51 protein-coding genes and 1 pseudogene (1 of these 52 running past the window's edge) are annotated in these 57,018 nt (G+C 72.3%); 28 read left to right on the top strand and 24 right to left on the bottom strand.

Annotated elements, in window-relative coordinates:
- From sepX to galU, 6 genes are all read right to left on the bottom strand, one after another.
- Nucleotides 1-235, bottom strand: the beginning of a protein-coding gene (gene sepX / locus PV796_RS23050) for a divisome protein SepX/GlpR (protein WP_274915241.1). The gene continues 800 nt to the left of window position 1, outside the view; 235 of the gene's 1,035 nt are visible here — the first part of the coding sequence; the start codon lies at nt 233-235; its stop codon lies off the left edge, out of view.
- A gap of 152 nt (nt 236-387) precedes the next feature.
- Nucleotides 388-1,011 carry a GNAT family N-acetyltransferase gene (locus tag PV796_RS23045; RefSeq protein ID WP_274915240.1) on the bottom strand — a complete coding sequence of 208 codons (624 nt, stop codon included), beginning with the start codon at nt 1,009-1,011 and terminating at the stop codon, nt 388-390.
- 14 nt (nt 1,012-1,025) lie between these two features.
- On the bottom strand, nt 1,026-1,526 hold the full coding sequence (locus tag PV796_RS23040; RefSeq protein ID WP_274915239.1) for a MogA/MoaB family molybdenum cofactor biosynthesis protein: 501 nt from the start codon (nt 1,524-1,526) through the stop codon (nt 1,026-1,028).
- Complete coding sequence (gene moaC, locus PV796_RS23035) at nt 1,523-2,005, bottom strand: cyclic pyranopterin monophosphate synthase MoaC (protein WP_274915238.1); 483 nt, start codon at nt 2,003-2,005, stop codon at nt 1,523-1,525. The genes PV796_RS23040 and moaC overlap by 4 nt, the downstream gene beginning before the upstream one ends.
- 104 nt (nt 2,006-2,109) lie before the next feature.
- Complete coding sequence (glp, locus tag PV796_RS23030) at nt 2,110-3,429, bottom strand: molybdotransferase-like divisome protein Glp (RefSeq protein WP_274915237.1); 1,320 nt, start codon at nt 3,427-3,429, stop codon at nt 2,110-2,112.
- Nucleotides 3,430-3,433: 4 nt separating this feature from the next.
- Complete coding sequence (galU, locus tag PV796_RS23025) at nt 3,434-4,336, bottom strand: UTP--glucose-1-phosphate uridylyltransferase GalU (RefSeq protein ID WP_274915236.1); 903 nt, start codon at nt 4,334-4,336, stop codon at nt 3,434-3,436.
- A gap of 80 nt (nt 4,337-4,416) precedes the next feature.
- Between galU and PV796_RS23020 the strand changes: the two genes are divergently transcribed.
- A complete protein-coding gene (locus PV796_RS23020; protein ID WP_274915235.1) occupies nt 4,417-5,025 on the top strand; it encodes a 5-formyltetrahydrofolate cyclo-ligase in 609 nt (202 codons plus the stop codon).
- Between the two features lie 126 nt (nt 5,026-5,151).
- On the opposite strand, the gene PV796_RS23015 is transcribed toward PV796_RS23020, so the two are convergent.
- Nucleotides 5,152-7,953, bottom strand: coding sequence for a penicillin acylase family protein (locus tag PV796_RS23015; protein ID WP_274915233.1), 2,802 nt, complete (start codon nt 7,951-7,953; stop codon nt 5,152-5,154).
- A 187-nt stretch (nt 7,954-8,140) separates the two neighbouring features.
- On the opposite strand from PV796_RS23015, the gene PV796_RS23010 reads away from it, so the two are divergent.
- The 5 genes from PV796_RS23010 (at nt 8,141) to mscL (ending at nt 14,163) form a co-directional block, all read left to right on the top strand.
- Nucleotides 8,141-9,685 (top strand): potassium/proton antiporter, encoded by a 1,545-nt coding sequence (locus PV796_RS23010; RefSeq protein WP_274919187.1) that lies wholly within the window; start codon nt 8,141-8,143, stop codon nt 9,683-9,685.
- A 374-nt stretch (nt 9,686-10,059) separates the two neighbouring features.
- Entirely contained in the window at nt 10,060-11,346 is a 1,287-nt protein-coding gene (locus tag PV796_RS23005) for an MFS transporter (protein WP_274915232.1), read from the top strand.
- 136 nt (nt 11,347-11,482) lie between these two features.
- Entirely contained in the window at nt 11,483-11,827 is a 345-nt protein-coding gene (locus PV796_RS23000; RefSeq protein WP_274915231.1) for an FmdB family zinc ribbon protein, read from the top strand.
- A gap of 137 nt (nt 11,828-11,964) precedes the next feature.
- A complete protein-coding gene (locus PV796_RS22995; RefSeq protein WP_274915230.1) occupies nt 11,965-12,798 on the top strand; it encodes an S-methyl-5'-thioadenosine phosphorylase in 834 nt (277 codons plus the stop codon).
- A gap of 849 nt (nt 12,799-13,647) precedes the next feature.
- A complete protein-coding gene (gene mscL, locus PV796_RS22990; protein ID WP_274915229.1) occupies nt 13,648-14,163 on the top strand; it encodes a large conductance mechanosensitive channel protein MscL in 516 nt (171 codons plus the stop codon).
- 39 nt (nt 14,164-14,202) lie between these two features.
- On the opposite strand, the gene PV796_RS22985 is transcribed toward mscL, so the two are convergent.
- Both PV796_RS22985 and PV796_RS22980 read right to left on the bottom strand, forming a co-directional pair.
- The gene (locus PV796_RS22985; protein ID WP_274915228.1) at nt 14,203-14,658 is read right to left on the bottom strand and encodes a hypothetical protein; all 456 of its coding nucleotides are present in this window, start codon (nt 14,656-14,658) and stop codon (nt 14,203-14,205) included.
- An 847-nt stretch (nt 14,659-15,505) separates the two neighbouring features.
- Nucleotides 15,506-15,994 (bottom strand): AMP-binding protein, encoded by a 489-nt coding sequence (locus tag PV796_RS22980; protein WP_274915227.1) that lies wholly within the window; start codon nt 15,992-15,994, stop codon nt 15,506-15,508.
- 360 nt (nt 15,995-16,354) lie between these two features.
- Here PV796_RS22980 and PV796_RS22975 point away from each other — a divergent pair, with 360 nt between their 5' ends.
- Nucleotides 16,355-17,752 (top strand): MFS transporter, encoded by a 1,398-nt coding sequence (locus PV796_RS22975; RefSeq protein WP_274915226.1) that lies wholly within the window; start codon nt 16,355-16,357, stop codon nt 17,750-17,752.
- Nucleotides 17,753-17,823: 71 nt separating this feature from the next.
- Here PV796_RS22975 and PV796_RS22970 read toward each other — a convergent pair whose 3' ends face one another.
- The gene (locus tag PV796_RS22970) at nt 17,824-19,293 is read right to left on the bottom strand and encodes an MBL fold metallo-hydrolase (protein WP_274919186.1); all 1,470 of its coding nucleotides are present in this window, start codon (nt 19,291-19,293) and stop codon (nt 17,824-17,826) included.
- 225 nt (nt 19,294-19,518) lie between these two features.
- Between PV796_RS22970 and PV796_RS22965 the strand changes: the two genes are divergently transcribed.
- The 3 genes from PV796_RS22965 to PV796_RS22955 all read left to right on the top strand — a co-directional run bounded on the left by PV796_RS22965 (nt 19,519) and on the right by PV796_RS22955 (nt 22,806).
- Nucleotides 19,519-20,418, top strand: coding sequence for a UTRA domain-containing protein (locus PV796_RS22965; protein ID WP_274915225.1), 900 nt, complete (start codon nt 19,519-19,521; stop codon nt 20,416-20,418).
- Between the two features lie 9 nt (nt 20,419-20,427).
- Complete coding sequence (locus tag PV796_RS22960) at nt 20,428-21,369, top strand: sulfite exporter TauE/SafE family protein (protein WP_274915224.1); 942 nt, start codon at nt 20,428-20,430, stop codon at nt 21,367-21,369.
- 198 nt (nt 21,370-21,567) lie between these two features.
- Nucleotides 21,568-22,806 carry an NAD(P)/FAD-dependent oxidoreductase gene (locus PV796_RS22955; RefSeq protein WP_274915223.1) on the top strand — a complete coding sequence of 413 codons (1,239 nt, stop codon included), beginning with the start codon at nt 21,568-21,570 and terminating at the stop codon, nt 22,804-22,806.
- A gap of 240 nt (nt 22,807-23,046) precedes the next feature.
- On the opposite strand, the gene PV796_RS22950 is transcribed toward PV796_RS22955, so the two are convergent.
- Nucleotides 23,047-24,309 (bottom strand): amidohydrolase, encoded by a 1,263-nt coding sequence (locus PV796_RS22950; protein WP_274915222.1) that lies wholly within the window; start codon nt 24,307-24,309, stop codon nt 23,047-23,049.
- Between the two features lie 249 nt (nt 24,310-24,558).
- Here PV796_RS22950 and PV796_RS22945 point away from each other — a divergent pair, with 249 nt between their 5' ends.
- From PV796_RS22945 to PV796_RS22930, 4 genes are all read left to right on the top strand, one after another.
- A complete protein-coding gene (locus tag PV796_RS22945; protein ID WP_274915221.1) occupies nt 24,559-25,590 on the top strand; it encodes a methyltransferase in 1,032 nt (343 codons plus the stop codon).
- A gap of 172 nt (nt 25,591-25,762) precedes the next feature.
- Nucleotides 25,763-26,911 (top strand): low temperature requirement protein A, encoded by a 1,149-nt coding sequence (locus tag PV796_RS22940; protein ID WP_274915220.1) that lies wholly within the window; start codon nt 25,763-25,765, stop codon nt 26,909-26,911.
- 463 nt (nt 26,912-27,374) lie between these two features.
- Nucleotides 27,375-28,190: a L,D-transpeptidase family protein gene (locus tag PV796_RS22935; protein WP_274915219.1), complete on the top strand. Its 816-nt coding sequence runs from the start codon at nt 27,375-27,377 to the stop codon at nt 28,188-28,190.
- Nucleotides 28,191-28,218: 28 nt separating this feature from the next.
- Nucleotides 28,219-29,349: a P1 family peptidase gene (locus tag PV796_RS22930; protein WP_274915218.1), complete on the top strand. Its 1,131-nt coding sequence runs from the start codon at nt 28,219-28,221 to the stop codon at nt 29,347-29,349.
- Between the two features lie 209 nt (nt 29,350-29,558).
- On the opposite strand, the gene PV796_RS22925 is transcribed toward PV796_RS22930, so the two are convergent.
- Complete coding sequence (locus tag PV796_RS22925; protein WP_274915217.1) at nt 29,559-30,275, bottom strand: VIT1/CCC1 transporter family protein; 717 nt, start codon at nt 30,273-30,275, stop codon at nt 29,559-29,561.
- A 250-nt stretch (nt 30,276-30,525) separates the two neighbouring features.
- Here PV796_RS22925 and PV796_RS22920 point away from each other — a divergent pair, with 250 nt between their 5' ends.
- Complete coding sequence (locus tag PV796_RS22920; protein WP_274915216.1) at nt 30,526-31,074, top strand: Yip1 family protein; 549 nt, start codon at nt 30,526-30,528, stop codon at nt 31,072-31,074.
- Between the two features lie 109 nt (nt 31,075-31,183).
- Here the strand turns inward: PV796_RS22920 and PV796_RS22915 are convergent, their stop codons facing one another.
- A complete protein-coding gene (locus PV796_RS22915; protein WP_274915214.1) occupies nt 31,184-31,459 on the bottom strand; it encodes a hypothetical protein in 276 nt (91 codons plus the stop codon).
- Between the two features lie 320 nt (nt 31,460-31,779).
- Between PV796_RS22915 and PV796_RS22910 the strand changes: the two genes are divergently transcribed.
- Both PV796_RS22910 and PV796_RS22905 read left to right on the top strand, forming a co-directional pair.
- Nucleotides 31,780-32,982 carry a CaiB/BaiF CoA transferase family protein gene (locus PV796_RS22910; protein ID WP_274915213.1) on the top strand — a complete coding sequence of 401 codons (1,203 nt, stop codon included), beginning with the start codon at nt 31,780-31,782 and terminating at the stop codon, nt 32,980-32,982.
- 81 nt (nt 32,983-33,063) lie between these two features.
- A complete protein-coding gene (locus PV796_RS22905; RefSeq protein WP_274915212.1) occupies nt 33,064-34,389 on the top strand; it encodes a L,D-transpeptidase in 1,326 nt (441 codons plus the stop codon).
- 74 nt (nt 34,390-34,463) lie between these two features.
- On the opposite strand, the gene PV796_RS22900 is transcribed toward PV796_RS22905, so the two are convergent.
- The 5 genes from PV796_RS22900 to PV796_RS22880 all read right to left on the bottom strand — a co-directional run bounded on the left by PV796_RS22900 (nt 34,464) and on the right by PV796_RS22880 (nt 41,002).
- A complete protein-coding gene (locus tag PV796_RS22900) occupies nt 34,464-35,372 on the bottom strand; it encodes an NAD(P)-dependent oxidoreductase (RefSeq protein WP_274919185.1) in 909 nt (302 codons plus the stop codon).
- Nucleotides 35,373-35,561: 189 nt separating this feature from the next.
- On the bottom strand, nt 35,562-37,679 hold the full coding sequence (locus PV796_RS22895; RefSeq protein WP_274915211.1) for a PTS fructose transporter subunit IIABC: 2,118 nt from the start codon (nt 37,677-37,679) through the stop codon (nt 35,562-35,564).
- Nucleotides 37,672-38,760 (bottom strand): 1-phosphofructokinase, encoded by a 1,089-nt coding sequence (pfkB, locus tag PV796_RS22890; RefSeq protein ID WP_274919184.1) that lies wholly within the window; start codon nt 38,758-38,760, stop codon nt 37,672-37,674. Before pfkB ends, PV796_RS22895 begins: the two co-directional genes overlap by 8 nt.
- A 58-nt stretch (nt 38,761-38,818) precedes the next feature.
- A complete protein-coding gene (locus PV796_RS22885; protein ID WP_274919182.1) occupies nt 38,819-39,589 on the bottom strand; it encodes a DeoR/GlpR family DNA-binding transcription regulator in 771 nt (256 codons plus the stop codon).
- Nucleotides 39,590-40,000: 411 nt separating this feature from the next.
- Nucleotides 40,001-41,002 carry a sigma-70 family RNA polymerase sigma factor gene (locus PV796_RS22880; protein WP_274915210.1) on the bottom strand — a complete coding sequence of 334 codons (1,002 nt, stop codon included), beginning with the start codon at nt 41,000-41,002 and terminating at the stop codon, nt 40,001-40,003.
- Between the two features lie 191 nt (nt 41,003-41,193).
- On the opposite strand from PV796_RS22880, the gene PV796_RS22875 reads away from it, so the two are divergent.
- Complete coding sequence (locus PV796_RS22875) at nt 41,194-41,709, top strand: GNAT family N-acetyltransferase (RefSeq protein ID WP_274915209.1); 516 nt, start codon at nt 41,194-41,196, stop codon at nt 41,707-41,709.
- A gap of 131 nt (nt 41,710-41,840) precedes the next feature.
- Nucleotides 41,841-42,395, top strand: a complete 555-nt coding sequence (locus PV796_RS22870) for a hypothetical protein (protein ID WP_274915208.1) — start codon at nt 41,841-41,843, stop codon at nt 42,393-42,395.
- A gap of 91 nt (nt 42,396-42,486) precedes the next feature.
- Here PV796_RS22870 and PV796_RS22865 read toward each other — a convergent pair whose 3' ends face one another.
- Nucleotides 42,487-43,071, bottom strand: a complete 585-nt coding sequence (locus PV796_RS22865) for a pyridoxamine 5'-phosphate oxidase family protein (protein ID WP_274915207.1) — start codon at nt 43,069-43,071, stop codon at nt 42,487-42,489.
- Nucleotides 43,072-43,353: 282 nt separating this feature from the next.
- Here PV796_RS22865 and PV796_RS22860 point away from each other — a divergent pair, with 282 nt between their 5' ends.
- Nucleotides 43,354-44,406 (top strand): questin oxidase family protein, encoded by a 1,053-nt coding sequence (locus PV796_RS22860; RefSeq protein ID WP_274915206.1) that lies wholly within the window; start codon nt 43,354-43,356, stop codon nt 44,404-44,406.
- 126 nt (nt 44,407-44,532) lie between these two features.
- Complete coding sequence (locus tag PV796_RS22855; protein WP_274915205.1) at nt 44,533-45,030, top strand: MarR family winged helix-turn-helix transcriptional regulator; 498 nt, start codon at nt 44,533-44,535, stop codon at nt 45,028-45,030.
- 237 nt (nt 45,031-45,267) lie between these two features.
- On the opposite strand, the gene PV796_RS22850 is transcribed toward PV796_RS22855, so the two are convergent.
- Entirely contained in the window at nt 45,268-46,791 is a 1,524-nt protein-coding gene (locus PV796_RS22850; protein WP_274915204.1) for an MFS transporter, read from the bottom strand.
- 337 nt (nt 46,792-47,128) lie between these two features.
- On the bottom strand, nt 47,129-47,821 hold the full coding sequence (locus PV796_RS22845) for a TetR/AcrR family transcriptional regulator (RefSeq protein ID WP_274915203.1): 693 nt from the start codon (nt 47,819-47,821) through the stop codon (nt 47,129-47,131).
- Between the two features lie 1,072 nt (nt 47,822-48,893).
- Here PV796_RS22845 and PV796_RS22840 point away from each other — a divergent pair.
- Together PV796_RS22840 and PV796_RS22835 are read left to right on the top strand one after the other, a co-directional pair.
- The gene (locus PV796_RS22840; protein WP_274915202.1) at nt 48,894-49,226 is read left to right on the top strand and encodes a hypothetical protein; all 333 of its coding nucleotides are present in this window, start codon (nt 48,894-48,896) and stop codon (nt 49,224-49,226) included.
- Between the two features lie 171 nt (nt 49,227-49,397).
- On the top strand, nt 49,398-49,964 hold the full coding sequence (locus tag PV796_RS22835) for a hypothetical protein (RefSeq protein WP_274915201.1): 567 nt from the start codon (nt 49,398-49,400) through the stop codon (nt 49,962-49,964).
- On the opposite strand, the gene PV796_RS22830 is transcribed toward PV796_RS22835, so the two are convergent.
- On the bottom strand, nt 49,921-50,565 hold the full coding sequence (locus tag PV796_RS22830) for a TetR family transcriptional regulator (protein WP_274915200.1): 645 nt from the start codon (nt 50,563-50,565) through the stop codon (nt 49,921-49,923). The two genes, PV796_RS22835 and PV796_RS22830, sit on opposite strands and share 44 nt — an antisense overlap.
- Nucleotides 50,566-50,710: 145 nt before the next feature.
- Here PV796_RS22830 and PV796_RS22825 point away from each other — a divergent pair, with 145 nt between their 5' ends.
- A complete protein-coding gene (locus PV796_RS22825) occupies nt 50,711-50,875 on the top strand; it encodes a hypothetical protein (RefSeq protein ID WP_274915199.1) in 165 nt (54 codons plus the stop codon).
- Nucleotides 50,872-51,138, top strand: a complete 267-nt coding sequence (locus PV796_RS22820; protein WP_274915198.1) for a hypothetical protein — start codon at nt 50,872-50,874, stop codon at nt 51,136-51,138. Before PV796_RS22825 ends, PV796_RS22820 begins: the two co-directional genes overlap by 4 nt.
- 851 nt (nt 51,139-51,989) lie before the next feature.
- Here PV796_RS22820 and PV796_RS22815 read toward each other — a convergent pair.
- Nucleotides 51,990-52,902: pseudogene (locus PV796_RS22815) on the bottom strand (IS982 family transposase).
- The gene (locus PV796_RS22810; protein WP_274915197.1) at nt 52,899-53,147 is read right to left on the bottom strand and encodes a helix-turn-helix domain-containing protein; all 249 of its coding nucleotides are present in this window, start codon (nt 53,145-53,147) and stop codon (nt 52,899-52,901) included. The pseudogene PV796_RS22815 and the gene PV796_RS22810 overlap by 4 nt, the downstream one beginning before the upstream one ends.
- A 540-nt stretch (nt 53,148-53,687) precedes the next feature.
- Here PV796_RS22810 and PV796_RS22805 point away from each other — a divergent pair.
- From PV796_RS22805 to PV796_RS22795, 3 genes are all read left to right on the top strand, one after another.
- Complete coding sequence (locus PV796_RS22805) at nt 53,688-54,227, top strand: hypothetical protein (RefSeq protein ID WP_274915196.1); 540 nt, start codon at nt 53,688-53,690, stop codon at nt 54,225-54,227.
- 320 nt (nt 54,228-54,547) lie between these two features.
- Nucleotides 54,548-55,177: a hypothetical protein gene (locus PV796_RS22800; protein ID WP_274915195.1), complete on the top strand. Its 630-nt coding sequence runs from the start codon at nt 54,548-54,550 to the stop codon at nt 55,175-55,177.
- A 315-nt stretch (nt 55,178-55,492) separates the two neighbouring features.
- Nucleotides 55,493-56,500 (top strand): hypothetical protein, encoded by a 1,008-nt coding sequence (locus PV796_RS22795; protein WP_274915193.1) that lies wholly within the window; start codon nt 55,493-55,495, stop codon nt 56,498-56,500.
- Nucleotides 56,501-57,018 lie beyond the last annotated feature (518 nt).

Genomic DNA, 57,018 nt, shown 5'->3' with positions numbered 1-57,018 from the left:
CGTCCGTGGCGTCCGGGTCCCGCTCGTCGCCGGCATCGTCGGCGGGGCGCACCCCGTGCTCCTTGTCGTAGCGGCGCTGCATGGCCGCGCGCCCGGACAGGAGCCGGATGGCCGTGCTGAAGCGCTCGGTGGGACGGGCCTCGTTGAGCTCGTCCTGCCTACGGAGCCACATCGGCACCAAATAGGCGGCCCAGGCCCCGACGATGACTGCGTAGATGAGGCCGCTGCTTCTCACAACTCACACGGTAGAGGGGTTTGCACGGGGCCATCCGCCAATTGAGCCGGTGTGTCGCACGATCTGGCTGATATCTCGAACTTTTTTTGTGATTGTTGCGATGGAGTTGTGGTGAATGCGGTGAGCTCGACGACGCAATTCGAACAGGCTTTTTATTTGTGGGATGTGTCGGAGCGGTTGGGCGCGCCGGGTTTCCGACTGTGCCAGCGGTTGAGGAGCCCTTCGGGCGCTTCGTCGGCGGTGAGCGCGAAAACCGCGTGGTCGCGCCAGGCGCCGTCGATGTGGAGGTAGCGCGGGCGGATGCCTTCGGCGCGGAAGCCGAGTTTCTCCACGACGCGGAGGCTGGGGGCGTTTTCCGGCCGAATGCAGACCTCGATGCGGTGCAGTCCGACGGCGCCGAAACAGTGGTCGACGGCGAGCGCCACGGCGGTCGGCATCACGCCGCGGCCGGCGACTTCCCGGTCGACCCAGTAACCGATATGGCCCGAGCACATCGAGCCCCATGTGATGCCCGCGACGGTGAGCTGGCCGACGAGCCGGCCGCGGTATTCGATGACGAACGGCAGCATCCGGCCGGCGTGCGCCTCGGCCCGCAGATGACGGACCATCTGCCGGAAGGTGGGGCGGTGCGGCACCGGGATGCCGGGTGGGGCGGGCGGGACCGTCGCCTCCCAGGGGCGCAGCCAGTCGCGGTTGCGGCGGTTGACCTCGCGCCAGGGGCGTTGGTCGCGCAGTTTTATCGGGCGGAGGGAGACCTCTCCGTCCGTCAGGACCACCGGCCAGGGCGTGTTCAGCTCGGGCTCCCGGAGGGTCTGGGGTGGTCGCCGCCGCGGATCTGGTCGACCGCGTGCGGCAGCAGGTCGGCGAGGACGGCCAGGCCGTCGCGGACCCCACCGGTCGAGCCGGGGAGGTTGACGATCAGGGTGCGGCCGGCGACGCCGGCCAGGCCGCGGGAGAGCGCGGCGGTGGGCACCTTGGCCCGGCCGGCGGCGCGGATCGCCTCGGGGATGCCGGGGACCTCGTGGTCCAGGACGCGGCGGGTGGCCTCAGGGGTGCGGTCGGTGGGCGAGATGCCGGTGCCGCCGGTGGTCAGGACGACGTCGTAGCCGGCGGCGACGGCGTCGCGCAGGGCGGCCTCGACGGGGTCGCCGTCGGGGACGACCAGGGGGCCGTCGACCGCGAAGCCCAGCGTGGTCAGCCCCTCGACGAGCAGCGGGCCGCCCTTGTCCTCGTAGACGCCGGCGGCGGCGCGGTTGGAGGCGGTGACGACCAGGGCGCGGGCGGGGGTCACGACCGGCCCCAGTCACCGGACTTGCCGCCGGTCTTCTCCTCGACGCGGATGTCGGAGATCACCGCGGCCTTGTCTACCGCCTTGACCATGTCGACGACGGTGAGCGCGGCGACCGAGACCGCGGTCAGGGCCTCCATCTCCACACCGGTGCGGTCGGTGGTCTTGACGGTGGCGGTGATCTCGACGGCCTCGTCGGTGACCGAGAGGTCCACCTTCACCCCGGAGACGGCCAGCGGGTGGCACAGCGGGATGAGGTCGGGGGTGCGCTTGGCGCCCATGATGCCGGCGATGCGGGCGGTGGCCAGCGCGTCGCCCTTGGGGACGCCCTCGCCGCGCAGCAGCTCAACGACGCTCGGCGCCACCAGGACGCGGCCGCGGGCGCGGGCGGTCCGGGCGGTGACGTCCTTGTCGGAGACGTCGACCATGCGGGCCGCGCCGGCCGCGTCGAGGTGGGTGAGGTGTTGCTGACCGCTGCTCATCGTTCTCCCGGTCCATACTGCCGCCTTGTGGGACGACACCGTACCCCCGGGCCTGGTACGGGACGCGCCACGGGCTGCCCGGAACGAGTGCTTCCGGGCGGGCGTCAGCAGGGGCCGAGCGGGATGACGTCGACGGTGGCGTCGGCGGGGACCTCGGTGACGTCCTCGGGGACGACGATCAAGGCGTCGGCCCGGGCCATGGCGCGGATGAGGTGGGAGCCGCTGCCGCCGACGGGGGCGACCGTGCCGGCCACCGGGTCGTAGGAGCCGCGGAGGAACTGCCGCTTGCCGGCGGGCGAGGAGCCCAGCGGCGCGGTGACGCGGGCCCGGACGGTGCGGCGGTGCACCTCGGGGTGGCCCATCAGCGTCCGGATGACGGGGCGGACGAACAGCTCGAAGGAGACGTAGGAGCTGACGGGGTTGCCGGGCAGGGCGAGCAGCGGGATGCGGTCGGGGCCGATCAGGCCGAAGCCCTGGGGCTTGCCGGGCTGCATGGCCAGCTTGCGGAACTCCACTTGGCCGTGCTCCGCGGCGAGGTCGGTCAGGGTCTCCTTGACCACGTCGTAGGCGCCGACGCTGACGCCGCCGCTGGTGACCAGGACGTCGGCGCGGGCGTACTGGTCCTCCAGGGTGGCGCGCAGGGCCTCGGCGTCGTCCGCGACGGCGCCGACGCGGTAGGTGAGCGCGCCGGCGGCACGGGCGGCGGCGGTGAGCTGGAAGCTGTTGGAGTCGTGGATCTGGCCGGGGCCCAACGGCTCGCCGGGCGGGACCAGTTCGCTGCCGGTGGAGAGCACTACGACCCGGGGGCGGCGGTGGACGGTGACGGCGTCCAGGCCGAGGGCGGCGAGCAGGCCGAGCTGGGTGGGGCCGAGGACGGTGCCGGCGGGCAGGGCCCCTTCGCCGGCGCGGGCGTCGCTGCCGGCCCGGCGGATGTGGGCGCCGGCGGTGGCCGGGTGGTGCACCCGCACCTCGCCGGCGGCGTCCTGCGGGGCGGCGCTGTGGGCACGCATGGTGGCGGCCGGTCCGCGGCCGCTGCCGCCGTCGGTCCACTCGACGGGGACCACCGCGTCGGCGCCGGGCGGCACCGGGGCGCCGGTCATGATGCGGGCGGCCTGTCCGGGGCCGACGGTGGGGAGCGCGCCGCTGCCGGCGGCGACGTCGCCGAGGACGGTGAGGGCGGTCGGGGCCGCCTCGGTGGCGGCCGCGACGTCGGCGGCGCGGACCGCGTAGCCGTCCATGGAGCTGTTGTCGAACGGCGGTAGCGACAGCGGGACGGTGAGGTCCTCGGCGAGCACGCAGCCCTGGGCGTCGAGGAGTTGCCGCTTGACCGGGGCCGGCGGATGGATCCGCGCGAGGATGTCGTCGAGGTGGGCGGCCACCGACCAGACGCGGTCCGGGTGGTGGGTCTGGTCGGTGCCGTTCAACGTCCTACATCTCCTCGGTGACGTAACTGCGCAGCCAGGCCCGGAAGTCGGGGCCCAGGTCCTCACGTTCGCATGCCAGTCTGACAATGGCACGCAGATAGTCGCCGCGGTCACCGGTGTCATAGCGGCGGCCCTTGAAGACCACGCCGTGCACGGGGCCGCCGAGTTCGGGGTGGGCGGCCAACTCCTGGAGGGCGTCGGTGAGCTGGATCTCGCCGCCGCGGCCGGGGGTGGTCTTGCGCAGCACCTCGAAGACGGCCGGGTCGAGGAGGTAGCGGCCGATGATGGCGAGGTTGCTGGGCGCCTCGGCCGGCTCGGGCTTCTCGACGAGGTCGGAGACGGCGACCACGTCGTCGTCGGCGGTGGGGGTCGCGGCCGCGCAGCCGTAGAGGTGGATGCTGCCCGGGTCGACCTCCATGAGGCCGATGACCGAACCGCCGTGCTCCTCGCGGACCTCTATCATCCGGCGCAGCAGGGGGTCGCGGGGGTCGATGAGGTCGTCGCCCAGGAGGACGGCGAAGGGCTCGTCGCCCACGTGGGGCGCGGCGCACAGCACGGCGTGCCCCAGGCCCCTGGGGTCGCCCTGGCGGACGTAGTGGATGGTCGCGAGGTCGCTGGATTCCTGGACCTTGGCGAGCCGGGAGCCGTCGCCCTTGCGGCGCAGGGCCTCTTCGAGTTCGTAATTACGGTCGAAGTGGTCTTCCAGGGGACGCTTGTTGCGACCGGTGACCATCAGGACGTCGGTGAGTCCGGCCGCGGACGCCTCCTCCACCACGTACTGGATGGCGGGCTTGTCGACGACCGGCAGCATCTCCTTGGGGGTGGCCTTGGTCGCCGGCAGGAACCGGGTGCCGAGCCCTGCTGCGGGGATGACAGCCTTGCTGATCCGTGCATGCGATGGGGTCATGCGCGACACCCTAACTGCCCCGACCGGCCCGATGATGAGGGACCGGTTAAGAGATCATGAGAGCCCGAGCGAGGCCCACGATGAGCGTTGAGCACGAGGAAAAGCGCAGGTTGCGGCGGCATCTCCTGGAGGTGAGGAGGGCGTTGCCGGCCGATGTCGTGGCGGCCCGGGGCACGGCGTTGGCGACGCGGGTGCGGGAGTTGGACGAGCTGCGGGCGGCCCCCGCCGGCGCCCCGTTGACCGTCGCGGCGTATGTGTCGATCGGCGGCGAACCGGACACCCTGGCCCTGTTGGACGCGCTGCGGGCGGCGGGGGTGCGGGTGCTGCTGCCGGTGCTGCTGCCCGACAACGATCTGGACTGGGCCGTATACGAGGGCGCCGAGCATCTGGTGCCGGCGGGCTGGGGGTTGCGGGAGCCGGCCGGGCCGCGGTTGACCCCGCAGGCCGTCGCGGAGGCGGACGTGGTGCTGCTGCCGGGGCTGGCGGTGGACCGGACCGGGCTGCGGCTGGGCCGCGGCGGCGGCTCCTACGACCGGGTGCTGGCCCGCCTGGAACGGTCGGGGAGGCGGGCGTCGCTGGTGGTGCTGCTCTACGACGACGAGGTGGTGGAGCGCGTCCCGGCCGAGCGCCACGACCGGCGGGTGCACGCCGCGGTGACGCCGTCGGGGGTGCACCGCTTCCGCCACTGACCGGCGGCACGGCGCGGCCGCCGCGACGCCAGCGCCTGCGACGGTTTCACGTGAAACGCCGTCGGGCGGACCGGAGTTGCTCCGGTCCGCCCGACGGCGTTGGCGCTTCTGGCGTCCCTGCCGCCCTTACGGCGACAGGGTCAGGGTGTCCTTGCCGGCCTTCTTCACGGCGTCCTCGCTGAACGCCCAGGGCAGCAGTTCACCCTTGGCCCACTTGTCGGTCTGGTCGTAGTAGTGGGCGTGGTAGGCGTGCCCGGAGGCGCCGGTGAGGTTTATCCAGCGGGACTTGTCGAGGTCGGCGAGGTTGACCACCATCCGCATGGACGGGACCCAGGTGACCTTGTAGCCGCCGGAGGCGTTCCAGCCGGTGGCGTCGACCGCGGCCTCGCCGCCGCCGAGGTTCCAGGGCCCGCGGTTGAGCAGGTCCTTGAGGAAGCCCGGCCCGTCCTTGCCGAGGGTCTGGTTGGTGAGGTCCATCTGGTGCAGGCGGCCCCAGGTCCAGTGGTCGATGTTCTTGCCCAACTTGGAGGTCAGCTCGTAGCGGGCGTCCTTCATGGCCTGGGCCAGGAGCTGGTCGCGGTTCTTCAGGCCGGGGTGGCCGGGCCGGTCCTCGGTCTTCCACCAGGCGTTGTTGGGGTCGTCGAGGATCTTCCGGACGACCTCGTACCAGCGGTCGCCGCCGTCGGGCTGGGCGGTGTCGCCGGCCCGCTCGCCGCACTCGCGGACCAGCTTGTTCTGGTCGTCGGCCGGGCCGGTGTCGCTGGCCGGTCGGACGTAGAGGCACTGGCCCTGGACGCGCAGCTCCTTGGGCATCTTGTTGCCGAAGGCCAGCTTGAGGGTGTTGCGCCAGACGGCGTTGAAGTAGGCGGCCGCGGCGGAGTCGGGCTCCTGGGTGAAGTCCCAGCCGTTGAGGAGCTGCTGGGCGTCGCGGACGTACTTGTCCTTGATGTCGATCTTCGTCAGATAGGGCGTCAACAGCCGGGCGATCTCACTGCTGTTGTCCTTCTGGAAGGTCTGCATGTCGTCGGTGGAGACCTTGCCGCCGTCCTTGATCTTGGACTCGATCAGGTCGTTGATCCGCTGGCTACGGGCGCCGTAGCCCCAGTCCCTGGTGATCAGGTACGGGTACTTCTCGTTCGTGACGGCCTGGTTGGCGGTCACGATGAAGCCGCGCTTGGGGTTGTACTCGTACGGCAGCGCGCTCTGCGGGATGGAGCCCTTCCACTGGTAGGCGGGGTCCCAGCCGGGCGACGGGTAGGAGCCGTCGCCCTTGCCGCGGATCGGGATCTGTCCGGGGGCCTGGTAGCCGATGTTGCCCTTGGTGTCGGCGTAGATGAGGTTCTGCGAGGGGACCTCGAAGTCGGCGGCGGCCTTGCGGAAACCGGCCCAGTCCTTGGCGCGGTTGAGCTCGAAGACGGCGTCCATGGACTTGCCGGGGTCCAGCGCGGTCCAGCGGAGCGAGACGGCGTAGCCGTCGCCGCGGTCGGGGGCGCCGTCGGCCACCGGGGCGTCCTTGCCGACGTTGGTCAGCTCGTCGTCGCGGTCGGAGACGATCGGGCCGTTGTTGGTGGACCGGACGGTGATCTTCTGGCTGTCGCCGCCGGCGACCTTGATGGTCTCCTGGCGGGTGACGAAGGGCTGCTGCTTGCCGTCGTAGAGGTAGCCGTCGGCGTTGATCTTCTCCAGGTACAGGTCGGTGACGTCGGCGCCCAGGTTGGTCATGCCCCAGGAGATGTCCTGGTTGTGACCGATGACGACGCCGGGCATCCCGGAGAAGGTGAAGCCGGCGACGTCGTAGTTGCACTTGGGGCTGGTGGTGCGGCAGTGCAGGCCCATCTGGTACCAGAGCGAGGGCATCTGCGGGGCCAGGTGCGGGTCGTTGGCGAGCAGCGGCTTGCCGGTGGTGGTGTGTTCACCGGAGACCACCCAGGAGTTGGAGCCGATGCCGTTGCCGTTGGGGCCGAGCAGCGCCGGGACCTGCTCCAGGGTGCTGGACAGCGAGGAGAGCTGCGCCTGGACGCCGGCGGTGGCGCCGCGCACCGTGCCGCGGGGGGCGCCGGTGCCGCTCCCGGTGGGCGTGCCGGTGCCCGCCCCCGTGCCGGTCCCGGTGCCCGTGCCGGTGCCGGTGCCCGTGGACGTACCGCCGCTGGGCGTGCCCTTGGGGTCGAACTCCTTGGTGGCCGGGTCGACGCTGCCGCCGTCGACGATCGGCCGGTTCCGCTGGTACGGGTAGCCCGGGTAGAGCTCGTCGATCTGCTTCTGGGTGAAGCGGCTGGTCATCAGGGCCCGGTCGATCTCGTCCTGCATGTTGCCGCGCAGGTCCCAGGCCATCGCCTTGAGCCAGGCCACCGAGTCGACCGGGGTCCAGGCTTCGGGCTTGTAGTCGCCCGTGAAACCGAGGGCGGCGTACTCCAGGGAGAGCGCCGAGCCCTGATGGTCCTTGAGGTAGGCGTTGACACCGGCGGAGTACGCCTGGAGGTACTTCTTGGTGCTGGCCGAGAGCTTGGTGTCGTATTCCTTCTGCGCCACCTCGTGCCACCCGAGGGTGCGCAGGAACGCGTCGGTCTTCACCTGGCTCTTGCCGAACATCTCGGAGAGCCGGCCGGCCGTCATGTGGCGGCGGACGTCCATCTCCCAGAAGCGGTCCTGGGCTTGGACGTAGCCCTGGGCGCGGAAGAGGTCCTCGTCGGTGTCGGCGTAGATCTGCGGGATGCCGTTGGCGTCACGGACGACGTCCACCGGGTCGGTCAGGCCCGGGAGTTTGAGCGATCCGGTGGTCTCCGGGAACGAGGCGCGGACCGTGCTCACACCCCAGTACGCGCCGAAGCCGATGCCCGCCACGAGCAGCAGCACGACCGTGAGCGCGACGAGGCGGCCGCGCCGCCCCTTCTTCTTTTTGGGGGCTGGTCCGGACTTGTTGGCGGGCATCTCTGTCCTTCGAGGGGCAGGGTGGGAGTGCTGGAGCAACCATAGGCGCACCGGTTTGTCGACCCCTACGCGGAGTCACCGCCGGGCACATTAAACTTTCAAGCAATGGTAAATTGTTAGAGTCAGTAACTAGATACGGTAACGACAAGCGGCCCATCCCGGCCACGGCGCGAGGAAGGATCAGCTCCTGACTGTCGAACACCTCAACGAACTCCTGCTGATCAGCTCACTCGTACTGCTCGTTGCGGTCGCCGCAGTACGACTCTCCTCGCGCAGCGGGCTCCCCAGCCTGCTCATCTACTTGGGGATAGGCATCGCGATAGGGCAGGACGGCATCGGCGGCGTCATCTTCGACAACGCCGAACTGACCCAACTCCTCGGCTATGCCGCCCTGGTGGTGATCCTCGCCGAGGGCGGCCTGGGCACCAAGTGGAAAGAGATCAAACCGGCCTTGCCACGGGCGGCCGTGCTCTCGACGTTCGGCGTCGCGGTGAGCGTGGGGGTCACCGCGGCCGGCGCCCACTACCTCGCCGGACTCGGCTGGAAGCAGGCGCTGCTGATCGGTGCGGTGGTGTCGTCCACGGACGCCGCGGCCGTCTTCTCCGTGCTGCGCAGCGTCCCGCTGCCGGCTCGCCTGACGGGCATCCTGGAGGCCGAATCCGGCTTCAACGACGCCCCGGTGGTCATCCTCGTCGTGGCCTTCTCCACCGCGGGACCGGTCGAGCACTGGTACGTCCTGCTCGGCGAGATCGCGCTGGAGCTGGCGATCGGCGCGGCCGTCGGCCTGGCCATCGGCTGGCTCGGCGCGTACGGCATGCGGCACGTCGCGCTGCCGGCCTCCGGCCTCTACCCGATCGCGGTGATGGCCATCGCGGTCTCCGCGTACGCGGCCGGCGCGCTGGCGCACGGCTCCGGCTTCCTCGCCGTCTACCTGGCCGCGGTCATCCTCGGCAACGCCAAGCTGCCGCACGCCCCGGCGACCCGCGGCTTCGCCGAGGGCGTCGGCTGGATAGGCCAGATCGGCATGTTCGTCCTGCTCGGCCTGCTGGTCACCCCGCACAACCTGCTCGACGACATCGTGCCGGCGCTGCTCATCGGCATGATCCTCACGCTCGTCGCCCGCCCGCTGTCCGTCTTCGCCTCCCTGCTGCCCTTCCGGGTGCCGTGGCAGGAGAAGACCCTGCTGTCCTGGGCCGGACTGCGCGGCGCGGTGCCCATCGTGCTGGCCACCATCCCGATGGTGAGCGACGTCCCCGGCAGCGAGACGGTCTTCAACATCGTCTTCGTGCTGGTCGTGGTCTACACCCTCATCCAGGGCCCGACGCTGCCCTGGTTGGCCCGACGGCTGCGGCTGGGCGAGGACGAGGAGGCCGCCGACCTGGGCATCGAGTCGGCCCCGTTGGAGCGGTTGCGCGGCCACCTGCTGTCCACGTCCATAGGCCCCACGTCCCGGATGCACGGCGTCGAGGTCGGCGAGCTGCGGATGCCGGCGGGCGCCGCCGTCACCCTCGTCGTCCGGGACGGCGCCAGCTTCGTGCCCTCCCCGACGACGGTGCTGCGGCACGGCGACGAGCTGCTGGTGGTCGCCACCGACCCGGTGCGGGACGCGGCCGAGCGCCGGCTCCAGGCGGTGTCGCAGGGCGGCAAGCTGGCCGGCTGGCTGGGCACCGCCACGGAGCGCGAGCCCCAGGAGGGCGGGGCCGGCCGCACCCGGAGGCGCGAGGTCGGCTGAGGCGGCGGGCCCGGCCGCCCCTGGGTGGCCGGGCCCCGCACGGCACGGCGCCCGGCTTGTCCGGCCGGGCGCCGCATGTGCGCTATCTCTCCACGGATGCCAAGGAAATCCCCGTGAAGTCCTGGTTAATCCCAGGGCTTCTCCCCCATATGACCTGTACTATCGAAACGGTATTTTGTACGGATCACGAACCAACTCTGCCTGACGCAGAGCTGGCGCGACCGCTCGGCGGCCGCGGTCCCCTGCCACACGCAGCCACCTCTTTCGGTGCGGACCATGCGGTATCACTCGGTCCTGCGCGAGAGGACAGCTCTCGGCGCGCACCTGTGACGACCTCGCGGGGCAGCGCTACCAGGCGGCAGAAAGGCCCGGCCGTGGCATCCGCGGTCAAGGATTCCCGTCCCGGTTACGGACAACTGTTGCGCACGCCCGGAGCGTGGACCTTCTTGGTGCCCGGCTTCCTGGCCCGGCAGCCGTTCGCGATGCTGACCATCGGCATCGTCCTGCTCGTCCAGTCCACCACCGGCTCCTACGGCACCGCCGGCGCGGTCTCCGCCGCCACCGGCGTCTCGATGGCCCTGTTCGCCCCGCAGGGCGGCAAGTTGGCCGACCGGTTCGGCCAGCGGGCGGTGCTCATCCCCGGCGTCCTCGTGCACGTCGCGGGCGTCTCGGCGCTGATCGTGCTCGCCCTGGCACACGCACCCCTGTGGGCGCTGCTGGCCGTCGCCGTCCCCACGGGCGCCTCGACGCCGCAGGTCGGCCCGATGGTGCGGGCCCGTTGGGCGGCGAAGCTGGGCGGCACCCCGCTGATGCCGACGGCCGCCGCCTTCGAGTCGGTGACCGACGAGTTCACCTTCGTCGTCGGCCCGGTGCTGGCGACCGCGCTGTGCACCGGCATCCACCCGGCCGCCGGCCTGGTCGCCGAGGCCGTGCTGACGCTCGCCGGCGGCCTGCTGTTCGCCTCGCAGCGGCGCACCCAGCCGCCGGTCCACCGGGAGAGCGCCTTGGACCAGGCGCGGGTCTCGGCGCTGTCCATCCCTGGTGTGCGCCTCCTGATCGTGGCGTTCCTGGGCATCGGCTCGGTCTTCGGCGGGATGCAGGTCTCGCTCACCGCGCTCACCGAGCACATCGGGCAGCCCGGCATCAACGGCGTCCTCTACGGGATCTTCGCCGGCGGCAACATGCTCGCCGGCATCGCCTGCGGCACGATCGCCTGGAAGGTCGGCCCGCGCCGCCGCCTGCTGGTCGCCTACGGGCTGCTGGCGCTGGCCACCACCCCGTTGTGGGCGGTGACCGCGGTGCCGCTGCTGGGCGCCGTCGGCCTGGTCGTCGGCCTCTGCATCGCCCCCGCGCTGATCACCGGCTACACCCTGGTCGAGTCCCTGGTCCCGGCCACCGCCCGGACCGAGGCGTTCACCTGGCTGACCGGCGCGGTGGCGCTGGGCCAGGCGGCCGCGGCCACCTCCGCCGGTCAGTTGGCGGACCGCTTCGGCCCCAGCTCCGGCTTCCTGGTGCCGCTGGTCGGCACGGCGTTGGCCCTGGTGGTGCTGCTGAGCCTGCGCGCCCACCTGGTGCCCCGCTCCTCGGCGGTCGTCGCCGGGTCGACCGGCGCCGCCGAGGACGCCGTCGGCGAGCCGGAACGGGAGCTGAGCCGCGCCTGAACGGGCCCGAACCCGGGGGCGCGGGCGGGCGTGGAGTCGGTCACCGTGCGCCGTTCGCGGTGGACTGGGGCGCCGGAATACTGCAAGATGGAGCGTCGTTAGCACTCAATGAGTGAGAGTGCCAGGAGGAAGTCAAGTGCCGACCTACCAGTACCAGTGCACCGCGTGCGGCGAGGGCCTTGAGGCCGTGCAGAAGTTCACCGACGACGCGCTCACCGAGTGCCCAAGCTGCAGCGGACGCCTCAAGAAGGTGTTCTCGGCGGTCGGCATCGTCTTCAAGGGCTCCGGCTTCTACCGCAACGACAGCCGCGGCTCGTCATCCAGCAGCAGCCCGGCCAGCAGCTCCTCGTCGAGCAGCGCATCGTCGAACGGCTCCTCGTCGTCCGATGCCTCCTCGTCGTCGTCCTCGTCGTCCGGCTCCACCTCGTCGTCCTCGGACAGCAAGTCGACGACCAAGGCCAGCACCGGCTCGGCCGCCTGACCAAGGCACCGACGCCCGCGAGCGGACTTCCGGGCCCCGCCGCTCCCCACCAGGAGCGGCGGGGCCCGCCGCATTCCCGGGAGCCGGACGGTCCGAACCGCCCGCGGGCCGGCACGGGCGCCCGATAGTGTGATCGCATGGCTGATGCGGAGATTGGCGTTATCGGCGGGTCGGGGTTCTACTCCTTCCTGGATGACGTGACCGAGATCACGGTGGACACCCCCTACGGGCGACCCAGCGACTCCTTGTTCCTCGGCGAGATCGCCGGGCGCTCGGTCGCCTTCCTGCCGCGGCACGGCCGCGGCCACCACCTCCCGCCACACCGCATCAACTACCGCGCCAACCTCTGGGCGTTGCGCTCCCTCGGCGTGCGGCAGGTCCTCGGCCCGTGCGCCGTCGGTGGCCTGCGCCCCGAATACGGGCCCGGCACCCTGCTCGTCCCCGACCAGCTCGTGGACCGCACCAAGTCCCGCGCCCAGAGCTACTTCGACGGCGAACCGCTTCCCGACGGCAGCATCCCCAACGTCGTCCACCTCACCTTCGCCGACCCGTACTGCCCCACCGGCCGGCAGGCGTCCCTCGATGCCGCGCGCGGCCGCGACTGGGAGCCGGTCGACGGCGGCACCCTCGTGGTGATCGAGGGGCCGCGCTTCTCCACCCGCGCCGAGTCGCGCTGGCACGCCGCCCAGGGCTGGTCGGTGGTGGGCATGACCGGCCACCCCGAGGCCGTCCTGGCCCGCGAACTGAGCCTGTGCTACACCTCGTTGACCCTGGTCACCGACCTGGACGCGGGCGCCGAGACCGGCGACGGCGTCTCCCACGAGGAGGTCCTCCGGGTCTTCGGCGAGAACATCGGCCGGCTCCGCGAGGTCCTCTTCGACACCGTCGCCGCGCTCCCCACCACCGCGGACCGCAACTGCTTGTGCACGGACGCGCACCAAGGTTGGGACCTGGGGATCGAGCTGCCGTAACGGGGCGGCGGGGGCGCGCCCCCGCTCAACTCCCCTGTCGGGTGACGGAGTTGTCCACAGGCCCGGGGTGGGGTCGGGGTCGTCCACAGGCCGCCGCGGGGATGGGCGAAGTACGGCACGGTGGTGATCGCGGGTCCGAACGCGGGGCCCGCCTCCGACCGTGTCCGTTGCACGCCCGCACCCCAGGCGGTGATCACCATGCCCACCCCGTCCCCGGCCCTGCCCACGCCCCCGCGGTGTGAAGTGCCCCACTTTGCCCCCGTTCTCGCGGGCGGCCTCCGCTCCCGATGGCGCGGGCCGGCCCGCCGCCGATTGCTCGCCGCCGGCCTCGCAACGGCCGCCGCAGCACTGGCCACTGGCCTGTCGCACGGCCCCGGGGGCTCCCCGCCCGCACCCGCCGCCTGCCCCTCGGCGGCGGCCGACGGGGGGCGGTGACCATGGCGCGCCCACGACAAGATCGAGTGGCGTCCGCCGCTCGGGCACGCGAGACTTCTCCGAGTGGCGGGGCACCTGCCGCGCGCCCCGGAGGGCGCGCCCGCACCACCGATACCGATGCCGCTATCGGCACCGCCACACCAATCACCGCCGCGAGGGCCCTGCCGAGCGGCCCGGCCCGCCGCTCCCCGGCGGGCGCCGGACCCCGCACGGCCGCCCCTCCGCCCCATACGAACCACCCCCGATTCGCCCCGGCCCGCCGGATCCGCCCTGCCCGGGCGGTTATCCGCACTGGTGCACTGGTCAATCGCCGGTTCGGGCTGGGTGATTGGACAGCTCCGCCCCGCCCTGTCGTAAGTTGCGGTGCTGATTGTCGGTGCACCGTCCAGAGCGAGCGTGGAAAGAGGCTGTTAGGTGAGCGAGAAGAAGAGCGTCATCCAGGGATTCAAGGAATTCCTGATGCGCGGCAACGTCATCGAACTGGCGGTGGCGGTCGTCGTCGGTGCGGCGTTCACCAACATCGTCAACGCGGTGGTCAAGGGCGTCATCAACCCGATCGTCGGTGCCTTCGGCTCGCAGAACCTCGACAACTACCAGACCTGCATCAGCGCCGCGTGCACGGTGGACAAGAAGACCGGCCACTACGCGGACGGCATCTACGTCCTGTGGGGTTCGGTGCTCAGCGCGGCGCTGACGTTCCTGATCACCGCGGCGGTCGTCTACTTCCTCATGATCCTGCCCATGAACAAGTGGAAGGCCCGCCAGGACGCCAAGAAGGCGACCGAGGAGAAGCCGGCGGCCCCGACCGAGATCGAGTTGCTCACCGAGATCCGCGACGCGCTGATCGCCCAGCGCAACGGCGGCTCCGCCGACCCGACTGCGGCCTCCGCGGCCGCGGCGGCCATCATCACGCAGAAGTCCCAGCAGTAGCGGGCGCTCCGGCCGGTTCACGCCGCCCCATCGCCTCGCTCAGAGGTGGTGGGGCGGCTTTTCGTCGAGGAAGCGGGCGAGATCGGCGGCGCCGCCCGTGGCGGTGGGGCGCTCGCCCCAGCCGCGGTCCGTGTCGTCCGAGGACCGCTGGCTCAACGGGTCGTCGAAGATCAGCGCGGCGGCGCTCCGGGGGTCGGGACGGCGACGGTCGGGGGTGGGCGCGGAGGCGGCCTTCCCGCGGGGTGCGTCCTTCGACGTTGTGCCCTGGGGCTCTGCCCCTCCGGAACGGGCGTCCTCGGGGGAGGTGGCCTCCGGGGTTGTCTCTGTCGTCGCCGCCGTGGTGTTCGGCACGGGAGAGGCGGGGGCCGAGGGCGCGGCGGGCGCCGGCGTGTGGGGCTCGGGCGCCGCGGATGCGTCTCGGGGTTCTCGGGTGGCCCCGGCGGTCGAGTCGGTCTCGGGACCGGGCTCGGGCTGGGGCTCGGGCTTGGTGCTCACCCCTTCAGGGTACGGGCGGGCCCGGCGGCCGCCCGGCGCGCTAGCTGCTCCAGCTCCCGTTCTGGTGGGTGGGTATCGGGTGCGGGCGTTGGGCGTCCTGCGGTCGCGTGGGCGGTCCGTGCTCGGCACGCCCCTGCCCGAGCGGCCACCCACGATCGGAACCGGGGAGGGGGCGGGGGCGGGGGTGGTGATCGCGGGCTCTGCGCTTCGGCATGGCGACCTGGCCTCCGTACGGGGTCGGGAAGGCCCACGCTAGGAGCGCCCGGGGTCACGAGCCCGTTGTGCGGGGCATCGGGGTGTGCGGGCGGGGTGGTGCGGTGGTCCTGTACCGAGGGGTGCGGTGGTCCTTGCCCCCGAAGGTGCGGTGGCACTGTGCGGAAGTGCGGTGTCCCTGTTCTCAAGGGTGCGGTGGCCCGCTTCCCCTCCGTGCCGGGGCCCTCTTCCCCCCTCCGTCCGGTGGCAGTGAGCCCCTGGAGGGGGCGGGGGGGGGGGGGGGGAGGGGGGAGGGGGGAGGGGGGAGGGGAAGGGAGCGAGTGGGGGGTGAGTCGCGGCGTGGCCGTGATCGCCGTCGTCGCCGTCCGATGCTGGTCGCCGTCGCCGTCCGATGCCGGTCGCGGTCGCCGTCCGATACGGGTCGCCGTCGCCATCCAGTGCGGGTCGCCGTCCCGTCTGGAGAGACACGTCCAAGGGCGTCGGATCCGGAGGCGTCGGATCCGGAGGCGTCGGGTCCGGAGGACGTCGGGTTCGAAGGCGTCGCGTCCGGAGGGTGTCGCGTCCGGAGGGCGTCGCGTTCGCGGGAGGTAGGGGCCGCGGGAGGTAGGGGCCGCGGGCGGCGTGGTCGGGTGGGTCAGTCGGTGGCGAGGGCCTCGTGCCACCACGTGTCGCGGCCGGGCTTCCAGGAGATCGGGCGGGAGCAGCGGTTCACCACCAGGACGGTGTGCGGCAGTTTGCCGCCGGCGGCGGCGCCCCGCGCCAGCGCGTGGTCCAGTACCGGCTTCACCGGGCGCACGGAGCCGTCCCAGAATGCCGCGTCCGCCGTGATCAGCACTTGGAACTCCGACTCCCGCAGGCGCGCGGCGAGTTCGGGGACGGTCAGCGAGACCGGGAGCGTGGTGCGTATCGCGTCCAGCCGGCCGCAGGCCAGGGTGACGATCACCGACTCGGGCACCAGGGGCAGGTGGACCGCGACGCGGTCGCCGGCCCGCACCCCGCAGCGGGTGAGCGCGGCGGCCGCCCGTTCGGCCTGTTCCAGGAGCATGCCGTGCGTCAACTCCTCCAGACGGCCCGGCTCCCCGCTCCAGGTGAGGGCGACCTGCGACGCATCCGGCTCTTGCACTTCTCGGGCGTCTTCTGCATGCTCTGAGATCACACGGCGCAACATGCGCATCAGCATGGAGTTCAGCGATCAACGAATGCTGAACGACCGCTGTACGGGGCCGCGATGGCCATGATCGTACGGCGGCTCTACGGGGCCGGCGCCGGCCCCTTCCTCTCACCCCGCGACGGCTGACGCGACGGGTTCTCGCCTCTTCCTGCCCCGGTCCGGTGCGCTTCATCCCTCCCTCTCCAGCTTTCTTTCTCTTCCTTTTCGTTCCTTCATTTCCGAATTTTTCTGTTCGCCCGCTTGCTGGCTTGCTGACTTGCCGGCTTTGGGGTGCTTGCCCTTGCGGGCGCGTGAGAGGTGGTGGCCGGGCTTATGTCCGTGACGGCGGATAACAGGCTTTCTGAGCGCGGGAGTTGGGCGCAGCGCGCGTTGGGGGCGGGGGCCTTCTGTGTGCAGTTGGACTCGTTCGCACTGAATCCGGCGTTGCCGGTGGTGCGGGCCGAGTTGCCGGGGGACGCGGCCGCGGCGCCGTGGGTGGTCAGCGGGTATCTGCTCGCCGCCGGGGCACTGATGCCGCTGGCCGGGCGGTTGGCCGACCTGTACGGGCGGCGGCGGATGCTGGCCCTCGGGGCGGCGCTGTTCGGGGTGGGCTCCGCGCTGTGCGGGCTGGCGCCGTCGCTGTCGTTCCTGGTGGCGGCGCGGGTGGTGCAGGGCGCGGGCGGCGCGTTGATCATGCCCGCCGGGCTGGCGTTGCTCACCAACGCCTGTCCGCCGGGGCGGGCGCGGCGGGCGACCGGGCGGGCCCTGGGGTTGGCCGGACTGGCCACGGTGTGCGGCCCGTTCCTCGGTGGCGCGCTGGCCCAATCGGCTTCCTGGCGGGCCGTGTTCTGGCTGACGGTGCCGCTGGCCGGGGTCACGGTGTGGTGTGCGCGCCGGGCGGACGAGTCGCGGGACGCGGCCGCCGCGGGGCAGCCGCTCGACGTGACCGGGGCGGTGACGGGGACGGGCGCCCTGGTGTGCCTGGCGCGTTGGCTGGAACACGCCGCGGGGGTTGGGTGGTTGGTGGGTGCGGTGCTGTTGGGCGGGCTGTTCGTGCGGGCCGAGCGGCGGGCTCCGGCGCCGCTGGTGGATCTCGCGCTGTTCCGCAACCTCCCCTACGTGACGCTGACCGCCGCCGGGGCGGTCGCCAACGCGGCCACGGTGGCGCTGCTGTACGTACTGCCGTGGACGTGGCAACAGGGGCGCGGGTGGCCGGTGTTGGCGGCGGGGGTGGCGTTTCTGGCGCCGGCGGCGGCGCTGGCCGTCGGGGGGCCGGTGGCCGGGCGGGTGCGGTCCGGGGCGGCCGTGGCGGTGATGGCGGTGTGCCTGGCCGTTGCCGGGGGCGGGTTGTGGGCCACCGGGGTCGTTGCGGGGGCGCCGGGCCTGCTGGTGGCGTCGACGGGGGCCGCGGCGGCGCTGGGCGTGGCGGGCGGACTGGCGCTCACCGGGACCCAGGCGGTGGTCCGGCGCGAACGTGCCGGGGCAGCCTCGGGGTTGACCAAGTCCGTGCTGACGATGACGGCGGGTTTGGGGTTGGGGTTTGCCCTTACGGGGGCGGAGGCGGGGGCTGGTCTTGCCTCGTCGGCCACTGCCGGGGCGAGCGGTGGCGGGCTACCGTCGCTGGTGGTGCCGGCGGTGGGGTGCGTGGTGGGGGCGGGGTTGACGGTGATGGTGGCGGGGTGGGGGTGGTTTCGGCGCGAGCGCGAGCGTGGGCGTGGGGTCGGAGGGTGACGCGGGGAGGGCTGGCTGGTGAGGCTGGTGTGACGGATTGAGCGTGTGGGGCCGCCAGCCCTCCCCCGGTGTCAGCGGGCCGTCGCCAGTTCCGCGTAGCCGCCGGAGACGTCGCTGACCTGGTCGAAGCCGTGTGCCTCCAGGAGGGCCGCGGCGATCATCGAGCGGTTGCCGCTGCGGCAGTAGAGGATGACCGGGCGGGCCGGGTCGAGTTCGTCGATCCGGTCGGCGAGCGCGGCCAGCGGGATGTTGCGGGCGCCGGGGAGGGCGCCCGCGGCGAACTCGGCCGGATTGCGGACGTCGATCAACTGGCCTCCGTCGACGGGGTCGTGGGGGTCCAGGGGCAGCCGCGGGAGCAGGTCGGGCAGGCTCAGCCGGTGGCTGCGGCGGGCGAGTTCCGGGGCGGCGGCCAGTGCCGCGGCCGGGTCGGGCAGGTGGCCGAGGACCTGGTCGTAGCCGATCCGGGCGAGGCGGAGACGGGCCTCGCGTTCGGTGCCCGGGTCGGTGAGCAGGACGATCGGGGTGCCGGGGGCCACCACACTGCCGGCGTACTCCGCGAACCGGGTGTCCAGGCTGGTGTGCAGGGAGCCGGCGAGGTGGGCGCGGGCGTAGGCGTCGACCGGGCGGCAGTCGAGCAGGGCGGCGCCCCGCTCGTCGCGGGCGGCCAGGGCCTCGTCCAGGGTGAGCGGGGCGGGTGGCGCCGTGTCCCGTAGGGGGTGGCCGTCCCGGTTGAGGGCCGCGTCGTGGGCGAAGTAGCCGGGGGCGACGGGCTGTTCGGCGGTGACGAGCCGGACGAAGGCGTCCTCGGTCATGGGCTGCAGCGCGTAGTTGAGACGGCGCTGGTCACCGATGGTGGAGCTGGTCTCGGTGGAGATGCTGCGGCCGCAGGCCGAACCTGCGCCGTGTGCGGGAAAGATCCGGGTCGCGTCCGGGAGGGTGAGCAGTTTGGTGTGCAGGGAGCGGTAGAGACGGGCGGCCATGCCCTGGGGGGAGTGGCCGGCCGCGGAGAGCAGGTCGGGGCGGCCGACGTCGCCGACGAAGAGGGTGTCGCCGGTCAGGACGCCGAACGGGACGTCGTCTTCGGGGTTTTCCCGGATGGCCAGGCAGATGGATTCCAGGGTGTGGCCGGGGGTGGCGAGGACGGTGAGGGTCACTCCGGAGGCGGCGGGCAGGGTGTGTGCCCCCTGGGAGTGCGCGGTGGACGGCGTGCCCAACGGGGCGTCGTCGGCTGCCTGTTCGGCGCCCAGGAAGAGGCGTTCGCCATCGTGTAACCGGCGGATGGGGAAGCCGGTTTCGGCGGCCGCGCCGAAGGCGATCTCGGCGCCGGTGGCCCGGGCCACCTCCAGGTGCCCGGAGAGGAAGTCGGCGTGGATGTGCGTCTCGATGACGAGTTCGATGCGCAGGCCGGCCGCCTCGGCATCGGCCAGGTACTCGTCGACGTCGCGGCGCGGGTCGACGAGGACGGCGCGTCCGGAGTTCTGATCGCCGATCAGGTACGACGCCTGGGAGAGGCAGTCGAGGTAGTACTGCGCGAAGTGCACGGTCGGGCCTCCAGGGGTGCGCGGCGCCCGGGCGGGGTCGGTCCGCTCGGGCCGGAGCATGGGCGGCTGAATGCCCCGTGCAGACCGCTCTGTTGTGCGGATGCACGGATGTACGTACATTAAGGAGCCGGCTGGCGGGGGAACAAGCCGGCCCCCTCTCCAGGCCGGACGAGGACCGGATACCGGCCGCAGGACCAGAGGGACGCGAAGGATGCGAGGACTGACATGACGCCGCCTCAGCCGGGGCCGCCGGGCGCGCGCGGCCGCCGGACGCCAGACGGTGCGGACGGCGGCCAGGGTGACCCCGGTCCCCGTGATCCCGGTCACCGCGGCCACGAGCCCCAACCGGGGCACGGGCCGCGCCCGTTGGACCGTGGTTCCCCGCTGCCCCTGTGGGCGCAGCTCCTGGACGATCTGCGCCGCCGGATGGAAGCCGGCGCGTTCACCGAGGAGTTCCCGGCCGAGCACCGGCTGACGGGCGAGTACGAGGTGAGCCGACACACCGTGCGGGAGGCGCTGCGCAAGCTGCGCGCCGACGGCCTGGTGATCGCCGAACGCGGCCGCGCCAGCCGCCTCGACACCCGCCGCATACAGCAGCCGCTCGGCTCCCTCTACAGCCTCTTCCGCGACCTGGAGGCACAGGGCGTGGAGCAGCGCAGCGAGGTGCTGCGGCTGGAGCGGACCGCGGACGCGACGGTCGCCGGCCACCTGGGACTGGTCCCGGACGCGCCGCTGGTCGTCCTGGAGCGGCTGCGGCTCGCGGACGGCGAACCGCTCGCCCACGACACCGCCTACCTCCCGGCCGACCTCGCCGGACCGCTGCTGGACGCGGACTTCGGGCACACCTCCCTCTACGCCGAACTGGCGCGGCGCTGCGCGGTGAAGGTCTCCGGCGGGCGGGAGCGGATCGCTCCGTTCCTGCCGGACATCCGGCAGGCGTGGCTGCTCGGACTGGCCGACCGCGAGGCGGCGTTCGCCATCGAACGGATCGGGCGGGCCGGGCAGCGGTCGGTGGAGTGGCGCGAGACGGTGGTCCGGGGCGACCGCTTCGCGTTCGTCGCCGAGTGGTCCGACGCCAGCCGGGCCGTCGCCCTCGCGCCGCGGGCCGCGGCGCCGACCGCCTAACGGGCCGCCGTGACCGTCCTCTTAGCCGCGACGGCGCTGCCCTGCGGGCTGGTGATCGGCCTCCTGCTGGGCGCGCTCGGCGGCGGCGGTTCGATACTCGCGGTGCCGGCACTGGTCTACCTGATGGGGCAGTCCCCACACGGGGCGACCGCGGGCGCCCTGGTGGTGGTCGCGGTCGGCGCCGTCGGCGGCCTCCTCTGTCACGCCCGCGCGGGCCGGGTCCGTTGGGTCGCCGGAACGACGTTCGGCGCCCTGGGGACGGCCGGCAGCTACCTCGGCTCCCGTTGGAGCGCCACCCTGAACGCCGACGTCCTGATGGCGGCGTTCTCGGGGCTGATGCTGGTGGTGGCAGCGGGGATGCTGTGGCGGGGCGGCGCGGGCTTGCGCCGGTCTCGGGGAGGGACGGAGGCGAGGACGGCGGCGGTGGGCTCCGTGGAGCCGGTGCCTTTGGTGTCCCAGGGGGAGCATGCGGCGCCCGAGGGCGCCTCCATCCCCGAGGTCCGCGCGGGGTCGCCCAACTCCCCCTCCCGCGCGCCCTCATGGCCGCGCCGGGCGCGGACCGGCCCTGACCCGACGCGCCGCGCACGGCCGCTGCGGACCGTCGTGACCGCCTCGTCCGTGGGGCTGCTCACCGGGTTCTTCGGGGTGGGCGGGGGCTTCGTCGTCGTACCGGCCCTCACCCTCGTCCTCGGCCTGGAGATGCCGGTCGCGGTCGGCACCTCGCTCCTGGTGATACTGATCAACTCCGCGGCCGCGCTGGCCACTCGGGCCGGCACCGGCTCGCTGGACTGGCCCCTGCTCGCCACCCTGGCGGCCTGCGCCGCGGTCGGCAGCCAACTCGGCAACCGCCTCGCGGGCCGCCTGCGCCCGCAGACCCTCACCGCCTCCTTCGCCGTCCTGGTCACCGTCCTGGCCCTGGCGATGGCGGCCGCCACACTGCCCGATCTCTAGCGCCCCGGCGCCCGTATGCCCGGGCCCCGCACCCACCGGGAGCCCACAACTCAACAGCAGACAGACCGACAGCCGACGGGTCAACGGGCGAGGGACCAACAGCCCACCCGCCAACGGCCAATGGCCCGTAGTGCGCCGGGCCGATCCCCGTCTACACATTGACCACCCCCGTAAACCCCCGACCGACAGGAGACACGCATGACCCGGCCCGCAGCCGACGCGGACCCCGCGCCCGCCACCGCCCCCGTACACCACCAGGTCCTGATCGTCGGCGGAGGCACCGCGGGCATCACCGTCGCCGCCCGGTTGCGCCGCGCCGGCGTCCGGGACGTGGCACTGCTGGAGCCCGCGGAGACGCACTGGTACCAGCCGCTGTGGACCCTGGTCGGCGGCGGTCAGGCGCCGCTGCGGGCCGCGCTGCGCCCCGAGGCCGAGGTCATCCCGCCCGGCGTGCGCTGGCTGCGGGAGCGGGCCACCGCCGTCGACCCCGCGGCCCGTACGGTGACCACCGCCACCGGCCGGGTGTTCTCCTACGGGCGGTTGGTGCTGGCGCCCGGTCTGAGCCTGGACTGGGACGGCGTGCCGGGGCTGGCGTCGGCCGTCGGCCACGACGGGGTGAGCAGCAACTACCGGGCCGATCTCGCCCCGTACACCTGGGACCTGATCCGGCGGATGCGGCGCGGCACGGCCGTGTTCACCATGCCGTCGGGGCCGGTCAAGTGCGGTGGCGCGCCGCAGAAGATCGCGTATCTGGCGGCCGACCACTGGCGCAAGCGCGGCGTGCTGGGCGCCATCCGGACCGTTCTCGTCCTCCCGGAGCCGACGCTCTTCAAGGTGCCGGTCTTCGCCCGGGCCCTGGAGCAGACCGCCCGCCGCTACGGCATAGAGGTGCGGCTGCAGTCCGAACTGACCCGTCTGGACGGCCCGGAGCGCACGGCCGTCCTCACCGACCACACCACCGGCAACACCGAGACGCTCCGCTACGACATGCTCCACGCGGTACCGCCGCAACGCGCCCCGCAGTGGCTCGCCGACGGCCCGCTCGCCGCCCCCGACTCCCCCTACGGGTACGTCAAGACGCACCCGCACACCCTCCAAAACCCTGATTTCCCCGAGGTGTTCGCCCTGGGGGACGTGGCACACCTCCCCACGTCCAAGACGGGCGCCGCGGTCCGCAAGCAGGCCCCGGTGGTCGTCGCCAACCTCCTGGCCGGTCTCCGCGGCCACCCCGCCGCGGCCCGCTACGACGGCTACACCTCCTGCCCGTTGGTCACCGCCCGGCACAAGATGCTGCTGGCCGAGTTCGACTACGACCTCCGGCCCACCCCCTCGTTCCCCTTCATCGACACCACCAAGGAACGCACCGACATGTGGTTCCTCAAGCGCTACGGCCTGCCGCGGATGTACTTCCAGGGGATGTTGAAGGGTCGGGCGTAGGGGAAACGCAAGCGGCCGCGGACGGGCTCAGGCGGACACAGCCGTTGGCGGTTGCTTCCCCTGCGCCTGTTGGCCGTTGGCCGTTCACCGTTGGCCCCTGCCAGCCGGCGGGGGGCGGCTGGTCTCAGCCGCGAACTCCTGCGGTGACGCACCCGGCCCCACCGATGCTGGGCCTTCCCCCAGGGGCAAGGTCAACGCACCGCGGGCATCCGCCCAACGGGCCGGAGGGGCCGCCCCCACCTACCGCCCCTCCATCCCGCCCAACCGGCTCAGCGCCCCCACCACCATCGCCTGCACGCCCGTGGTGAGCGTCGGCCGGACGACCGGTACGAAGTGGGGCGAGTGGTTGGAGGGGATGTCCTGGGCCAGCCGCCCGGCGGCCAGCGCCGTGCGGAACTCCGCCGGATCCCAACCGCCCAGCCACCAGTAGTACAGCGGCGCCTTCGCGGCCGTCGCCAGCAGCCCGGCGTCCTCGCTGCCCGTCGCCGGCTCGTACCGGAACACCCGCTCAGGACCGAAGAACCGCGTGAAGTCCGCGTTGACGCCCTCCAGTACGGCCGCGTCGTTGACGGTCACCGGGAAGGAGTCGAGGGCCTTCGTCTCCGGTTCCCGCGGTGCGCCGGACGCGGCCGCCTCGGCCCGGGCGATCCGGTCGATGCCGGCCAGCACGGCGGTGCGCACGTTCGGGTCGAAGCTGCGGACGCTGACCCGTAGGACGGCGCGGTCCGGGATGACGTTGGCGCTGCTCCCGGCGTGGAACGAGCCGACCGTGACCACCACCTGGTCCTTCGCCGCGGTCTCCCGCGCGACCACCGACTGCACCCGCTGCACGAACGCCGAGGCCATCAGGACCGGGTCCACCGTCGTCTCCGGCCGCGACCCGTGGCCGCCCGTTCCGTGGAAGGTGATCTCCAGGCTGTCCGCTGCGGCCATGCACGCGCCCGGACAGTAGACGATCGACCCCGCGCCGAACGGGGCGACATGCTGCGCCAGCACCACATCGGGCGTGGGCACCAGGCCCTTGCCGTAGAGGCCGTCGTCGAGCATGGCCCGGGCACCGCTGCCGGCCTCCTCGGCCGGCTGGAACAGCACCACCAGCGTCCCCGACCAGCGGTCCCGCCCCGCCGCGAGCAGGTCGGCGGCGCCCAACAGACAGGTCACATGGACGTCGTGCCCGCAGGCGTGCATCCGCCCCGGGACGGTGGACGCGTACGGCACGTCCGCGCTCTCGTTCACCGGCAGCGCGTCCATGTCGGCGCGCAGCAGCACCACGGGGCCGGGGCCGTTGCGCAGTACCCCGGTGACGCCGGTGCCGCCGATGCCGGTGGTCACGTCGTAGCCGTGCGCGGTCAGCCGGCGAGCCACCTCGGCGGCCGTGCGGGTCTCCTGGAAGGCGAGTTCGGGGTGGCGGTGGAGGTCTTCGTAGAGCGCCACGAGGTCCGCGAGGCGGGCGTCGAGCGGTTCCAGGACGGACGCGGGGAAGGAGTTGTCGCTGTCGCTCATGGGCGCATTCGACCATGCCCGGCGGCCGCCGTCTGCCCCTTGGCACACCCGCGTCGGCCCGCCCGTTCGGCCACCCGTCGAGGGGCCGCCCACCACGGGAACTCCGCGCCCGCGCTGGCCGGTACGCACCGGTCCGGTGCCCCTCCCCCCGTGACACCACCACCCCGCGACTGCAACCGTGGATCACCGTGAACCGTGCCGCGCCCGCGACGTGGCGCGGGCGCCCAAGCCGACGACCGGAGGCTGACGTTGGCCACTTCTCCCACCCGACCGGCGGACGAGTCCGGCGACCTCGCGACCCGCCTCATGGACCAGGCCATGGGGCACCTCTTCTCCGCCGCGCTGCGCGCCGCCGCCCACTACCGCATCGCCGACCAGCTCGCCGCCGGCCCGCGCACCCCCGAGCAACTGGCCGTCGCCACCGACACCCACGCCCCGCACCTGCGCCGCGTCCTGCGCTACCTCGCCGCCCGCGGCCTCTTCCGCGAGGACGCCTCCGGCGCCTACCAACTGACGCCGGCCGCCCAGCAGCTCCGCACCGACGTGCCGGACTCGCTCCACCCGGCCGTCATGATGCTCACCGACGAGCTGTTCCTGCGGACCTCCGCCGGCCTGACCGAGGCGGTGCGGCACGGCGGCGCCGCCTTCGAGCGCCTCTTCGGCGCGCCGCTCTTCGCGCACCTGGAGTCGGATCCGGCCAAGCGGAAGCTCTTCGACGACGGGATGGCGTCGCTGGCCGCCCCGGTGGACGACGCGGTGGCCGCCGCCTACCCCTTCCCCGCGACCGGCACCGTCGTCGACGTCGGCGGCGGCCGCGGCGGGCTGCTGCGCGCCGTGCTCCGCCGCCACCCCGCCCTCACCGGCGTCCTCTTCGACCTGGCCCCGCCACTGGTCCACCACCTGTTGGAGACCGACGACCTGAAGGGCCGCTGGCGCGTCCAGGAGGGCGACTTCTTCGCGGCGGTCCCGGAGGGCGGCGATGTCTACGTCCTCAAACACGTCCTGCACGACTGGCCGGACGACGCCTGCCGCCGCATCCTGCGCACCTGCCGCGCGGCGATGGCGGACGGCCGCCGTCTCCTGGTCGTCGACTGCGTGCTGCCGCCCGGCAACGCGCCGCACTTCGGCAAGACGATGGACGTCGCCATGCTGGCCGTCCTCGACGGGCAGGAGCGCAACGCCGACGAGTTCGCCGCGCTGCTGTCGGCCGGCGGCTTCCGCCTGACGCGGGTGCTGCCGACGCCGAGCATCCCCTCCATCATGGAGGCCGTCGCCGACTAGTCGCCCCCGCCGTCGAGTTGGCCGCCCCGCGCCACCACCCCGCCCCATGCTCCGCCCCCGGCCGCGCGACACGCCGCACGGGCAGTGCCCCCGGCGCCCCTGCCCGCGCGCTCTACTGAGGGCCCATCCCCCGTGGCCGACGAGAGGGGCGCACGCCACCGTGCCGGTTCTGATGCACGCGCGCAGCCGTGACGAGGCGCACCGCGCCGCCACCCCGCTGGAGCTGTTCTTCGACCTCTGCTTCGTCGTGGCCGTCGCCCAGGCCGGCCGCCAACTGGTGCACGCCCTGGCCGAGGGCCACCCGGGGCACGGCATCGCCGGCTATCTGATGCTGTTCTTCGCCGTGTGGTGGGCCTGGGTCAACTTCAGTTGGTTCTCGTCGGCGTACGACACGGACGACTGGCTGTACCGCGTGGTGACGCTCGTTCAGATCGCCGGTGTGCTGATCCTGGCCGCGGGCGTGCCCCGGGCCTTCACCGCCGGCGACTTCCGCATCGTGTGGTTCGGGTACCTGGTGATGCGGCTGGCCCTGGTCAGCCAGTGGCTGCGGGCCGCGCACGGCACCCGGGGCGCCGAGCGCCGCACCGCCCTCCGTTACGCCCTCGGTGTGACCCTCTGCCAGGTCGGTTGGCTGGCCCTGGTGTTCCTGCCGTCGGCGGACGCCCCGTGGGTGTTCGTCGTGATGGGGGTGCTGGAGCTGTCGGTCCCGGCGCTCGCCGAGCGCGAGCGCCAGACGAGCTGGCATCCGCACCACATCGCCGAGCGCTACGGCCTGTTCACCATCATCGTGCTGGGCGAGACGGTCTCCGCGGCGACCGTGGCCGTGCAGTCGGCACTCGACGAGCACCACGACCTCGGCACCCTGCTGCCGATCGCGGCCGGCGGCCTGCTGCTGGTCTTCGCCGCGTACTGGATCTACTTCGCGGTCCCCATCCACCTCCACCTCCGCTCCAACCGGCAGGCGTTCCTGTGGGGCTACGGCCACTACCTGGTCTTCGGCTCGGCCGCGGCGGTCGGCGCGGGGATCGAGATCGCGGTGGAGCAGTCGGCCGGGCGGACGCACCTCTCGACGTACGCGGCGGCGGCCTGCTTCACGGTGCCGGGCGCGCTCTACATGTTCACGGTGTGGCTGATCCACTCCCGCCACCAGAAGCGCGGCCTGGCCCAGCAACTGGTGCTGCCGGTGTCCGCCGCGCTCGTCCTGCTGTGCACGTTCGCGGGGGACGCGGCGGTCCCGGCGGCGGGCGTGGTGGCGGCGTTGACGGTCGCGATGGGCGTCACCCTGACGGCCCGCCAGGGCACCGCTCTGGAGGAGGAGTAGCAACCGCCGGTCGGCCCATCCCGGTTACGGACGCGAGGAGTGCACGGGCCGCGCCCCGTCCCCCGTAAGCGTGCCGAACGACCGTACGCGACCCGCCCCGACCACCCGAAAGAGCCGCGACGGGGAACGGCCGACTCCGGCCCCGCCACCGAGGGCCGACCACGCAACTCCACTCACCTACACGGGACTTGGGGCACATTCCGGCCAACTTTGCCCGACAACACCAGCCTCTCCACGCCACTCACCACCCCCGCCCGCACGGCCAATCCCCGCATTCCCCTACCAAAGGTCACCCCGGTGTGCGGCGTCATCCTCATGCCCTCTACCGTTCACCACAATCCGCGGAAGCGGCCTCGCGGGAACGAGGTAGGGTGCAGATTGCCCTTTTTATGCCTGGAGGCTCTGCGGACCCCGCAGTTGCTCACGGGCCGTCCATCCGTCCGTACCTGAGGAGACGCCAGACATGGCAGCCCGCCACGCTCAGTCCCGTGCGCGCAGGAGACTGTCCCGGCGCAGCAAGGCCGTCAGCGGTCTCGCCCTCTCCACGCTCGTCGGCACCGCCCTGTGGGCATGGCCGGCTTCGGGCGACGACCACAGCGGCCGACCGGACGCCAAGAGCGGCACGCCCCGGACGGTGTCCAGCCCGAACACCCCCGCGCCGCACCAGGCCGCGCAGGAGACCGCCCGCGGCCTGCGCGCCATCCCGGACCTCAGCGACGCCGCCCGCAAGCGCATACCGGCCAACGCCCGCCAGGTCCTGGTCGTCACCGGCAAGAACCCCGACTCGTACGACTCACGCGTCGTCCTCTACACCCGCGAGGACGGCTCGGACCTGTGGGAGCCCGGCCCCACCTGGGCCGCGCACAACGCCGCCCACGGGTGGACCACCCGCCACCACTACGGCGACCTGCGCTCCCCCGAGGGCGTCTACACCCTCACCGACGCCGGCGGCCGGCTGCCCGCCCCGGGGGGCACCAAGCTGCCCTACGACCACAACAGCAGCTTCGTCGCCCATGGCACCGGCGTCGAGGGCGAACCGCTGGCCGGCGCCTTCGACTACGTCATCGCCATCAACTACAACCGTGTCCCGGGCACCTCCCCGTTGGACGGCCAGCGCCCCCTCGGCGACGAAAAGGGCGGCGGCGTCTGGCTGCACGTCGACCACGACGGCCCCACGCAGGGCTGCGTCAGCCTCAAGCCCGAGGTGATGCGCGAACTGCTGCGCACCCTCGACCCGGCACTGCACCCGGTCGTCGCGATGGGCCCGGCCGGCCACTGAACGGGGCCGGCGTGGTACGCATGGCCCCATGAGTGACGCGCGGCAACACCAGCGGTCCCCGGGGGACGAGGGCACCCCTCACCCCCCGGGCCCGCACGACGCCCTGACCGACGTCCCCGGCCTGCGGGTCGGTCACGCCCAGCGCACCGACGACGGTTGGCTCACCGGCACCACCGTGGTCCTCGCCCCCGAGGGCGGCGCCGTCGCGGCGGTCGACGTGCGCGGCGGCGGCCCGGGCACCCGGGAGACCGACGCCCTCGACCCCCGCAACCTCGTCCAGCGCATCGAGGCCGTGGTGCTGACCGGCGGCTCCGCCTTCGGTCTTGACGCCGCGTCCGGTGTCGCCGCCTGGCTGGAGGAGCAGGGCCGCGGCTTCCGGGTCGGCCCCGATCCGGCCCAGGTCGTCCCCGTCGTGCCCGCCGCCGCCCTCTTCGACCTGGGCCGCGGCGGCGACTGGCGGGCCCGCCCGGACGCCGCGTTGGGCCGCGCGGCAGCCGAGGACGCCGCCCGCACCCGCCCCGGATCGCCCGTCCCTCAGGGCAACGTGGGCGCCGGAACCGGCGCGGTCTCGGGCGGCTTCAAGGGCGCCATCGGCACGGCCAGCGCCGTCCTGCCCTCCGGGATAACGGTCGCCGCGCTGGCCGCCGTCAACGCCGCAGGCTCGTTCGCCGACCCGCACACCGGCACCCTCTACGGCGCGCCCGGCCCCCTGCCCGAGCCCGAGGTCCACGCGGCCGCCCGACGCCACCTCGCGGAGGCCCGGGCGACATCCGCCGCCCGCTCCGCCGCCTCGGTGCGCCCGCCCCTCAACACCACCCTCGCGGTGGTGGCCACGGACGCCGCCCTCACCCGCGCCCAGGCCCACAAGTTGGCGGGCACCGCCCACGACGGCCTGGCCCGCGCCCTGCGGCCCGCGCACCTCCTCAACGACGGGGACACGGTCTTCGCCCTCGCCACCGGCGCCCGTCCGCTCGCCGACCTGGAGGCCCTGGCCGACCCGGCGTTCGGCGTGCACCTGGAGGCCGGCGCCCTGAACGACATCCTCGCGACCGGTGCCGACGTCCTGGCGCGAGCCATCGTCAAGGGCGCGCTCTCGGCGACCTCGGTGGACGGCCCCGGTGGCGTCTTCCCGTCCTACGCCGACCTGTACGGCTCGTGAGGGTCGCGTGAGATTCGGCTGACGTCAGCCTTCTCTAGCCTTCTCCCCTTACTCCTTACTCGCCTCCCCTGCCTCGTGCGCCGCCGCCTCCTCTTATCCGGCAACGAACGGGGGGTGGTGGGGAGTTCCGGATTCCGTTACGGATTGTAGCTGGACGGGTGGGGACCGTGACAGGGGTGGGGAGGGGGCGGTGGTGGGGGTTGTCGGGGTCAGGCGCCGGTGGCGCCGAGGAGGGTGCCGGCCGCGTAGGTGACGGCCATGGCCAGGGCGCCGCCGGCGACGTTGCGGAGGACCGCCGGGGTCACGGGTGCGGAGCCCAGGCGGGCGCTGCTCCACCCGCACAGGGCCAGCGCCGCCAGGACCGCGACCACCGTGATCCACAGCCGCTGCCCGGCTCCCGGCAGCACGATGGCCAGCAGCGGCAGCAGGGCGCCGACCGTGAAGGCGAGGAAGCTGGCGCCCGCCGCGTGCCAGGGGTTGGTGAGGTCGTCGGGGTCGATGCCGAGTTCGACCTCGGCGTGCGCGCGCAGGGCGTCGTGCTCGGTGAGTTCGGCGGCGACCTCGCGGGCGAGTTCGGGGCGCAGGCCCTTGCCCTCCAAGAGCTCGGTCAACTCGGCGAGTTCGGCCTGGGGTTCGGTGGCCAGTTCGCGCTTCTCCAGTGCCAGTGCGGCCTTCTCGGAGTCGCGTTGGGTGGAGACCGAGACGTACTCGCCGGCGGCCATCGACATCGATCCGGCCAGCAGGCCGGCGAGTCCGGCGGTGAGGAGGGTGGAGCGCGAGTCGGTGGCGCCGGCGACGCCGACGACCAGGCCGGCGGTGGAGACCACGCCGTCATTGGCGCCGAGGACCGCCGCCCGCAGCCAGTTGAGGCGGCTGCCGAGCCCGCCGCCGTGCGCCTCGTCGTGCTCGGGTGTCTGTAGGGTCACCGGCCGAGCGTCTCATCCGGGTGTCGGGGTCGGCGTGAGCCGCCATCCGGTGCCCGCGCGTCGTGCCGGCGCGGCCGGTGGTAGAAACGGCCGTATGTCCGCATCGCCTCCCCCCACACCGCCGCCGTCGAGGCCCCCTCGGCGTTCCGCTCCGCCGTCGGGCGCCAAGTCGCCGCCCCCGCCACCCACGTTGGTGCAGCCGGCGCCGCCCGAACCCGGGCCGGCGCCCCCGCCCGCCCGTATGGAGCCCGTGCGACGGCAGCGGTTGTGGTGGCACCGGTTGATATTCGGGCTCTGGTACCGGCCGGTGGACATCTTCGACGAGGCGCGGGACCGCAGCGCGTGGAGCGCGGCGGTGTTGCTGTGCCTGGTCAGCGGCGGGATCGGGATCGTCTCGGTGGCGCCGTTCCGGGCGCAGTGGACGGCGGACCGTTCGGCGGCGCTCCAGTTGGTGGGGATGGCCGAGGCGGGGGTGCTGTTCGCCAGTTTGGGGCTGGGGGCGGTGACCCACGCGATAGCGCGGACCCTCGGGGGCAACGGGCGGTTCGCGCCGACCGCGAGCATGTTCGTGGTGGTCTTCTGGGTGACGGACCTGCCGCGGTTGGGGATCGCGGCCTGGTTGCCGGCGAATTCGACGTTCGTCCAGGCCGCGACGTGGACGACCTGGGGGTTCGGCTACTTCCTGGCGGTGTTGCTGATACGTGGTCAGCACCATCTGCCGACGCACAAGTCGGCGGCCGCGGTGTCGGTGCAGATGTTGGCGGCGTTGGCGCTGTTGAAGTTGGGGCCGGTGCGCTGAGTTGGGGCGTGGTTGTGCTGAAGGTGGCGCTCGGGAGGGGGTGCCCCCCGAGCGGGTTTCTGGGCGCCGGTGGCGGCCGGGAGTCCGGGGGCGTCGGGGCGTCAGCGGGTCAACTGCGGCTGGTGAGTTGCCGGACGAGGTCGTCGAAGGCCCGGCGCTCGTCGGGGGTGAGCTCGACGTTCTCCGCGGGCGGTCCGCCGGGGCCGGTCTGGCGGGGCACCGCGTCGAGCCGGGCCCGGGACCGTCGCGAGCGCGGGCGGCCCGGAGCGGCGGCGGGATGGTGCCCGGGCCGGGTCAGTCTGATCAGGCCGACTGCCCAGAGGACGACGACGACCAGCAGAACGCCTAGGCCGATCTGCTGGAGAATCGATACGGAGGGGAGCATGCTGTTCCTCCCGAACAAGTGGGCGCTGGGCAAGGCCCAGTAGACACCACGCGTCACGGCTTCCGACAGAGAATCTTGGGTCGTAAATCCCGAAGTGGCGTATCTCCTGTGATATTTCCCGGTTTTTCCGGCTGCACACCCGGGGCGTGCGTCGATATGCGTCGGCACGCATGTCGCACGGCCCGCGTGCATTTCCTCATCTACGCCACCGGCCGCACCGGCCACTCGTGCAACTCCCGTTAGACACCGCGGCCCCTTCCCCGGCGGCGGACGGTCGCGAACGATGGCGGCGTCCCGTCCGCGACGCGAGGAGTGCGCCCGTGCCCCAGCCCGAGCCGCAGCCGTTCCACCGGACCTCCGCCCCGCGCGCCCTGGAGGGAGTGCTGGTGGCCGACTTCAGCCGCGTGCTGGCCGGTCCGCTCGCCGCGGCGACGCTCGCCGATCTCGGCGCCGAGGTGATCAAGGTCGAGCGGCCGGGCACCGGTGACGACACGCGTTCCTGGGGGCCGCCGTTCGTCGCGGGCACCGCCGCGTACTTCGACGCCGCGAACCGTTCCAAGCGCGGCCTGGCGCTCGATCTGGGCGATCCGGCGGACGCGGCCGCGGCCCGGGAGTTGGCGCGGCGGGCGGATGTGGTGATCGAGAACTTCCGGCCGGGGTCGCTCGCCAAGTACGGGCTGGATCCGGCGGCCACGTTGGCGGCGAATCCGGGGCTGGTGCACTGCACGATCACCGGGTTCGGTTCGGGTGCGGGTGCGGCGCTGCCCGGTTACGACTTCGTGGTGCAGGCGGTGGGCGGGTTGATGAGCATCACCGGGGAGTCGGGTGGGACGCCGGTGAAGGCGGGGGTGGCGCTGGTGGACGTGTTGACCGCCAAGGACGCGACGACCGGGATCCTGGCGGCGCTGCGGCACCGGGAGCGGACCGGCCAGGGGCAGGCGGTGGAGGTCAATCTGTTGTCGTCGCTGCTGGGGTCGCTGGTGAATCAGGCGTCCGGCCATCTGGCGACGGGGCGCGACCCGATCCCGATGGGCAATCGGCATCCGAGCATCGCCCCGTACGAGACGTTGGCCGCGCGGGGCGGGCTGTTGGCCGTGGCGGTGGGCAACGACCGTCAGTTCCGGGCGCTGGTGGGCGAGCTGGGGGTGCCGGAGCTGGCGGACGACGTGCGGTTCCGGCGGAATCGGGACCGGGTGCGGCACCGTGCGGATCTGGTCGAGGCGCTGGAGGAGCGGCTGGCCGCGGACACCCCGCGGCGGTGGACGGAGCGGTTGGCGGCGGTGTCGGTGCCGTGCGGGCCGGTCAACAGCCTGTCGGAGGCGCTGGAGTTGGCGGGGCGGCTGGGGCTGGATCCGGTGGTTCCGGTCGGTGAGGGGCGCATTCCCCAAGTCGCCAGCCCCTTGCGCCTGTCGGTGACTCCGGTGACCCAACCCGAGGCGCCGCCCCGCCTGGACGAGGACGGCGTGGCGCTGCGAACCTGGCTGTCGGGGCCGAATGACCGACCCCTGCCGCCGCGGGTGTGACCTTCGCCACAACAGGGTCGTTCTCGCAACCAAATCCACCCGTAGGTGCTGTTTACCAGCACGGAATCACAACACCCCTGTATGGAGCAGCTCGTGACATCGCCGGACAACCCCGCGCCCGCCCAGTCCCGCACCGCCCACCAGCCGCTCCAGTCCGAGCTGCGGGACGCCGCCGCACCGCGCCGCACCCGCCGGATGCGCCGCACCCTCGCCGTCACCGCCCTGCTCGCGGCGGGTGCGTTGTCCCTGTCGGCCTGCGGTGGCAACGCCGAGGCGGGCCAGGGCGACGGCAAGAACGGGCAGGCCGGCGCGGACGCCGCGGCCGCCAAGGACGCCTCGGACGCCAAGATCCAGGTCTCGTCGAAGGACGGCGCCACCGACGCCAGCATCAACGACACGACGGTGAAGGTCACCGGTGGCAAGTTGACGGACGTGAAGCTCACGGCCGTCGACACCGGCAAGGACGTCGCCGGCGCCATATCGCAGGACGGCACGTCCTGGAAGCCGAGCGCGCAGCTCGACCGCGGCGCCAAGTACAAGATCGTGGCCAACGCCAAGGACGCCAAGGGTCGTCCGGCGACCGAGAACGCGACGTTCACCACGGTCTCGTCGGCCCACAGCTTCATCGGCTCGTTCACGCCCGACAACGGCAAGACGGTCGGCGTCGGCATGCCGGTGTCGTTCAACTTCGACAAGTCGATCAGCAACCGCAAGGACGTCCAGTCCCACATCACGGTGACCTCCAGCAGCGGCCAGCAGGTCGTCGGCCACTGGTTCGGCGACCGGCGGCTGGACTTCCGGCCGGAGGACTACTGGAAGGCCGGCTCCAAGGTCACCATGAAGATCGACCTGGACGGGGTGAAGGGCGGTCAGGGCATCACGGGCGTGCAGTCCAAGACGGTGTCGTTCACCATCGGGCGCTCGCAGGTCTCCACGGTGGACATGAACACCCAGATGATGACCATCAAGCAGGACGGCAAGGTCATCAAGACCATCCCGATCTCCGGCGGTAGCGCGGACCACCCGACGTACAACGGCCAGATGGTGATCTCGGAGAAGTACGAGCAGACCCGGATGGACGGTTCGACGGTCGGCTTCGGCGGCGAGTACGACATCAAGGACGTCCCGCACGCCATGCGGCTGTCCTCGTCGGGCACGTTCATACACGGCAACTACTGGGGCAGCCCGTCGATCTTCGGCCACTCCGGGACGAGCCACGGCTGCGTCGGCCTCCAGGACAACAAGGGCGGCGGCGGCAGCACCCCGGCCAAGTGGTTCTACGAGAACTCCCTGGTCGGCGACGTGGTGATCGTGAAGAACTCCAAGGACAAGACCGTCCAGCCGGACAACGGCCTCAACGGCTGGAACATGTCCTGGTCGCAGTGGACGGCGGGCAGCGCCTCCTGACGGCCGTCCGGGACCGCTGACGACGCGCCGAGGCGGTGGCCGTTCCCCACTGGGGGCGGTCACCGCCTCGTCGGCTATACGGGCGCCGACGGGGATCGCGGCCCCCTGGGGTGCACCAGTTCCACCACTCCCCCGAGGCTCTCCTCGCCGTGGCCGTCCGCGACCCGCCGCTTCATCAACTCCCAGAGCGGGGCGAACAGTTCGGTGGACACGCCCTGCGCTCGGCTGACCCCGCCGATGGCGTCGTGCGACACCTGCATGGCGAGATTCGATCCGGTGGCGCCATAATTTCCCGCATCCGCCTGCTCCGCCATCGCCGGCAATTGACTGTCGGCCATCGCCCGCAGCCACGGGACCAACAACTCCCGGGTGAATTCCGCGACGTTTCCGCCGGCCGATCGCACCAGCCCGGCGGCGTGCAGAAAACCGCCGAACATGCCGTACATCCCGCTCAGCAGGGCGAGGTCGTTGAGTGGCGCCAGCCCGGGGTCCGACCCCAGATAAACGCTGCGGGCGAAGGTGTCCAAGAGCCCGCGGTGCGCCTCGAAGACGTCCCCTGCGCCGCTGTAGAGGACGAACGCCTGGGGTTTTCCGATGATTTCCGGTACGGCCATGATGCCGCCGTCGAGATAGTCCGCCCCGAGCGCCGTCACCCGTTCCGCCAGGGCCCGCGCCTCGTCCGGCGAACCGTTGGTCAGATTGACCACGGTCCGGCCCCGCAGCGCCTCGCCGGCCCCGTCGTCCGTCAACAGCGGCCCGATGCCGGCGTAATCCAGGATGCAGACGAGGACCAACGGACTGTCGCGGATCGCCTCGGCCGGGGATTGCGCCTGCCGGGCTCCCTTCTCCGCGAGAGCGGCGGCTTTGTGGGGCGTGCGGTTGAAGACCGATACCCGGTGGCCGGCGGCGAGGAGGGACGTTGCCAGGGCCGTGCCCATATCGCCCAGGCCGAGGACCGTGACGCTTTTCGGGGTCGATTCCAGGGGTGTTTTCCGGGGTGCTGGCCGGGGTGTTTCCCGGGTCGATTCCCGTGTTGCGGCTGCCGCCCCGCTCTTTTCCGTCATGACGAAATCGCGCTCCCGCCTCGATAACGCTGATCGCGTGTCGACCAGCCGTTGCTCACGTGTTGATCAGTCTTGGCGGGGGCGCGATTCCGGACAAGTACCCACTCTTTAGTGGGTGGTTACCTCGCGGTGCGGGTGTTCTGTGCGGGGCGTGTGCGCCGCGCGGGGCGCCGGATCGGCGCTCGGCGGCACGTCCGCGCCCGGGCTCGTCGGGGACGGTGCCCGGAAGCGCTTGAGGAGAATGACCAGGGCGGCGCTGACGACCGTGCCGGCGGCGACGGCGAGGAGGTACAGCAGCGGCTGGCCGATCAGCGGGACGACGAAGATGCCGCCGTGCGGGGCGCGGAGGGTGCAGCCGAAGGCCATCGACAGCCCGCCGGTGACCGCGCCGCCGGCCATCGCGGAGGGGATGACCCGTAGCGGGTCGGCGGCGGCGAACGGGATGGCGCCCTCGGTGATGAAGGACGCGCCCAGTACCCAGGCCGCCTTGCCGTTCTCGCGTTCGGCGCGGGTGAACAGGCGCCCCCGCACGGTCGTGGCCAGCGCCATCGCCAGCGGCGGGACCATGCCGGCCGCCATCACCGCGGCCATCACCTTCAGGCTGCCCGGGTTGGGGTTGGCCAGCCCGCCGACGGCGAAGGCGTAGGCGACCTTGTTGAGCGGGCCGCCCAGGTCGAAGCACATCATCAGGCCCAGCAGCACCCCGAGGATCACCGCGTTGGCTCCGGAGAGGTCGGAGAGCCAGCCGGTGAGCGCCTTTTGGAGCGCGGCGATCGGCTTGCCCACCACCAGGAACATCAGGAAGCCCACCAGCGCCGAGGAGACCAGCGGGATCACCACCACCGGCATGATCCCGCGCAACACCGGTGGCACGCCGACCCGTTGGATCGCCTGGACCACCGCGCCCGCCAACAGCCCGGCGATCAGCCCGCCCAGGAAGCCCGCGTTGACGGTCAGCGCGATCGCGCCGCCGACGAAGCCGGGGACGAGCCCGGGGCGGTCGGCCATCCCGTAGGCGATGAAGCCGGCCAGGACCGGGACGAGGAACCCGAAGGCGGTGCTGCCGATCTGGAAGAGCAGCGCCGCCCAACTGGCCGACTCGGCCCACACGAAGTGCTCTGCCACCGACGGGGCCTTGTCGACGGTGTAGCCGCCGATGGCGAAGGCCAGGGCGATCAGCAGGCCGCCGGCGGCGACGAACGGGACCATGTAACTGACGCCGGTCATCAGCCACTTGCGGAGCCGGGCCGGGTAGCCGTCGCCGGCCTCGGCGCCCTTGTCCATGGGGGCGGCGGGGCCGGCGGGGGCCGCGGTGGTCTCTCCGCGGGCGGCCTTCGCCCGCAGTTCGGCGATGAGTTCGGCGGGGCGGTTGATGCCCGCCTTCACCCCGACGTCGACGACCGGCTTGCCGGCGAACCGCTCGCGGTCCCGCACCTCGACGTCGTGCGCGAGGAGCACGCCGTCGGCGGCCGCGACCAACTCCGGGTCCAGGCGCTGGAAGCCGGCCGATCCCTGGGTCTCCACGGTGAGTTCGACGCCGGCCGCCCGGGCGGCCTTCTCCAGCGATTCGGCGGCCATGTAGGTGTGCGCGATGCCGGTGGGGCAGGAGGTGACGGCGACGATGCGGAAGGGGGCGGGAGGCCGGGCGGCGTCGGCGGCGTCGGGCTCGGCCGCCGCCGGTTCGTCCGCCCGCGGTTCGTCCGCCGTGGGCTCGGCGCGCACCGGCTCGGGCGTGGCCGCCGTGGGCTCGGCGGGCGCCGGTCGGGGCGCGGCCGCCGGCTCCTCGCCGCGGATGAGCGCCGCGGCGCGCGCCGGCTCGGTCTCCGACCGCAGCGCGCCCGTGAACGTCTCGTCCATCAACTGCCGGGCCAGCGACGAGAGGATCGACAGGTGGTCAGCGTCGCCGCCGGTCGGGGCCGCGATCAGGAAGATCAGGTCGGCCGGGCCGTCCGCGGCGCCGAAGTCGATGCCGGCCGCGCTGCGCCCGAAGGCCAGCGTCGGCTCCGTCACATGCGCGCTGCGGCAGTGCGGGATCCCGATGCCGCCGTCCAACCCGGTCGGCATCTGGGCCTCCCGGGCGGCCACGTCCGCCAGGAAGCCGTCGAGGTCGGTGACCCGCCCGGCGGCGGCCATCCGCTGCGCCAGCGAGCGGGCCGCGGCGTCCTTCGTTGCGGCGGACCGGTCGAGATCGAGGTCGACCAGGTCCGCGGTGATCAGCTCACTCATCGCGGGCTCCCTTGCGCGCGGCACCGCCGGACGGGCGGTGGGGACGGGGTGAGAGGGGACGGGGCGGCAGGGCTCCGGACGGTGCGGGGTCGGCCGGAAGTAGAAGGGGAGGAACGGGAGTTGACGGCCAGGGGGCGGGCACCGGCTCCGTCAGCGGCCGGTCGAGCGGCACGTCGGCGGTCACCGTGACCCGCCCCGGGGCCAGGTCCGACGGCGTCGGCATCAGGCTGCCGGGCAACTGCACGGCGGCCGCGCCGTGTGCGACCGCGGCCGCCAGCGCCGGGGCGCCGCTGCCGCCCGCGGCGAGGAAGCCGGCGAGCGAGGCGTCCCCGGCGCCGACGTTGCTGCGCACCGCGGCGACCGGGGCGCTGCCGAAGCGGGCGCCGTCCGCGTCGACGAGGAGCTGCCCGTCGGCGCCCAGCGAGGCCAGGACCGCGCGGGCGCCGCGGGAACGGAGCTCCTCGGCGGCCGCGACCGCGTCGCCGAGGGTGGTCAGCGGGCGGCCGACGGCCCCGGCGAGCTCCTGCGCGTTCGGCTTGACGACGTCGGGGCGTTCGCGGAGCGCCGCGGTCAGCGAAGGGCCCGAGGTGTCCAGGGCGATCCGGGCGCCGGCGCGGTGCGCCCGGGCGACCAGTTCGGCGTACCACTCGGGGGCGAGGCCGCGCGGCAGGCTGCCGCAGCAGGCGATCCAGTCGGCGCCGGCGGAGCGCTCGCCGACCGTGGCCAGCAGCGCCTCGGACTCGTCGGCGGTGAGCTCGGGACCGGCCGCGTTGATCTTCGTCAGGGTGCCGTCGGGCTCGGCGACGGCGATGTTGGAACGGGTCTGGCCGGCCACCGGGACGCCCGCGACCTCGATGCCCTCCTCGCGCAACAGCCCGGCCAGCGCCGCGCCCGCGGGGCCGCCCAACGGGAGCACGGCGAGGGTGCGTTGGCCGGCGGCGGCGACCGCCCGGGAGACGTTGACGCCCTTGCCGCCGGGGTCGATCCGGTCGGCGGTGGAGCGCAGGACGGCGCCGCGCTCCAGGGCCGGCACCTCGTAGGTGCGGTCGAGGCTGGGGTTGGGGGTGACGGTGATGATGATCATGAGCGTTCCGGTTCGGCGGTGAGGGGGTGGGGATGGCGGGGGCTGCCGCGCCCGTTCACGCCCGGATGACTTCCGTTCCGGCGCGTTCGATGGCGAGGGCGTCCGCCGGGCTGAGCCCGGTGTCGGTGATCAGCAGGTCCACGTCCGACAGTTCGCCGAAGCGGGCGAAGTGCTGCTGCCCGAACTTGGCGGAGTCGGCGAGCAGCACCACCCGCCGGGCGGCGGCGATCAGCGCCCGCTTGACCGCGGCCTCGGCGAGGTCGGGGGTGGTCAACCCGCCGTCGAGTCCGAAGCCGTTGGTCGCCAGGAAGAGCACATCGGCGTTGATCTCCCGGTAGGACCGCAGCGCCCACTCGTCGACCGCGGCCCGGGTCCGGTGCCGGATCCGACCGCCGACGAGGTGGAGGGTGAGGCCGGGGTGGTCGGCGAGGCGCGCGGCGACCGGCAACCCGTGGGTGACGACGGTGAGTTCGGCCTCCAGCGGGATCTCGGCGGCGAGCCGGGCGGCGGTGGTGCCGGCGTCGAGGATCACGCTGCGGGGGCCTTCGCCGCCGGGTAGTTCGGCCAGCGCGGCGCGGGCGATGCGCTGCTTCTCGTCGGCGGCGACCGCGTCCCGCTCGGCGAGGTCCGGCTCGAAGTCCAGCCGGCCGGCCGGGATGGCGCCGCCATGGACCCGCCGGACCAGGCCGGCGCGGTCCAGCGCCTTCAGATCGCGCCGCACGGTCTCGGCGGTGACCTGGAACTCCTCGGCGAGGGAGAGCACATCGACCCGCCCGCTCTCACGGGCGAGCCGCAGGATCTCCTGCTGGCGCTCGGGTGCGTACATCTGCGTCTGTGTCCGTTCCATGCCCGAACCTGTGGTTTTCCGGGATGCTACGCCCATCATTCCGACAAGTAAACAGATTCGGGCAATCAAACAGACCCAAACGGGCATGCCGGCGGAGGCGAGCAGAAAAAGGGGACGCACGAAGAGGAGCCGGGGACGGCAGCGGCACGGGCACGGGCACGACGCGGCAAGGCGCCACGGTCAGCCGTCAGGCACACAACAGCCCCGATGCCGCTTCGACACCGGGGCTCGCCCGCACGAAATTACCGCGCGCTCTGGGCGCGCACGGCCCGCACCGGCGCACGCCGCGCGGGACCGCCACCCGCCGCCCCGCTCAGGGGCCGGCCGCGACGCACCCCCAACGGGCGCGCCTCCCACGGAACGGGTGGAACGCAGGGACCGGGACGCGGCTCAGGCCGCCGCGTCGAACCCGGTGTCCCGCGCCATCCGCTTCAGCTCCAGCAGCGCGTGCTTCTCGATCTGCCGGATCCGCTCACGCGTCAGACCGTGCTGCTTGCCGACCTCGGTCAGCGTGCGCTCCCGGCCGTCCTCGATGCCGTAGCGGGCCTTGATGATCGACGCGGTGCGCTGGTCGAGGCGGTCGATCAGGTCCTCCAACTCCTCGCTGCGCAGCAGCGTGAGCACGGACTGCTCGGGGGAGGCCGCGGAGGTGTCCTCCAGCAGGTCGCCGAACTGGGTGTCGCCGTCGTCGTCCACCGACATGTTCAGGCTGACCGGGTCGCGGGCCCAGTCCAGGACGTCGGTGACCCGGGCGGCGGTGGAACCGAGCTCGCCGGCCACCTCCTCCGGCTCGGGATCGCGGCCGTTCTCGCGGTTGAACTCGCGCTGCACCCGGCGGATCCGGCCGAGCTCCTCGACGAGGTGGACGGGGAGCCGGATGGTGCGCGACTGGTCGGCGATGGAGCGGGTGATGGCCTGGCGGATCCACCACGTCGCGTACGTGGAGAACTTGAAGCCCTTGGCGTAGTCGAACTTCTCGACGGCGCGGACCAGGCCGGCGTTGCCCTCCTGGATCAGGTCCAGCAGCGGCAGGCCGGAGCGCGGGTAACGGCGGGCCACGGCGACGACCAGGCGCAGGTTGGACCGGATGAAGACGTCCTTGGCCCGCTCGCCGTCGGCGGCCAACGCTTCGAGCTCCTCACGGTCGGCACCGGCGGCATTGCCGTCGGTGATCTCGCCGTCCAGGATCTGCCGGGCGTACACGCCCGCCTCGATGGTCTGGGACAGCTCCACCTCCTTGGCCGCGTCGAGCAGCGGCGTGCGCGCGATCTCGTCGAGGTACATGCCGACCAGGTCGCGGTCGGCGATGTCCCCGCCTGCTGCGCGAACGCTGTTGGCCTCGCCGGAACCGGTGGTGCTGGCCTGACGACGGGCGACGGCACGGGTTGCCATGCGGGTGCTCCCTTTGCGCTGAGTCGGTCGCGGGACGGTGGGGCGGGTCGTCGGATTCGGGTACCGCCTGGTGGCCGACCGAATGACCCGTCCGAAGGAAACAACGGCTGGAATCCGGACAGAATTCCCCAGCCGCGCCCCAATTTTTCTGATCTTGCAGTACCCTGCGCTGCCACCAGGGAGGGCGGGTCATGCGCGGACGCGGGGAAGTGCAGGTCAGAGCGGGCGCCGAGACGGACCTCACGGCCCTCACGGATCTCTACAATCACTACGTCCGTGAGACGGCCATCACATTCGACACGGAGCCCTTCAGCCCCGCACAACGTCGCCCGTGGTTGCTCTCCCACCCCAAAGACGGCCCGCACCGCCTTCTGGTTGCGCAGGGCGGCGACGGCGCCCTCCTCGGCTACGCGACCAGCGGCCCCTTCCGTACGAAGGGCGCGTACGCGACCTCCGTGGAGACCAGCGTCTACTGCGCGCCGGACGCCGCCGGCCGGGGCGTCGGCACCCTCCTGTACGGCGCGCTCTTCGCGGCGCTGGCGGACGAGGACGTGCACCGCGCCTACGCCGGGATCGCCCAGCCCAACGAGGCGTCCGCCCGCCTGCACGCCCGCTTCGCCTTCCGGCACATCGGGACGTTCGCTCAGGTGGGCCGGAAGTTCGACCGCTACTGGGACGTGGCCTGGTACCAGAAGGACCTGCGGTAGGCGGGCGGGCGTCCGCGGCCGCCCGCCATCGGCCGCGCCCACCGGCCCGGTTGGCGCCCGCTGATCCAGTTGACGCCACCGGTCCCCGGGTGTCGCCTGGACTGGAAGAGGGCGAACGAGAGGAGCCCGTCATGGACCAGCACGCGCACGGCGACCAGCCCGTCCACGGCGAGGGGCTGCCCGAGACGGCCCGCTCGCACGGCACCGTCGAACCGGAGCACGGCGCAACGGTCTCCACCCGCGCGGAGCGCTCCGCCACGGACACCGGGCGCCGCGTCCCGCTCCGCGTGACCCTCCCGGTCATCGCGGCGGTCTGCTTCGGCTGCTACACGATCTGGATGGCCCACACCGGCGGGACCAGCGGCGGCCGCGCCGCGTTGCTCGGGCTGATCGCGGCGGTGGTCACCGGCGTACTGGGCGTGACGCTGGTGCACTTCCAGTCGACGATGCTCACCGAGACCCGCGCCGTGGCCTACGGCGCGCTCTTCGGCGCCTCGATGGGCTGGCTCTACTCCCTCGGCGGCAGCGCCCCCTCGGTCCTGCAGTCGGTGGCCTGGGGCCTGGGCATGTTCGGCGTGATGTTCCTCGTCTCCCTCTACGTCTTCCGGACCCATCGCGTGCGCGAGCCGCACGGTCCGCACCGCCCGCACGCGGCCCGGCAGCACCACCCGCACGCGGCGCACTGAGCGCCCGCCCCGCGCCGCCCGCCGACCCGGGCGGCGCGGTCGCGTCCGCACTCCTCAGCGCTCGCGCCCCCTCCGTCCGGCAGTCGCGTCCTCACCCCTCCCGTGGCTGCGGGTCCTCCGACGTCCGCCGTATGGTGCGCAGCGGCCGGCCGGGCCGCCAGACCTCCAGCTTCATGAACGGCGGCTCGACGGATGTCCGCACCACCTCCGTCAGCTCCACCCGGAAGAGGTGGAACGGCTCGGGCGGCCTGACCGCCGCCGCGTACCGGGCCTTCACCCCGGGGTCGGCCTCCTCCACCGCCCGGCCGGCGACCCGGACGTCGCCGTCGGACAGCTCGCTCCCGCCACCGGGGTTGGCGTGCAGCGCGAAGCGGGGGTCCCGCCGCAGGTCCAGCGCCTTGCGGGAGCCGGTCATCATGCCCAACCACAGCTCGCCGTGCCGGAAGTCCGCCTCCAGCCCGGTCAGCCGCGGCGCACCGTCCTCGCGCAGCGTGGCCAGGACGTGGTGCCGATACGCCCCGAACCGCTCCCGCACGACCGCCGCGAACCCCGGCACCGCCGCCTCGACCGCCGCCCAACCGGCCGCTCTCCGCGGGCCGTTCGCCCTGCTCTCCGCCCCCCTCGCGCTCCCGATGCCGCTCCCTTTCCCGCTCCACTGCCTCTCGCCACGCGTCATGGAGGCAAGACTCCCGCCCATACCCGACACCTCCTGTCCGGAATTCCGCGCCGATGGCGTCCGCTCCTCCCCAACGCCCCTCCGCATCCCGCGACTTCAGCGTCTCACCCGCCACTGACAACGCCCCGGCGCCGGCGTTCCGCCGCGCAACGCCCCCGCCCGCTGACGCGCCGGCGGACCACGCCCCCTCCGCCGTACGACCAACGCCGTAGTCCCGCCGACCGGTTCGGGTTCCGTCCGCGGTCCGTTACCGGCGCCGGAGCGCGGTCCTAGCCTCGGGCCATGGATACGACGAGCGGCACACTCGACGAGGCCCTGGAGCGCCTGCACGCCACCGGTCCCGAATTCCGGGGCTTCCTCGCCAACCACGGCCCGATGGCCGTCGAGGCCCTGGTCCGCCACGGCCAGGCGGGCACCGTCCACCGCTGGATCGACGCCTACGCGGCCCAGTTGGAGGACGTGCCGGGCGCCCGGACCGCGATCACCGACGCCAACTGGCAGGAGGCGCTGGGCGATCCGCTGCGGGTCACCGACTGGACCACGTACCTGACCCGCCAGATCGCCGAACGCCCCTGGCGCGAGGTGCTCGCCGAGTGGTGGCCCCGCCTGCTGCCCGGTATCGCGGGCGCCGCGACCCACCCGGTGATCCGCGTCGGCCACGCCGTGCGCACCCTGCTGGAACAAGGCGAAGAGGAGCCGCGGATCGCCGAGTTGGCGCACGCCATCGGCTACTGGGCGGCCCGCCACACCACCCTGCCGGTCTCCGTGGAGCCGCGCGGCACGACCGCGCCCGACGCGGCGCTGGCCGGCCTTCCGCACCTCCACGGCCAGCGGCTGTCGGTGGTCGAGGGGCTGCCCCAACTCGCCCACACGGAGGGCTGGTCCGACGCGGCGGACGCGCTGCGCGCCCCACGGGACCCGGAGGACGCGCGCGACCAACTGGCCGCACTGGTACGGGCCGCCACCCACCGCTACCTGGACTACGGCCACGGCGACGCGGTCCTCCTGGTGCACTCGGCCACCGCCCCCAACGCGGTGCTGCGCACCCTCCCGGCGCTCCCCCGCGACCTGTGGGCGCCCTCGCTCACCGCCGCCTGGGCCGCGAGCGCCGCCCTCACCTCCGTCTACTCCGCCGACGAGCCGCTGCCGGCGCTCAAGACGGGCGCGGCCACCCCGGAAGAGGTCTTCGGGCGGGCCGCCGCGCACGGCGACGCGCATGCGATCAAGATGACCGACACCGCCCTCGACGTCGCCTCCTGGGCGGCGGACGGCGACGACCGCGCCCTGGCGGCGGCGCTCCGCGCGCAGGAGCTGATCACGCCCGGCGAGGGCTGAGCCCGGCGACCGCCCCGGAGACTGCGGGCCGATTCCCTCCCACCTCCGCCCCGGAGCGCCGCATCTCAGCCGAAGACCTCTTGTTAAAACTTAAATAACTCTCGAAGCGGTGAGAGAGTGGATGGCATGAGCAACGAACCCGCGACCGAGCCTCGCTGGCTCGACGACGAGGAGCAGCACGCCTGGCAGGCGTACCTCCACGCCACCACGCTGCTGGAGGACCACCTCGACCGTCAGCTCCAACGTGACGCCGGGATGCCGCACGTCTATTACGGCCTGCTCGTCCAGCTCTCGCGCGCGCCGCGGCGCCGCATGCGGATGACCGAGCTGGCCCAGAACGCCAAGATCACCCGGTCCCGCCTCTCCCATGCCGTCGCCCGCCTGGAGAAGAACGGCTGGGTCCGCCGCGAGGAGTGCCCCTCCGACAAGCGGGGCCAGAACGCCTATCTCACCGACGAGGGGATGCGGGTCCTGGAGAAGGCGGCCCCCGGGCACGTCGCAGCCGTCCGGGCCGCGATCTTCGACCGCCTCACACCGGAACAGATCAGCCAACTCGACGCGATCTGCTGCGTGATCGCGGACGGCCTGCAACCCCAAGGCGCCGACCTCCCCTGGCTCCGCTGACGCCCAGCGGAACGAGGGAAGGCCGGCGCAACGCCACGCCTTCGAGTGGTTTCACCCACGGGCCTACGGACCTAGGGGCGTACGGACCCGCGAGGACCCGCGGCGCCCACGGTCCATACGGGGCCGGTGCACGGCACGGGTCGGGGCACCACACCGGCGGGGGCGCGCGGTCGCCGTGCGCTCCTGCGCCCACCAACCCCGCGCCCCCGCGCCGTCATCGCACCGTCATCGTGGCCCTCAGTGCGCCATCACCGGGACCTGCACCTCCGACTCATCGCCGGCACCCGCGCCGTCTTCCGAGGAGGCCGCCGGCGAACCGCCGCCCGGCCGCCCGGTGTTGACGAGCGTGAAGGCGAGCACCGCCGCCAGGGCCAGGATGCCCACCGCCCACCAGATGGCGGTGGTGTAGCCGTGCACCATCGACTGGAGCTTGAGCAGGTCGGCCGAGCGGGCGCCGGCCGCGTGCGCCGTCGCGTACGCGGTGGTGGCGCTGGCCGCGATGGTGTTCAGCAGCGCGGTGCCGATCGCGCCGCCGACCTGCTGCGAGGTGTTGACCATCGCGGAGGCGACGCCGGCGTCCCGCGGCTGGACCCCGTGCGTGGCCAGCGACATGGCCGGCATGAACGCGGTGCCCATGCCGAGGCCCATGAGGACGAAGCCGGGCAGGATCAGCCCCGGGTACGACGTGGTCAGGTCGATCTGGCTCAGCACCAGCATGCCGAGCGCGGCGACCGTGAAACCGGGAGCCATCAGCAGCCGCGGCCGCACCCGGGTCATCAGCCGCGCGCCGATCTGCGTGGAGCCGGTGATCATGCCCGCGACCATCGGGAGGAAGGCCAGGCCGGTCACCACCGGCGTGTACCCCTTCACGACCTGCAGGTAGTAGGTCAGGAACAGGAAGAGCCCGAACATCCCGATCACGGCCAGGCCCAGCGAGGCGTAGACCCCCGCGCGGTTCCGGTCGGCGACCACCCGCAGCGGCAGCAGCGGCGCCGCCACCTTCGACTCGACGAGGACGAACGCCAGCAGCAGCGCGGCCGCCGCGACGAACAGGCCCAGCGTCGGGCCGGCCAGCCAGCCGTCGGACTCGGCCCGGGTGAACCCGTAGACCAGCGAGACCAGTCCGAGCGTCGCCAGGATGACGCCGGGCACGTCCAGACGGGAGGGGTTGCGGCCCTCCGCGGGCTCGCGGATGACCAGGACGGCGCCGGTCGCGGCGATCACCGCGAACGGGATGTTGACGAAGAACGTCCAGCGCCAGTTCATGTACTCGGTCAGCACGCCGCCGAGGATCAGCCCGACCGCGCCACCGCCACCGGCGATCGCGCCGAAGATGCCGAACGCCTTGGCGCGCTCCCGGGCCTCGGTGAAGCTCACCGCGAGCAGGGACAGCGCGGAGGGCGCCAGCAGCGCGCCGAAGACGCCCTGGAGCGCCCGCGCGCCCAGCAGCATCGTTTCGTTGGCCGCGGCCCCGCCGAGCGCGGAGGCCACCGCGAAGCCGGTCAGCCCGATGATGAAGCTCCGCCGGCGGCCCCACAGGTCGGCGATCCGGCCGCCGAAGAGCAGCAGCCCGCCGAAGGCGAGGGCGTAGGCGGTGATGACCCACTGCCGGTTGGCGTCGCTGATCCCCAGGTCCTGTTGGGCCGAGGGCAGCGCGATGTTCACGATCGTCGAGTCGAGGACGACCATCAACTGGGCGAGGGCGATGAATATCAGCGCTTTCCAGCGCCGTGGGTCGACGGACGGGAGGGTTTCAGGCATGACGGGGTCCACCTAGTGGTGCGTAACGGAACGAAAGGACGCTCCAGGGGCCTTGGGAACTCCGGGAGTTACGGAAACTCGGGAGCCCAAGGGGCTCTGGGACGCCCAGGAGGAACTGGGAGAAATGGGGGGGTAACGGGGAGAACTGCGAGAGAGGGGGGAGCTGGCTGGAAGCAGAAGGGGACGTACGAGGAGGTGCGGACGGGGACGAGCGGGTCCGACGAGTCGGGCGGGGCAGACAGGTCGGACGGAGCAGACGGGTCAGATGGGCCAGGTGGGTCGAACGGGAGCGGAGATCACTGCACCCGCGGGGGACGGAGGCATCGGGCGGTGGTGCCTAGTGGGAGGAGCGCGACGGGCCGGCGGCAACCGGACCGCACCTCCCGGCCCCACGGCGCCGTAGGTCCTCCAACGTGGCGGCGGCACCGGGCAGTTCGGACCGGCCCGGGGCCCGCAGACCGTCCAGGAAGAGCTGGAGGTGCCGGTGCACGAACCCGTCGAAGTCGAGGCAGGCGCTGCCGGGCAGCGGGCGGGTGAGCTGGGTGAGCGCGACCATCAGGTCACCGACGGCGATGTCGGTGCGCAGTTGGCCGCTGTCGCGCGCGGCGCCCATGGCGGCCTCCACGGCCGCGTCCAGGCGCTCGCGCGCGGCGAGCAGTTCGGGATGGGCGTGGTCGATGCCGTCCGAGAGCAGCGGGCACAGCGCGCCGATCCGCTCCCCCACCGCGTCGTGGGCGAAGCGCCGCAGTGCTTCGAAGGCATCCGGCTCCTCGGCGAGTGCGCGCTCCGCACGGTCCGCGATACGGGACATGACGGAGAGCGTGACGTGGTGGATCAACTCCTGGCGATCGGCGAAGTGACGGTAGAGCGTCGCATTGCCGACACCCGCGCGTCGAGCGATTTCATCGAGCGGGACCTCGGCCCCGAACTCGACCATCGTCTCCCGTGCGGCCGCGATGATCCGCTCGCGGTTGCGCACCGCGTCGGCCCGCAGCCGCGGCGCTGCGCACTTCACACCCACTGCGGTCACGTCGGCACACTCCCTTCGCTGTCACCGCATCCACCGAACCCGGGATGCCCCCGGAACCGGAGAAGCTCCTCTGGAACAGGGGAAGCGCCGCCGGCACCGGCCCCAGAAGCGGAACCGGAACCGGGGAAGCACTCCCCGCTTCCTCCAACACCCAGCTAAACGGGGACCGGCTCCCCGGATATTTCCCGACCGGCATGTGACCTGGGACACGCGCCCGCAATCGCCCCGAGCACACCCCCACCCCCTCCCGCCACCCGCACCGGGCACCCGGCGTAAGCCCACCCCGCCAGCCATCCGCGCCACGCCGCCCCTCCATTTGACGCATCCCCACGCGCGAGCGACCATCCGCCGCCGCAGGCTGAACACCATGAGTCAGAAGGCAGCCGCTCCATGAGGCGAAGGGCAGGCCCACACCCCGTCAACCACACCGCGGAGACCGGCGAACACCTCGCAGACACCCCGCAGACACCGGCAAGTACGAGGCAGCCCCATGCGCACCCTGACGCACACGCTCTGCGCCGCCCTGGCCACGACCATCACCTGTGCGGCCGCGGCCATCGCCCTGACCACCCCCCCCGAAGCCGTCGCGGCCGCGCCCCCGCCACCCCCGACCCCCACATCACGCCCCCGCCACTCCCGCACCGCCCGCCACCAACGTCAAGCCGGGCCCCTCACCCCCAACACCGCCAACCCACCCGCCCGGCCAACACCACCAAGCCCGCAACCCGGCCACCACCAGCCCTGCCAAGCCCACCAGCCCCGTCAAGCCCCCCGGCCCCCCGAAGCCCCCCCCACCCACGCCCACGCCCGCTCCTGCGCCCGCGCCCACTCCCACGCCCACGCCCGCTCCTGCGCCCGCGCCCACTCCCCCCCCCCGCGCATCGCACCCCGTAAGCCCCCGACCCCGCCCGGCCCCGCGCGCCCCAGCGGCCCCTGCGCCCTGCCCGGTATCACCGACAACGTCTCCGAGGCCGCCCTCACCCCCCGCCGGCTACGCCCGCGCCGCCGGCACCGTCCGGGCCCTGACCCTCTTCGTCGACTTCCCGGACGCCCCCCCGCCACCCTCTCCCCCATGGCCCGCTTCGCCGAGTTCTTCCCGGCCGCGACCGACTACTTCCGGGTCAGCTCCTACGGGCGGATGACCTACGTCCCCAAGCCCCTCTTCCGCTGGATCCGGATGTCCCACCCGTTGGCGGCCTACGGCATCAACCGGGGCGCCAACTTCGACCCGTCCTCGCACACCGCTACTACTACGCCCTGGCCCGCGAACTCGTGCACGCCGTCGACCCGTTCGTCGACTTCCGCGACTACGACGTCATCAACGTCATCGCCTCCCCCAACGCGGGCCCGCCCGCCACCCGCACGGTCTGGTCGGTCACCTTCAGCGGCGGCGACCTGGGGATGAAGACCGGCGCGCGGGGCGCCCTTCCGGAACGTCTCGTTCATCTGGAGCCGGCAAACGGGACTGAGCGCCTTCCGGGTCCTCAACCACGAGAACGCGCACGCCTTCGGCCTGCCCGACCTCTACTACAACAACGAGCACGACGGCCCGACCCCGGTGGGCCACTGGGACCCGATGGACGAGGACTGGGGTCCGAGCAACGACTTCTTCGGCTGGCACAAGTGGAAGATGGGGTGGCTCACCCCTGGCCAGGTGCACTGCGCGCCGGCGGGGCGGCGCGCCCGCCGAACACGTCCTGTCGCCGATCTCCACCCCCGGCGGCGCCAAGATCGTCGTCGTGCCGACCGGCCCGCACACCGCGTTCGTCGTCGAGGCGCGCGCGAGCGGCCTGTGGACCCGATCGTCTGCCGCCCCGGCGTCCTCGTCTACCACGTGGCCACCAACGTCCCCACGGGCCGCGCCCCCATCCGCGTCATCGACGCCACCCCGCACAGCCGCGGCTGCTACGGCGACGCCCGTTACGTCGACCCGGAGATGACGGACGCCACCTTCCGCCCCGGCGAGACCTACACCGACCGCATCAGCGGCGTCACCGTCACCGTCCTGACCGAGAACACCGACGGCACCTACCGCGTCCGCGTCACCCCCGCGCACGCCACGACACCGCCCCACCCCCCACTGGCCCGCCCCCACCCGGCTAACGCCCGCCCTCCTCCTTCCAGTGCCGCCGCCCGATGCTGATCAACCGCAGTTGCCGCCGGGCCCGCCACACCACCCGCCCGACCGCGTCCTCGCCGCCCTCCTCCCGGGCGTCGAGCAGCTCCGCCGCGGTCGTCACCAGCCGGTCGACGTACAGCTCGGCCAGCATCCGCACGTCCTCGTCCCGCCAACCAGCCGACACCTGCTGCGACTTGAGCGCCTCCGCGACCTCCGTCACGAACCGCTCCAGCTCCTCCGCGATGGCGTGCCGCACGGCCCGTACGCCACCGCGCCGCTCACGGGCCACGAACCGTACGTGCGCGGGGTGTTCGCGCACGAGCCGCTCGACCACCGCGACCGTGCGGTCTATCCGCTCCTCCGCCGCGTCCTGCTCGGCGAGGATCGCCCGCACCATCGCGTGCAGGCTGCCCAGCGCCTCCTCGACGAGCGCCACGCCCAACTCCCCCAGATCCCGGAAGTGTCGGTAGAACGCGGCCGGGGCGACGCCCACCACCCGGGTCACCTCACGCAACCCCAGGCTGCTCAGGCCCTGCTCCGCCAGCAGCCCGAGCGCCGCGTCCAACAGCGCCTGACGGGTCTTCTGCTTCTGCGCCTGGCGGACTCCGCCCTCACTGTGACTCATGTCATCCAGTAAACAACCGTTCTCCGAAGCGCTCCACCCACCCCCGGTCGTACACTGAAGAAGTCAGTGAACAACTGTCCGCTGAAGCTCCCCGCGAGCCCTTCCCGGGCCCGCCCCGGAGCCGGCCCTTCCGGAAAGGCAGACCATGCTCTTCCTCGTCGCAGCCCTCCTCCTGATGGGGATCGCGCTGGGCACCGCGGCGCACCTCCCCGTCCCGGTCACCCTCGCCGCCGGCGCCGCCATCGCCGTCTGGCTCCTCGTCTTCTCCCTGCGCGAACGCCGCCACCACACCGAGGGGACCCCCCGATGACCACCCTCACCACCCCCAAGCCCGCCGCCCGCCTCGACGCGGACGGCATGGCCGTCGCCTCCTTCGTCCTCGGCCTCGTCGGCACCCTGGTCCTCAACATCGTCCTGGGCCCCTGCGCGCTGGCCCTCGGCACCCTCGCCCTGACCCGCGGCACCACCCGCCGCGGCCGCGCCGCCCTCGGACTCGCCCTCGGTGCCGCCGACCTGCTGCTCCTCGCGGCCCTCACCGCCGCCGACGGCACCCTCAGCTGGCACCTCGGCTGACCCACCGAACCGCCCGCACCCACCCGCCCCACACCGGCCATCCGCTACGCTTGTCGCCGGATCGGATCACCCCGATCCCCCCGCCTCCGTGGGGCTTGTAGAAAACCCCGTCTTCGCCGGTCAGGAGTGGGCGCCTGATAGCGGGTGCAACGGCGAGCCGTGGTTCCGGGAACACTGAGCTCGTTATCGCTGGTCAGGCCGCTGGCCTGCCAGTGAGCTTGAGCGGGGTGGCTGCAGTTCAGCGATTCAGTGCGCTGGCGTCCGTCAGGGCGCCTTCGGCTGGTGCGTCGCTGAGGCTGAGCGATGGCTCGGCTTTCTTCATACGTACAACGCGTCGCCTTGGTCGCCCTGTTGTCCTGTGACAGCAGGGCGGTTTTGTTGCACTGTCCTGCTGACGCGGAGGATTGGCGGCCCGTCCAGGTCTCAGTTCTCGGCGGGGAGAGCATCGCGTGCGCTGTGCGGCGCTGGATCCGACGCGCCCCTGCGGGAGAGGTGTTGTGGAGCTCGGCCACGGGGCGCCTTCACGTGTCGAGGGGTGGCCCCGACCGGCTTGAGGCGGAGGTCGTCGTCCTGAAGCCGGCCGGACCGGTGGATACTGAACTGGTTGATGCGTCGGCGCGCTGGTGGCCTGTGGCTGGCTTGTTCGAGGCGGGCGTGCCTCTATTCCCTTCGGAGCTCGGGTTGCTGGTCCAGAGTTATGTCGAGGGGTGGACTCCCGACGGGGTGATCACCTTGGGCGCATAGGCCACTGGCCGCCCTGTCCGGTTGGTTTGGCGGCAGCGCGGACGGCGCGGAGGCCGGGCCAGAGTTGGTGGTTGAGGGCGTCTTCTAGATGATCGATTCCAAGGGTTTTAGTGGTCATAGGCGGTCAGTGAGCGCAGGACGAGCTGGCCGGTGTGGTCGTTGTGCCAGATCGCGGTGGTAAGGGCGAGGATGCGCTGCATGACGCGGGCGATCACGCCGGCCGGTGTGCGGCCTCGGTGCTGTTCGAGGTTGAGCTGGCCCTTGAAGGTCTCGTTGAGCGACTCGATGACCTGCCGCAACGGCTTGAACAGTGGGGTCCCGGGCCGTTCCGGCTCACCCTTGCGGGCCGGCCGCAGCAGCCGGATGTCCTGCTCGGCCAACTGGTGCTCGAAGTCGCGGCCGAAGTAGTTCTTGTCGCCGATCAGCGTCTGTCCAGGCCGGGCGGCGACGAGGTGCAATTCGGAGGCGAGCAGGTCCAGCAAGGTCTCGCGTTCGTCGGCCTTGGCTCCGGTCAGGGCGAAGGCGATCGGCAGGCCCTGCAGGTACACACCAGGTGCAGGCGCAGGCCCAGAAGAAGCGGCTGTGGCTGGCGCAGTATCCGTACTCGGCCCATCCGGCCAGGTCGGAGCGTTTGACGGTCTCGCGGGAGCGTCCGCACTCCACCGGCGTGGAATCCACGATCCACACGTCGTCGCTCCATACGGAGGTGTCGGTGGCCAGCAGCCGCGTCACCCGCCGCAGCAACTCGGCGGCCTTGCGCAGGCGCTTGTTGTAGCCGGGCTGCTGCGGTAGGTAGGGGAAGAGATGCCGCAGGTGGGAGCGGGCATGGCGAAGCCACTTGGCCTCGGAGGTGAAGCCCAACATCGCCTGCACCATGGCGAGCGTGACCAGCTCGGCATCGGTCAGTCGCGGAGCGATCCCGACCACCGGACGCCAGGGCGCCAGATGCGGTGATGCCTTCAGCAGGTCCTCGGTCTTCACATAGAGTGCGGTGGCGAGGGAGTCCAACTCTGTCTTCACACACTGACGTTGGGCTCCCTCCCCTTGTGCGCGCAGCCGATCCCTTGGAATCGATCATCTAGGCGGGTGAGGGTGCCGATGTCGGGCAGGACTTCGCCGGTCAGGACACGAGCGACGGTGGAGTGGGCGACGCCGGCGAGGCCGGAGACGTCGCGTAGGGACAGGCTGCGAGTGGCGACGAGGCGGTCGAGGCCCGTGGGCCAGAAGCAGGCCACAGTGGGCGCTGAGCGGGGCGTCAGGGGCAAGGGTGACCTCGGGCCAGATTCCGCAGAGGACGTAGCGGCGGGGGTTCTTGTCGTTGCTGCTTCTGGGCATGGACCGATGCTGCCATGACTATGCGCTGATTTTTGCGTATACGTGCAGTTCACGAGCTATTTTCACGGTGCTGTGAATACTTCGTGGCGGGTGGCATCCGGCTGGGTATCGCCGCGGCACCCCGGTCGTCACGGCCGGCCTGCAGGTCTGGCGGCAAGCCGATGCAGCTTTCGGGGAGGGCGTTCATGTCGCAGACGACACTGCCGATAGAGATGGGCCCCAACTCATCCTGCTCGTAACTCAGCTACCCCACCTAGGTGTTGCAGCTTCTGCCTTCAAGATGCAATCTCGACATCCATCCCTGGCAGTGAAGTTGCAGAAGATTGCCACCTCGTAATGGCCGTTTCCGAGCTTCCGTGTCAACTTGACGCCTCATCAAGCCACCTGATCTTGCAGTGTTTCGCCTCAGTGCCGCGCCCCTGGCTGACTGGCGGCTATGTTGGTCAGCAGGTGCAGCCAGGGAGGGAGGGATGGCGATGGCGCCAGGCGTTGAGGGGCATCCGCAGCTGTCCCGCCTACAGCAGGTTGCGCGAGCTGAAGCGGCAAGCCACACGGACGCCCAGCGAGCTAGGGCCGAAATCGAGGGCCGGCTACGTGAGGCGTTGGAGATCGAGCGCGAGGCGGGGATGCGGGCAATGTCTGCGCAGCTCGCATCGGATGCTGCGTATCGGTACTTTTTCCCGCACGTGTCACCGCCCCGTCAGGGTGCCGGCCCGGAAGAGGGACCGTCGGACGCAGGCGCGCAGTCGCCGGGCGCAGGCGAGTCCTGCAGGGCGAAGCCGCCGACCATCGATGCCGCCACCCTTGAGGCGCTGTCTTCCGGGGAGGTCATGCAGTTGCAGGACATCTACCCCAAGGTTGCCCGCATGCGCCCCGGCACTGGCACCAACAACATCCGGGGCTCGCTGGTGCGTCTGGTGAGGGCAGGGCGCGTAAGGAGCGTCGGGGAGTCCCGGCAGGGGCTGTATCAGCTCATCGATCCAGCGGAGGCCGGCCAGAGGAGCAACTGAACAGCAAGAGAGCTCACGTGTACAGGCGGGCGCCGCCGGAGTACCTAGCCCGTCCCCCGGCGGCCCCCTTGACGCGTCAGCTTGAGGACCCACGCATCGTGAACAGCGTAAGACATTGCGCGATCACTGCGGAGGTCCTCGATCGCATCCCCCCGTAAATGATGATTACTTGAGGACCCCGCGATGCCTTTTCTCTCTTTTTCTCTACTTTTGCATGCCTGTCGCGTGCGGGACAGCGTTGACACCCGGTTTGACATGGGGGGACGATCGTGACTGCGTCGCCTCGTACCGCGCGCCCTTTCGCAGCGCCGACTGATCGGATGCGGCCCGAAAAGCAGGGTGAACTGATCGTTGCCATCGCCGCACTGGGCGGCGACCTGCGCACCCCCGTGTCGAAGGACGTCCTGGCCGCGCATACCGGGCTTTCCCCGCACACTCTCGCCGGGACGCGGGGGTTCTTCGAGCAGGCTGGCTTGATCGAGGCCGGGCGCGGCGTGTGGGCGGTGACCGAGGTGGGGCTACGGTTCGCCCGACTGCGGGCAACCGACTCGGCCCGGTCCCGGCTGCTGCTGCGCGAACACTGGCAGGAGATGTGGTTCCACAAGGCCGCGCTGCGCCTGCTGCAGGAAGGTCCTTTGGAGGAGTGGGACTTTGCCAACAGGCTGGGCGAGGGACTCTCGTCTGGCCGTGAGCGCAGGCTTTACCTGGTGGAGTGGCTTGTCCACGCACTCCTCGTCCATCGCGAGGATGGCATGATCGTCGCGCCTTCTTCCAGCGCAGACAGCGCGAGGCCGCAGACGAGTGCGCCCTTCATCTTCGATCCGCTGATGACGATGACGGACGAGGAGATCACTGCGCTTCCCACCGACCGGTTCGTCGCGCTCATGGACACTTATCGGACGCTCTTCACCGACCTCACCTCGCCGTCGGCGAGGTCGGCCGCAGTCTGACCACCGCGGCGTTCCTATTCAGTACCGGCCGAGCAGCACCTCTGCTCGGCCGGACTTCCCCTGACGCCTGAAGCCCTCGCCGCTTCCTCGTGTTTTCGGGCCGTCACCTCGGGCTCAGTGTTAGGTGCAGCGGGCGCGGCACCTTCGATGCCTTTGCCATGCCTCGCATAGCTGACGGCCCGTCACTCCTGTGCTCGGCACCTGTTGCCGCGGAGATAAATCATGACAAACCTGCCGCATGTATGGAACGCCCGCACACCCCTCGCCCCCACCGGTCCCTTAATCCGCTCTGCCTCGCGGGGAGGGGAGCTGCCTGTGCTGGTGCCGCTCGAGCAAAGGACCTTCGTGGTGGGCTGCGACCTGTCCCTGACACACGCACTCGACCAAGTTCGTGACCTGTGGCTGTCCATGGCCGCACGCGACGAGATCACCGAGCAGACCCTCGACAAGTTCAGCCTCCTTCTCATCGGCCGCTTCGCTCGCTACGCCCAGCTGCGAGGCGCCGTCGTCCTGGGCGACGTCACTGCCGAGCTCACGGAAGACTTCATCACCGCCCGCGGGCGCTCCCGCCACGGGCACGTCACCGACGCGGCCATCGCCACCATGCATGTGCGGCGCTCTGTGCTGCGCAGCGCCTACCGCGCGCTGCGCGAGATGGGCCTGAGCGATCAGGACCCCACCCGGGACATCGTCCTACCCCCTCGCACGGCCGGGGAGGTACGGCCGTTGTCGGAGGACAAGGTCATCGCCCTGCGCCACCAGGCGTCCTCCGTCGACCGTCCTACCCGTCACGGCGCCGCAGCCGCGCTCGCGTTGGCCGGCGGTCATAGTGGGGAGATCGGCCACATCTGTGTACAGGACCTCGACGTGTCCGGGCGCAGGGTGTGGATGCACGGCTCCACCAAGACCGACCCTCGATGGTGTCCCCTGGACGCCTGGACCCTGGCCACCCTCAGCGGCCGTGCACAGTTCGTCGCGGCCCGGCAACTGCGCACCGAATCCGTGCCACGGGCCCGTCTGGCGGTCTCTGACCATCACGCCCCTGACTGCAATTTGCAGGCTCGGGCCTGCGTGGCCCTGCGCGACCTGCTCATCCGCATCGGCCTGGCCCGCGAGCCCGATGTCAAACCCTCCTCGATCACTGCCTGGGCCGGTGTGGAGATCTTCGAACAGACCGGAAGCGTCGAAGAGGTGGCCCGGCGTCTGGGCCTGCGTTCCCTGGACCGGGCCGCCGATGTCATCGGGCACACCTGGCGCGAGAGCACCACGACCACCGACTCGACCGGACAGGTGCAGTCGCAGGGGCAGGTGCCGGGTGCCTGACGACCTCTTCGGCGACCCCTGCCCGCCGCCGACCGGCCGCGCCGCAAACGGCAGCTGACCGACACCGAGCAACGCAGCATCGAGCAGCGGATCAACGACTGCCTCAACTACCCCCTCATCTACGAGATGGCCGAACACCTCACCCCGCCCAACCACGTCGGTTGCCCCCGCCGCTACCCCTCCCTGGTCTATCTCCTGCTCGCCGCCCTCATTCCCGTCACCGGCTCTAAACGCTCCGCCGTCGGTGCCCTGTCCGACAGGCAATGGAGTGCCCTGCGCGCCGCCGTCCGCCGCCATGCCGGCCGCCGCACGGCTGCCCTCCTCCCACCGGTGCCGCCCAGCCGCGGCCAGTACCTGTATGCCGAGGAGAACATCCTGGCCCCCAACATCGACACCCTGCAGGAGGCCTTCGAACACCATGCCCGCCAACAAGCCCTAGCCCAGGGCCTGTTCCCACCCGAGGCTCCCCGCAACTGGGCCCGGCCCGAACGCCGCCAGTTGCTCGCCGGGGACGCCAC

The sequence above is a fragment of the Streptomyces sp. WZ-12 genome (genome assembly GCF_028898845.1).
Classification (GTDB): domain Bacteria; phylum Actinomycetota; class Actinomycetes; order Streptomycetales; family Streptomycetaceae; genus Streptomyces.
Note: the sequence above shows the minus strand (reverse complement) of the source record. Positions and strands in the feature narration are given on the sequence as shown.

What these genes read in the sequence shown, in the direction of transcription:
- PV796_RS22865 (WP_274915207.1), bottom strand. Translation starts at nt 43,071, where the DNA reads ATGACGCGTGGCGAGAGGCAGTGGAGCGGGAAAGGGAGCGGCATCGGG.
- PV796_RS22915 (WP_274915214.1), bottom strand. Translation starts at nt 31,459, where the DNA reads ATGCTCCCCTCCGTATCGATTCTCCAGCAGATCGGCCTAGGCGTTCTG.
- PV796_RS22840 (WP_274915202.1), top strand. Translation starts at nt 48,894, where the DNA reads ATGGCCCGCTTCGCCGAGTTCTTCCCGGCCGCGACCGACTACTTCCGG.
- PV796_RS22895 (WP_274915211.1), bottom strand. Translation starts at nt 37,679, where the DNA reads ATGAGTGAGCTGATCACCGCGGACCTGGTCGACCTCGATCTCGACCGG.
- PV796_RS22950 (WP_274915222.1), bottom strand. Translation starts at nt 24,309, where the DNA reads ATGAGCGACAGCGACAACTCCTTCCCCGCGTCCGTCCTGGAACCGCTC.
- PV796_RS22860 (WP_274915206.1), top strand. Translation starts at nt 43,354, where the DNA reads ATGGATACGACGAGCGGCACACTCGACGAGGCCCTGGAGCGCCTGCAC.
- PV796_RS22805 (WP_274915196.1), top strand. Translation starts at nt 53,688, where the DNA reads ATGGCGATGGCGCCAGGCGTTGAGGGGCATCCGCAGCTGTCCCGCCTA.
- PV796_RS22870 (WP_274915208.1), top strand. Translation starts at nt 41,841, where the DNA reads ATGGACCAGCACGCGCACGGCGACCAGCCCGTCCACGGCGAGGGGCTG.
- PV796_RS22965 (WP_274915225.1), top strand. Translation starts at nt 19,519, where the DNA reads ATGACGCCGCCTCAGCCGGGGCCGCCGGGCGCGCGCGGCCGCCGGACG.
- PV796_RS23015 (WP_274915233.1), bottom strand. Translation starts at nt 7,953, where the DNA reads ATGCCCGCCAACAAGTCCGGACCAGCCCCCAAAAAGAAGAAGGGGCGG.
- PV796_RS22940 (WP_274915220.1), top strand. Translation starts at nt 25,763, where the DNA reads ATGCACGCGCGCAGCCGTGACGAGGCGCACCGCGCCGCCACCCCGCTG.
- PV796_RS22830 (WP_274915200.1), bottom strand. Translation starts at nt 50,565, where the DNA reads ATGAGTCACAGTGAGGGCGGAGTCCGCCAGGCGCAGAAGCAGAAGACC.
- PV796_RS22995 (WP_274915230.1), top strand. Translation starts at nt 11,965, where the DNA reads ATGGCTGATGCGGAGATTGGCGTTATCGGCGGGTCGGGGTTCTACTCC.
- PV796_RS22930 (WP_274915218.1), top strand. Translation starts at nt 28,219, where the DNA reads ATGAGTGACGCGCGGCAACACCAGCGGTCCCCGGGGGACGAGGGCACC.
- PV796_RS22975 (WP_274915226.1), top strand. Translation starts at nt 16,355, where the DNA reads ATGTCCGTGACGGCGGATAACAGGCTTTCTGAGCGCGGGAGTTGGGCG.
- PV796_RS23020 (WP_274915235.1), top strand. Translation starts at nt 4,417, where the DNA reads ATGAGCGTTGAGCACGAGGAAAAGCGCAGGTTGCGGCGGCATCTCCTG.
- PV796_RS22880 (WP_274915210.1), bottom strand. Translation starts at nt 41,002, where the DNA reads ATGGCAACCCGTGCCGTCGCCCGTCGTCAGGCCAGCACCACCGGTTCC.
- PV796_RS22835 (WP_274915201.1), top strand. Translation starts at nt 49,398, where the DNA reads ATGGACGAGGACTGGGGTCCGAGCAACGACTTCTTCGGCTGGCACAAG.
- PV796_RS22885 (WP_274919182.1), bottom strand. Translation starts at nt 39,589, where the DNA reads ATGTACGCACCCGAGCGCCAGCAGGAGATCCTGCGGCTCGCCCGTGAG.
- galU (WP_274915236.1), bottom strand. Translation starts at nt 4,336, where the DNA reads ATGACCCCATCGCATGCACGGATCAGCAAGGCTGTCATCCCCGCAGCA.
- PV796_RS22820 (WP_274915198.1), top strand. Translation starts at nt 50,872, where the DNA reads ATGACCACCCTCACCACCCCCAAGCCCGCCGCCCGCCTCGACGCGGAC.
- PV796_RS22855 (WP_274915205.1), top strand. Translation starts at nt 44,533, where the DNA reads ATGAGCAACGAACCCGCGACCGAGCCTCGCTGGCTCGACGACGAGGAG.
- PV796_RS22955 (WP_274915223.1), top strand. Translation starts at nt 21,568, where the DNA reads ATGACCCGGCCCGCAGCCGACGCGGACCCCGCGCCCGCCACCGCCCCC.
- PV796_RS22800 (WP_274915195.1), top strand. Translation starts at nt 54,548, where the DNA reads ATGCGGCCCGAAAAGCAGGGTGAACTGATCGTTGCCATCGCCGCACTG.
- PV796_RS22935 (WP_274915219.1), top strand. Translation starts at nt 27,375, where the DNA reads ATGGCAGCCCGCCACGCTCAGTCCCGTGCGCGCAGGAGACTGTCCCGG.
- PV796_RS22875 (WP_274915209.1), top strand. Translation starts at nt 41,194, where the DNA reads ATGCGCGGACGCGGGGAAGTGCAGGTCAGAGCGGGCGCCGAGACGGAC.
- PV796_RS22850 (WP_274915204.1), bottom strand. Translation starts at nt 46,791, where the DNA reads ATGCCTGAAACCCTCCCGTCCGTCGACCCACGGCGCTGGAAAGCGCTG.
- moaC (WP_274915238.1), bottom strand. Translation starts at nt 2,005, where the DNA reads ATGAGCAGCGGTCAGCAACACCTCACCCACCTCGACGCGGCCGGCGCG.
- PV796_RS22825 (WP_274915199.1), top strand. Translation starts at nt 50,711, where the DNA reads ATGCTCTTCCTCGTCGCAGCCCTCCTCCTGATGGGGATCGCGCTGGGC.
- PV796_RS22905 (WP_274915212.1), top strand. Translation starts at nt 33,064, where the DNA reads ATGGAGCAGCTCGTGACATCGCCGGACAACCCCGCGCCCGCCCAGTCC.